Annotated in this window: 44 protein-coding genes (1 of these 44 only partly in view); 15 read left to right on the top strand and 29 right to left on the bottom strand. The window is 48.2% G+C overall.

What is annotated here, in order from left to right:
• Nucleotides 1-62 precede the first annotated feature (62 nt).
• From ACQ4MZ_RS16635 to ACQ4MZ_RS16610, 6 genes are all read left to right on the top strand, one after another.
• Entirely contained in the window at nt 63-1,331 is a 1,269-nt protein-coding gene (locus ACQ4MZ_RS16635; RefSeq protein WP_430846392.1) for a hypothetical protein, read from the top strand.
• A 221-nt stretch (nt 1,332-1,552) separates the two neighbouring features.
• Complete coding sequence (locus tag ACQ4MZ_RS16630) at nt 1,553-2,401, top strand: GNAT family N-acetyltransferase (protein ID WP_430846390.1); 849 nt, start codon at nt 1,553-1,555, stop codon at nt 2,399-2,401.
• A gap of 569 nt (nt 2,402-2,970) precedes the next feature.
• Nucleotides 2,971-6,267: a hypothetical protein gene (locus tag ACQ4MZ_RS16625; RefSeq protein WP_430846388.1), complete on the top strand. Its 3,297-nt coding sequence runs from the start codon at nt 2,971-2,973 to the stop codon at nt 6,265-6,267.
• Between the two features lie 89 nt (nt 6,268-6,356).
• Complete coding sequence (locus ACQ4MZ_RS16620) at nt 6,357-6,914, top strand: hypothetical protein (RefSeq protein ID WP_430846387.1); 558 nt, start codon at nt 6,357-6,359, stop codon at nt 6,912-6,914.
• A gap of 588 nt (nt 6,915-7,502) precedes the next feature.
• Entirely contained in the window at nt 7,503-8,030 is a 528-nt protein-coding gene (locus tag ACQ4MZ_RS16615) for a hypothetical protein (RefSeq protein WP_430846386.1), read from the top strand.
• Entirely contained in the window at nt 8,027-9,607 is a 1,581-nt protein-coding gene (locus ACQ4MZ_RS16610; RefSeq protein WP_430846385.1) for a hypothetical protein, read from the top strand. Before ACQ4MZ_RS16615 ends, ACQ4MZ_RS16610 begins: the two co-directional genes overlap by 4 nt.
• A gap of 372 nt (nt 9,608-9,979) precedes the next feature.
• On the opposite strand, the gene ACQ4MZ_RS16605 is transcribed toward ACQ4MZ_RS16610, so the two are convergent.
• From ACQ4MZ_RS16605 to ACQ4MZ_RS16560, 10 genes are all read right to left on the bottom strand, one after another.
• Complete coding sequence (locus ACQ4MZ_RS16605; protein ID WP_430846383.1) at nt 9,980-10,588, bottom strand: hypothetical protein; 609 nt, start codon at nt 10,586-10,588, stop codon at nt 9,980-9,982.
• A 13-nt stretch (nt 10,589-10,601) separates the two neighbouring features.
• Nucleotides 10,602-11,573 carry a hypothetical protein gene (locus ACQ4MZ_RS16600; RefSeq protein ID WP_430846381.1) on the bottom strand — a complete coding sequence of 324 codons (972 nt, stop codon included), beginning with the start codon at nt 11,571-11,573 and terminating at the stop codon, nt 10,602-10,604.
• On the bottom strand, nt 11,570-14,059 hold the full coding sequence (locus tag ACQ4MZ_RS16595) for a hypothetical protein (RefSeq protein ID WP_430846379.1): 2,490 nt from the start codon (nt 14,057-14,059) through the stop codon (nt 11,570-11,572). The genes ACQ4MZ_RS16600 and ACQ4MZ_RS16595 overlap by 4 nt, the downstream gene beginning before the upstream one ends.
• Nucleotides 14,060-14,061: 2 nt before the next feature.
• Entirely contained in the window at nt 14,062-16,296 is a 2,235-nt protein-coding gene (locus tag ACQ4MZ_RS16590) for a hypothetical protein (RefSeq protein ID WP_430846377.1), read from the bottom strand.
• Between the two features lie 13 nt (nt 16,297-16,309).
• Nucleotides 16,310-16,528: a hypothetical protein gene (locus tag ACQ4MZ_RS16585; RefSeq protein ID WP_430846375.1), complete on the bottom strand. Its 219-nt coding sequence runs from the start codon at nt 16,526-16,528 to the stop codon at nt 16,310-16,312.
• Nucleotides 16,529-16,531: 3 nt separating this feature from the next.
• A complete protein-coding gene (locus ACQ4MZ_RS16580; RefSeq protein WP_430846373.1) occupies nt 16,532-18,079 on the bottom strand; it encodes a hypothetical protein in 1,548 nt (515 codons plus the stop codon).
• Between the two features lie 94 nt (nt 18,080-18,173).
• Nucleotides 18,174-18,392 carry a hypothetical protein gene (locus tag ACQ4MZ_RS16575; RefSeq protein ID WP_430846371.1) on the bottom strand — a complete coding sequence of 73 codons (219 nt, stop codon included), beginning with the start codon at nt 18,390-18,392 and terminating at the stop codon, nt 18,174-18,176.
• Entirely contained in the window at nt 18,389-19,048 is a 660-nt protein-coding gene (locus ACQ4MZ_RS16570; RefSeq protein WP_430846369.1) for a hypothetical protein, read from the bottom strand. The genes ACQ4MZ_RS16575 and ACQ4MZ_RS16570 overlap by 4 nt, the downstream gene beginning before the upstream one ends.
• Before the next feature lie 63 nt (nt 19,049-19,111).
• Nucleotides 19,112-21,043: a hypothetical protein gene (locus tag ACQ4MZ_RS16565; protein WP_430846367.1), complete on the bottom strand. Its 1,932-nt coding sequence runs from the start codon at nt 21,041-21,043 to the stop codon at nt 19,112-19,114.
• Nucleotide 21,044: 1 nt separating this feature from the next.
• Nucleotides 21,045-21,344, bottom strand: a complete 300-nt coding sequence (locus tag ACQ4MZ_RS16560; protein WP_430846365.1) for a hypothetical protein — start codon at nt 21,342-21,344, stop codon at nt 21,045-21,047.
• 142 nt (nt 21,345-21,486) lie between these two features.
• Between ACQ4MZ_RS16560 and ACQ4MZ_RS16555 the strand changes: the two genes are divergently transcribed.
• Nucleotides 21,487-21,714 (top strand): hypothetical protein, encoded by a 228-nt coding sequence (locus ACQ4MZ_RS16555; RefSeq protein ID WP_430846363.1) that lies wholly within the window; start codon nt 21,487-21,489, stop codon nt 21,712-21,714.
• Between the two features lie 35 nt (nt 21,715-21,749).
• On the opposite strand, the gene ACQ4MZ_RS16550 is transcribed toward ACQ4MZ_RS16555, so the two are convergent.
• The 5 genes from ACQ4MZ_RS16550 to ACQ4MZ_RS16530 form a co-directional block, all read right to left on the bottom strand.
• Entirely contained in the window at nt 21,750-22,931 is a 1,182-nt protein-coding gene (locus ACQ4MZ_RS16550; RefSeq protein WP_430846361.1) for a hypothetical protein, read from the bottom strand.
• Nucleotides 22,932-22,951: 20 nt separating this feature from the next.
• Complete coding sequence (locus ACQ4MZ_RS16545; RefSeq protein WP_430846359.1) at nt 22,952-23,527, bottom strand: hypothetical protein; 576 nt, start codon at nt 23,525-23,527, stop codon at nt 22,952-22,954.
• 71 nt (nt 23,528-23,598) lie between these two features.
• The gene (locus ACQ4MZ_RS16540; RefSeq protein ID WP_430846357.1) at nt 23,599-24,648 is read right to left on the bottom strand and encodes a hypothetical protein; all 1,050 of its coding nucleotides are present in this window, start codon (nt 24,646-24,648) and stop codon (nt 23,599-23,601) included.
• A gap of 15 nt (nt 24,649-24,663) precedes the next feature.
• Nucleotides 24,664-26,256 (bottom strand): hypothetical protein, encoded by a 1,593-nt coding sequence (locus tag ACQ4MZ_RS16535; protein WP_430846355.1) that lies wholly within the window; start codon nt 26,254-26,256, stop codon nt 24,664-24,666.
• Nucleotides 26,257-26,263: 7 nt separating this feature from the next.
• The gene (locus tag ACQ4MZ_RS16530; RefSeq protein WP_430846353.1) at nt 26,264-27,211 is read right to left on the bottom strand and encodes a hypothetical protein; all 948 of its coding nucleotides are present in this window, start codon (nt 27,209-27,211) and stop codon (nt 26,264-26,266) included.
• Nucleotides 27,212-27,336: 125 nt separating this feature from the next.
• Between ACQ4MZ_RS16530 and ACQ4MZ_RS16525 the strand changes: the two genes are divergently transcribed.
• The 3 genes from ACQ4MZ_RS16525 to ACQ4MZ_RS16515 all read left to right on the top strand — a co-directional run bounded on the left by ACQ4MZ_RS16525 (nt 27,337) and on the right by ACQ4MZ_RS16515 (nt 30,323).
• A complete protein-coding gene (locus ACQ4MZ_RS16525) occupies nt 27,337-27,816 on the top strand; it encodes a hypothetical protein (protein WP_430846351.1) in 480 nt (159 codons plus the stop codon).
• 643 nt (nt 27,817-28,459) lie between these two features.
• Entirely contained in the window at nt 28,460-29,782 is a 1,323-nt protein-coding gene (locus ACQ4MZ_RS16520; RefSeq protein WP_430846349.1) for a hypothetical protein, read from the top strand.
• Nucleotides 29,751-30,323: a hypothetical protein gene (locus ACQ4MZ_RS16515; RefSeq protein WP_430846347.1), complete on the top strand. Its 573-nt coding sequence runs from the start codon at nt 29,751-29,753 to the stop codon at nt 30,321-30,323. Before ACQ4MZ_RS16520 ends, ACQ4MZ_RS16515 begins: the two co-directional genes overlap by 32 nt.
• A gap of 274 nt (nt 30,324-30,597) precedes the next feature.
• On the opposite strand, the gene ACQ4MZ_RS16510 is transcribed toward ACQ4MZ_RS16515, so the two are convergent.
• The gene (locus ACQ4MZ_RS16510) at nt 30,598-32,235 is read right to left on the bottom strand and encodes a competence protein CoiA family protein (protein WP_430846345.1); all 1,638 of its coding nucleotides are present in this window, start codon (nt 32,233-32,235) and stop codon (nt 30,598-30,600) included.
• A gap of 88 nt (nt 32,236-32,323) precedes the next feature.
• Between ACQ4MZ_RS16510 and ACQ4MZ_RS16505 the strand changes: the two genes are divergently transcribed.
• The 5 genes from ACQ4MZ_RS16505 (at nt 32,324) to ACQ4MZ_RS16485 (ending at nt 35,616) form a co-directional block, all read left to right on the top strand.
• Nucleotides 32,324-33,382, top strand: a complete 1,059-nt coding sequence (locus ACQ4MZ_RS16505) for a hypothetical protein (protein ID WP_430846343.1) — start codon at nt 32,324-32,326, stop codon at nt 33,380-33,382.
• Between the two features lie 15 nt (nt 33,383-33,397).
• Nucleotides 33,398-34,477, top strand: coding sequence for a DUF4238 domain-containing protein (locus tag ACQ4MZ_RS16500; protein WP_430846341.1), 1,080 nt, complete (start codon nt 33,398-33,400; stop codon nt 34,475-34,477).
• A gap of 262 nt (nt 34,478-34,739) precedes the next feature.
• Nucleotides 34,740-34,922 carry a hypothetical protein gene (locus ACQ4MZ_RS16495; RefSeq protein ID WP_430846339.1) on the top strand — a complete coding sequence of 61 codons (183 nt, stop codon included), beginning with the start codon at nt 34,740-34,742 and terminating at the stop codon, nt 34,920-34,922.
• A gap of 68 nt (nt 34,923-34,990) precedes the next feature.
• Nucleotides 34,991-35,308: a hypothetical protein gene (locus ACQ4MZ_RS16490; RefSeq protein ID WP_430846337.1), complete on the top strand. Its 318-nt coding sequence runs from the start codon at nt 34,991-34,993 to the stop codon at nt 35,306-35,308.
• Nucleotides 35,309-35,319: 11 nt separating this feature from the next.
• Nucleotides 35,320-35,616 (top strand): hypothetical protein, encoded by a 297-nt coding sequence (locus tag ACQ4MZ_RS16485; RefSeq protein ID WP_430846335.1) that lies wholly within the window; start codon nt 35,320-35,322, stop codon nt 35,614-35,616.
• A gap of 704 nt (nt 35,617-36,320) precedes the next feature.
• Here the strand turns inward: ACQ4MZ_RS16485 and ACQ4MZ_RS16480 are convergent.
• The 13 genes from ACQ4MZ_RS16480 to ACQ4MZ_RS16420 all read right to left on the bottom strand — a co-directional run.
• Nucleotides 36,321-38,249, bottom strand: a complete 1,929-nt coding sequence (locus tag ACQ4MZ_RS16480) for a hypothetical protein (protein ID WP_430846333.1) — start codon at nt 38,247-38,249, stop codon at nt 36,321-36,323.
• Between the two features lie 11 nt (nt 38,250-38,260).
• Entirely contained in the window at nt 38,261-38,986 is a 726-nt protein-coding gene (locus tag ACQ4MZ_RS16475) for a hypothetical protein (protein ID WP_430846331.1), read from the bottom strand.
• 131 nt (nt 38,987-39,117) lie between these two features.
• Nucleotides 39,118-46,212, bottom strand: coding sequence for a hypothetical protein (locus ACQ4MZ_RS16470; protein ID WP_430846329.1), 7,095 nt, complete (start codon nt 46,210-46,212; stop codon nt 39,118-39,120).
• A gap of 6 nt (nt 46,213-46,218) precedes the next feature.
• Entirely contained in the window at nt 46,219-47,733 is a 1,515-nt protein-coding gene (locus ACQ4MZ_RS16465; RefSeq protein WP_430846327.1) for a hypothetical protein, read from the bottom strand.
• A gap of 3 nt (nt 47,734-47,736) precedes the next feature.
• Nucleotides 47,737-49,464: a hypothetical protein gene (locus ACQ4MZ_RS16460; protein WP_430846325.1), complete on the bottom strand. Its 1,728-nt coding sequence runs from the start codon at nt 49,462-49,464 to the stop codon at nt 47,737-47,739.
• A gap of 27 nt (nt 49,465-49,491) precedes the next feature.
• Nucleotides 49,492-49,689: a hypothetical protein gene (locus ACQ4MZ_RS16455; protein WP_430846323.1), complete on the bottom strand. Its 198-nt coding sequence runs from the start codon at nt 49,687-49,689 to the stop codon at nt 49,492-49,494.
• Complete coding sequence (locus tag ACQ4MZ_RS16450; RefSeq protein WP_430846321.1) at nt 49,671-51,377, bottom strand: hypothetical protein; 1,707 nt, start codon at nt 51,375-51,377, stop codon at nt 49,671-49,673. Before ACQ4MZ_RS16450 ends, ACQ4MZ_RS16455 begins: the two co-directional genes overlap by 19 nt.
• A gap of 70 nt (nt 51,378-51,447) precedes the next feature.
• Nucleotides 51,448-55,467: a hypothetical protein gene (locus tag ACQ4MZ_RS16445; RefSeq protein ID WP_430846319.1), complete on the bottom strand. Its 4,020-nt coding sequence runs from the start codon at nt 55,465-55,467 to the stop codon at nt 51,448-51,450.
• Complete coding sequence (locus ACQ4MZ_RS16440) at nt 55,467-56,066, bottom strand: hypothetical protein (protein ID WP_430846317.1); 600 nt, start codon at nt 56,064-56,066, stop codon at nt 55,467-55,469. The genes ACQ4MZ_RS16445 and ACQ4MZ_RS16440 overlap by 1 nt, the downstream gene beginning before the upstream one ends.
• On the bottom strand, nt 56,063-56,782 hold the full coding sequence (locus ACQ4MZ_RS16435) for a hypothetical protein (RefSeq protein ID WP_430846315.1): 720 nt from the start codon (nt 56,780-56,782) through the stop codon (nt 56,063-56,065). The genes ACQ4MZ_RS16440 and ACQ4MZ_RS16435 overlap by 4 nt, the downstream gene beginning before the upstream one ends.
• 1 nt (nt 56,783) lies before the next feature.
• A complete protein-coding gene (locus tag ACQ4MZ_RS16430) occupies nt 56,784-57,362 on the bottom strand; it encodes a hypothetical protein (protein WP_430846314.1) in 579 nt (192 codons plus the stop codon).
• Nucleotides 57,359-57,526 (bottom strand): hypothetical protein, encoded by a 168-nt coding sequence (locus ACQ4MZ_RS16425; protein ID WP_430846312.1) that lies wholly within the window; start codon nt 57,524-57,526, stop codon nt 57,359-57,361. The genes ACQ4MZ_RS16430 and ACQ4MZ_RS16425 overlap by 4 nt, the downstream gene beginning before the upstream one ends.
• Before the next feature lie 3 nt (nt 57,527-57,529).
• Nucleotides 57,530-57,671, bottom strand: the 3' end of a protein-coding gene (locus ACQ4MZ_RS16420; protein WP_430846310.1) for a hypothetical protein. It continues 2,282 nt past the right edge of the window; 142 of the gene's 2,424 nt are visible here — the last part of the coding sequence; the start codon falls outside the window, past its right edge; its stop codon occupies nt 57,530-57,532.

Genomic DNA, 57,671 nt, shown 5'->3' with positions numbered 1-57,671 from the left:
CTTTTGCTTCTCTATCTTAATCTAATTTTAATCCTCAACTAATTTCTCCTCTATTTATCCGTATGAAAAAGCTCTTACTTTCTGCATTACTCTCGATGCAAGTTGCCATTGCCGTATCCCAGACTTCGGAATGTGACTGCCAACCAGCATTAGACAATGATTTGAAGACCGTTGTTCAATCCAGTGAATACAGCGAATTCAAGTCATGGCTTTCTGAATATCTTATGAAAGACTCAACAAGCCAACAAAGTATGAAAAATCAGTCTGGCACAAAGTTTTCCGGCGCCTTTCAAGCCGTAGTCAAGGCCGTGCCAGTCGGAGGTTCAGGGGATTACACCAAATCGAAATCGAAGGAGAACCAAAAATACTACCGATTAAGGCAATTGTTTAGCAAAAATCAATATTTGCTCGACTCGGATATAAATGAATTTTTTACCGAGTATATGAGTGACAATCAGTTAAAGGGATATTTAGCATGCCTAGATCTTTGCGCGGAGACTTCCGGCAATAATGTCTATCTAAATGTGATCGGAGACACAAGTGATGAATTTCTGATCCAAGTTAGGTACAAGAGTAGTGGCACTTTTGAAACAATCACATTGAAGGGCAATGCTAAATATGTCAATTTAGCTCCTATTGGAGCTTTGTCGCTAACAGATGGTGTCTCAATACCTCGCGGCACTTCTGTGTCCCAATACTTTAAACGAGTAGATCCAAAAAAAGCTGCATCTCTTACAATTGACGTCAAAGAAAATTTATCGCCCATTAAACCAGTTAACCTTCAACCGACCACCACTGTTAGTACAAGCGTCGTTCCGATCGGCACTATTGTTGCGTCCGTGTTAGACTACGATAAATTTATGCAGGCAAATGGATTTGATAAGATAAATAGAAATGACATGAAGGAGGTACCATGGGTCCCTTGTGATGGAAGAACACTCTCAGTCAGCAAGTACAGTAATTATTCCGGTGGTCCAATACCAGATTTAAGAGGTATGTTTCTGCGAGGTATCAACGACTACAATGTAACATTCCCGACGACAACACCTGTGGTAAATGAACGGAAAAACCCAGAGCCCAAAGTCGCAGGTGAATTTCAATCTGATTCGTACCAAACCCACCAACATGGTTACGGTGCCAATTTTCTTAATGGGGCCGGTAATCAACTGTGGGATGTGTATGGAACTAAGCCCGCCGGTGGTCAGTGGGCGGCGAAAATAAATGGCGGGCCAGCAAAAAACTCCAATTTATTATCATTGACCTCTCCCGAGGGCGGCACAGAAACGAGGCCTAAAAATGTTACAGTGTACTACTATATAAAGATAAACTGATACTTACCGTGACAGACTAGACTTTTCCGGTCTGTTACGGTAAATTTTGCGATACTTAAACTTGCTCTACACGCTAACGAAACTAAATTTCTTCCGATCTATTACAAGCAATATTGGTTCTGGTAGGATTTTATGGCAATTGCCAATAGCCTCTCAAAGGAAGACAAATTTTTGACAATGCGATCGAGGGGGTGAATGACAACAAGCAATCGTCTCTGAGCATGCAATTCGCCCAAGAACAAATGTTTAAGTTGAGGATCGCCATAAAAGGGTTTTCACAGGGAAGCCGCACGAAAAATCATTTACTAATAACACTCTTGCCGTTGGAAAAGCTATCAAACATGCAACTTCACAACCTTGATCTATTCAAGGAGCAACTGCCCTACTGCTTTGGAAAGTCAGATTTCGAATTTGCCCATGGCAGTAGGGAAATTGACTTTGCTGACTATCTGAAACGCATTGTAACCGACGTAAAATTACCAAAAAAGGACGTTGAAACGGTTATTAGGCAGCATTTGTTTGAGAACGATGTAATGTCAAATTTTCAAAATATTCTGACCTACAAGGCAATAGACTTCTTTTATAATCAGCAATACGATATCGACAGTCCATCCGGGTTTCAGGAGGGGGAACTACAAACTTTCCTTGATTTACTAGTTTTGCAAGGTAAAATCGTTCGTCCGACAATGGAGAAAGTTAAGCGATGTCGCTATCTCGCACTTTGCAAGGTTGGTACTGAAATTGTTTCGATTGGCGCGATAAAGCCTAAAACCGATTCAGTTTTTGGTGAGAAAAAAGCCAATTTACCTGAATATGCAAAAAATTTTGACTATGAGCTAGGATATTGCTACACATTAGAGGAATATCGACGGAAGGGTTATGGATCAGACATTGTTAGAAGGCTTTTAACCCATGTGAATGAAGAGAATCTCATGGCCACCACAGAACTGGACGACACCAACAGAATGATTAACATTCTGGAAAATCGCGGGTTTACTCGGAAAGGGCAAAGCTTCCAAAGCAGGAAGCACACAGGTAAGCTTGGCCTTTTTCTACGGTTTCATGAGTAAAGCGGAATTGGAACGATGGTTATCAGTTCGGTCGTCAAAATCAATCCTCCATCGGTCTGATTGAACTTGCAAACTTACTAGCATGTCCATAAATTTATCTACGATAGAAACTAGTAAGATCGACAATAATGAGATCAAAGATTGAACAAGCCCTCCTACGAATAAACGATGTAAAGTTTCACGAATTCTGCGACGAGCTCATAATCTGTAAGGAGAGCACACGAGAGTTTTCATCTCCGGGAAAAGTTAAGGGAAAGGATAAATCGCGAAAAGGGATACCCGACTCGTATTTTTACGATATAGACGACAAACTATGTCTATGTGAGTATACGACGCTGGATCGTGGAAGACAGTCAACGCCACTTCTTGAAAAGCTCAAGAAAAGTATTGAAGATTGCCTTAATGAGCGAAAAACTCAAGTTAAAGTGAATGAAGTTTCGAGGGTAATACTTTGTTTCAATTCTGATCTCGCTCCCTCGGAAAATTTGGCTCTAAAGTCATTCATAAATACTTATGGCACCAATTGTAGGCTAGAACTCTACGGTATAACGGAGCTCGCGACTCAATCAATGAATAGACCACGACTCTTAAGAATTTTGGGAATACCAATCGCTAGTGGACAACTCGTTTCCGCAGCCGAATTCGTCGAATATTATCAGCGTAGCTCGTTTTCAACTCCGTTAGACAATTCATTTTTAGGTAGGACAGAAGAGATCGATTTGGGAGTCAGCCTATTCACCAAAAGCGATTTGCTGTTAATATCAGGCAATCCAGGAGTCGGCAAAACTAAGCTAGCTTTGGAGCTGTGTCAAAGACTTGTAAAATCCTATGAGAATTGTGAACTTTTATGCGTAAGTGATGTAAATGCTCCAATCTGGGAAGATTTACATCAGTTGTTAAGCACTGACATAAACTATGTTATATTCGTCGATGACGCAAATTTGATTGAAACCAACTTTTCATATATTCGAAACTTTGCACAAAGAAGAAGCCGTGGGCAAATTAAGATCGTCGCAACAGTTAGAAAGGCCGCACTAGATTCACTTCAATCTAAGCTCGGTTCTGACTTTGAAATTTTTGAGATAAATCCCTTATCGCCAGAGGGGATAACTGCAATTCTTAAATCACCTGATTTTAATCTCAATAGTCACGCAATCGAGAGAATACTTAAGTTAAGCAATGGCAATCCTAGATTAGCAATTATGGCCGCAAGAGTCGGCCTGAAAACAAACAAGTTAAGTTCCTTAGATAACGCTGAATCAATTTATGATAATTATTTTGGTAGCGTTTTTCATAATACTGATCTGCTGAAAGACAAGGAAACTTTAAAGATAATTGCGGTAATTCATTTTTTTGGATATATAAAAATGGAATACTATAACGACATGGCCACATCATTCCCCGAAATGTTTCTCGATATTGAACGATTTGAAGAAAAAATCAAACTTCTTTATCGTCTTGAAATTCTAGATATATATGATGACAGTATTGTAAAAGTATCTGAACAAATTTTGGGAACCTATCTGTTTTACAAATCCGTGTTCGACATTAAAGCAATTGATTTGAGCCAGTTTATTGATCTATATAGCAACTATTCGCAAAGAATCAAGAATGTGCTGTTGCCCGTTATGGATATATATAGTTATTCAAACATTCTCAATAGATGCTCGGATACTGTTCAAAAAAAATGGAGGAAATTATCAAATAGGGATTTCAAAGATCAGCTTCAATATTTAGATACTTTTTGGTACCTGATCCCAGATGATACATTAAGTTTCCTTTACAAACACGTAAGTTCGATTACGAAAAATGATAAATCTATACATAGAAAAAATCACCAAAGTCGTGTCGAAAATAACGTATCTTCCGAATTTGAGAATGACAAAATTGTTAATATTCTTTCTAGGTATGCCAATCTCGACGATAGGCGCCTCCTAGATAGTCTTGAGATTTTGATAAGCTACGTAGTAAAAGTGCCCCAAAAGCATGACGTAGTCAAATATTGTTTCGAAAATGTATTCAAAATTAATTGGGATTCGGTTCGATATGGGTATCGAACGCCGGCACTGGCGCTCAATTTTCTTACGCAGGAGGGTACCGGAGAGAGCTATTCTCTCCGGCATCAACTAGCAATACAATTAATTCCTGCATACTTGGCGATTAGAGTCGAAGATACGAGCTTTGACGGCAAACAGGTTAACCGAGTCATTTTCACGCTTTTACTGGACGACAAAGTTACTGAAATCAGAAAACTATGTTGGACTTTTTTAAATTCCAACATAGCAAGAATGAAGCATGAAATACTATCCAGTTTTTTAAAATTAGATTTTCGCCTACACAAGAAGGCGAATAAAATTCATCTTTTCGACAATCCATATATAATTAATTTAGCAGAAAATCTTTTCGATTTGAATAGCTTAGAGGATTGCATAATATACAATAATTTATTAACTCAACATTCGCGGTTAAGGCAACTCCTGCCTCGACATAGGATATCCAACAATGCTTTCACGGTTTTCTTATTATTGGGTGGCATTCATCCCTATCGCTCTCGGCCCAAATGGGAAAAATCAGACCATCAGACATTTTTACGAAAGGTCAGAAAATTCACAAAGAACTACACGCGGGCGGATTATAGTGATGTTTTTAGAAATATTCTTTTATATGAAGAAATATGCAGTCGATATAACATACATTGGTATTATCGCCGGTATTTATCATTGTTTCTTAGCGCAGCGGGTATTGACGAGCAGTTATTTACCAATGTGTTGATAGATCTAGCAACAAACTTTCCGTCTATCCAGGTAGATTACAGCACAGTATTCTATTTCCATTTACAGAGAAAACCAGTTTTTTCAATGGATTTATTTGGGCTCACCAAGCTCCTTCAGACATCGGATAGAATCAATTTCCTAATAGTATCTCCTTTTGATGGTTTGGAGAAAGAGACTATTCTTAAGATATACAAAGAACTACTATTGATTATTGATGAGTCGACGAGTGGTATTGAAATAAGACAATGGGACTGGCTGGATAAGTTTTTTCCAGTGCGCCCTAAAATAAATGTATACACTGACATTACTCAACTTGCTGTTAATAGGGATACAATCATAAAGCCCAGAATATCCCTGGGAAAGTATTTCATTATGGAATGCATGGATTTACATGACATTTCAATTGAAGATATCGAAGCTTTGTACATTAACGAGCAAAAGATTGATAACGACTTCGATTTCAATCTGCAACTATTTGAAAAGATTTTCCTGCGCGATACAAGTTTCTTTTTACAACTAATGCTACTACGTGATGAAAATCAGCGCCTAATCAAAACTTGGGATTACAGAAGAAACTATGATGGCCTATGGAAGATTCCATTGTTTGACAGGGAAATGGAGAAAATGATGCGAATTCTTGTCGACGAGGATGACTATAATAGCCTAGACGAGGAAATTTACTGTCTCTTTCCACAAGGCAATTCTCAAAGTTCAATAGACCAAAATTTATTGACCAGGCTAGCAGGAGATAAGGAGGCCGATTTGAAGCTTGTGGCGATGGTTTTCCATATTTGCCTAGCCCGCTACCCCAAATTGAAGTTAGAGTTAGTAAAACAGTTCCTATCCTGGAATTTCAACATCGATGATTTTAAATATCTCCCACTAGTCAGGCGTGGGTATCAGTGGAACGGAAATGACCTTGTCAATATCGACGAAGACACCAAGTCGTGGCAAGACTTGTTAGACGTGGTCGAGCAACTTCCGAGTAGATTACAATACCTCGATCACTGCAACTACATTAATCTGATGCTCAAATCATTGGGCGAAAGGCGCAAAGAGACGCTGTCGACAATTTACCTCGAAAGCACCTGATTTTCTTTGGTAGATTCTTTTTGTTCCGGCAAAAGCTCAAGCGAGCCAGAACGGCATCATTTTTACCATGAGTTAATACGTTAAATCATATGCTATCATTCTTTGTCGTGCCAACATCAACAGGCTATTCGTTTTCATACACATCATTGTTAGGCCATCTGATCACAAAAGCGGAAACTTTGTATGGAGAGCGCGACAAGTCATACACCATTTTAGGTGTTGAAATTATGTCTGACGAATTCGGAGAAGCGCCGCAAGTTTGGTACCCTGGTAACTGCAAGCATATAGCCATCCGAATAACAAGCAGTTGCCTGGGGCATTTGGGCAAATCAGTCTACCAGCTTGCCCATGAGACAATACATTGTTTATTCCCTTCTGGCGGAGCACATGCTAATTACCTGGAGGAGGGATTAGCCGTTCATTTTGCATTGGAATGTGCAAAGGAATATAGTTACTTCCCTAAACCATCGCAGCGCTATCAAGAAGCCTTCGAGCTTGTCGATCCGATTCTAAAGCAGGACCGTTCTTTTATCAAAAAACTTCGTGAAAGAGAATTGTCACTGTATAGGATTTCGAGGGACTTGATAATCGAGCTCGCCCCGGACATCTCCCCGGAAACAGCCGAAAATTTAGTAACAAAATTTTAGCAAAAGAGGACTTATCATGTGGACCATCAGAGTTCGTTAGTGAAGATCCAAATTGGGGATAAGATTTCAATTTTCTCTACTATCGTCATGTCATTGCGCAGTCGCCCACGCGTCAAAGCGGCAGTAAGCTATTACAGCAAGTCTTTAAACCTCCCTCCCTTATTTCGAACGGGAGACGAAAGAAACTATTGCAAGCTTTTAATAGCCATGCGGATCTAAATGTTTGCATTCTAGCATCTTAACCGAATAGTAAATTTAGCACAATCCTAATAGGAGCCGTAAGTACAAATGTTGAGGATTTATTATCTTAACGATCTGAACCTTCAACTTTCTCATGAGAAAGCCTGTTCAAACCCTTTTAATAGTATCGCTACAGTTACCAAGATTATTGGTTTAGTCTTTTTTCAGAAAGGCATCATTGCTCTTGTAAAAGTATTAATTATACCTGTTGTAGGAATGAAATGTGTTCGGACGGTTGGAACCATCCTCCATTTGCGCAGCTGCTCTATATAATGACTTGTATAACAGCTTAACCTACCGTTTGTAAACTAGAATCATGAATTAGTTTTCACTCTCTAATCAGTAGATATGACAAAGACACAACAACTTACTGCAGCCGTCGAAAACTCCCCGTTGAGCAAAACAAGTATAAATTTTAGTTGGGCCAATGAACAGCGCAGTGTCATCACATTCGGCCTTCTGAACGACGAGTTAGGGAAGAATCTCACTGGATTGATTGTCAGTAAGGACAATCAGCTATTCGCAAGAATTAAGGATACAAACTATACACGAGGTTATGCACGAAAAAAGGTTCGCACCGAACTGGATCGCCTAGACGTGAAAGGATTTGTCAGCTTCGATGAAAATTTGTGGGATCAGATGCCAAAAGAAGACGATTACATTTGGGTCGCCTACGACGAAAGTTACACATCGAATCCTCCTGAGACATTACCGGAGGAAGATTGTTACTATTATGCAATCAACGGCGAAGTATTTTTCAACTGTAATGGGCAACCTCTTCCTTACACGGTCCAGGTAGATTTTTGCGAACACGATAGATTAGATTGTGTCAATGTGAATGATTTTAGCAAGTTCAAAATCAGAGCAATACCATGATTTCCCCTGCAAAACCTGGAAACTTAGTTTTCATGCTGCTCGGGTTTCTCTGCTTCATAGTAGCGTCTTGCGCTGCACCAAAGTTGACAAACAATGACAGGGGACGTTACAAATACGTCGTTCTTAAAAATTCGAAATCGATCCTTGACGTTACCGTTACGCCTACCCCGCTACCTGACCCCGTACAAAAGCAGCAAGAAAAGCCTAAGACGTTTTTTGACCTACGAGATTCCATACCTATAACCTTTCTAAGGTCGATTGCGTCTGTATCGAATGAACCTACTGACATTTTAAAGGCTATCAACACTCCACTTTCAAAAAGCAGCGAAAAAAAGCAGACGGACGAAGATGGAAAAATAAAGCTCGAACAAAGCACAACCAAGCTTCGTTTGCACATCTCTTCCATTCAAAGTTTCTTCAATGATCCCGCACTCCTTCATCCTAATACAAAGTTGGAGTTCTTGAACACCAAAGTCTGGTTGATGACAAACGATGTCATAATTCAAACCATAGACCGCCTGGAAAATGAATTCGAAGCTATTGATATGGGAACACTCGAAAGGACCAATGATATTAAATTTAGCTCTGCGCTATCGGGAGGCATCGGTAAAGATGTTGGCCGTGAAATCTCTTCTACGGAGAGCGACGACTCCTCATTCGGTGGAAGCGACGAACAGTCGGAGTCAACCGGTGACGGCGCCACAAACACGGCTACTAGCAAGTCGGGAACTACAAAAAATTCGGTGACCAAGAAAGGAAAGTCCATAAAAAGTAATGTCGCTGCCAAATCTGAAGCAAAGGCTGAATTACAATATGCAAATTCAGAATCAATTAAGGAGGCCATCGCATTGAAGTATAAAAGGGCGAAAACAAGCTTCTCCTTCTCGCCCAATCGCCTCACCGTAAGTCAACGCGCGGTCCCAATGGTTGGGATATCAGATAATATCTTCGTCACCTTGACATTGGCCGTAAAAAACACCGGTAGCAATACTCATACGTTTGAAGTCATCGAATTTAAGAAAATGTTTGATTCGAAAGGCAAAATTCAACCAATGGATAGTGTCACTCGTCGCACCGTCGCCGTAAAGTACATACCTTGTGATTCTGCGAAAGACATAAAATTAGCGGTTTCTTATTCGGGAGCCGTTAGGGCAACCCGAAATCTGACTCGTGGAAGAAATTCATTAGAGTATGACGACAAGGTCACATACTATAAATTTCAGGACTCAACCCTTAATGCGGGGATAACGATCGATAAGTTTGACTATTGCAAAAGGAGCTTTCATATTGTCACTACAATTGACAAAGAAAAGTACATTCTAAATACAGGAAGCCAGGTAGCTCCCATGGAAGTACTCCTGCACAGTGATCATGAGCCTGGGACGGTTCTAAGGTGGTTAAGCGAGATGATTACAAAAGGAGATCAACGGCTTCTCGAAAGTTCAAATGGAGATTTATTTTTTAGATCAACCAATGGAAAAGACGCCATATATCTATCCAAAAAACATATGTCTTCCGCAGACATGGAAAAGTTAAGGAAGCTTCAAAATTTATCTGGTGTGGAAAGACATAGGTAGCTCTCAATTAAATTGCCACTGTTCTATGACGTCATCCTAATTTCCCCCGCCAGCGTCCGGTAAAATTACCCAACAACGCCCGAGCCGCCAGCGCCACTGCATTATGATTATAAACCGGCATATTCGTAGTAATAAACCGCCCACCCGTAGCAATTTCTTCGGACTGTAAATTCCCTCGGTCACCTGAAAAAATCCAAAACCGATGCAAACTGATCGCCGTTAATATGCTTTTCCAAGTCAAGCACCATATCCCCGCCAGCATACAAACTTAGATTATTCGGCAAGCCATCGTCGCTAACCGGCTTAGCGTTTCCATCCACCATGCCACCATCCGCCTGCCCTCTCCTATCATTACCGCTTACGCCAATCCGGTTAATTCCCCGCATCACCCACCATAAAAAAATGCACCTTCACAGGCTCTTCATCAGCGAAGCCAAACGCCGAGATCCCGTTATGTGAAACGTACTCGTAGTCTACCTTCGTAAAACCCGCGTCGTCCACATTATCCGTAAGAATTTTGGAAATCACATACCGCGTCGGATCGGGCACGCTGGTCACCATCACATATCCCTTCACTGGGTTGGTAGAGTTGTCCCACTCATCGATGTATGCCTTGAAATCCACGCCATACATGCTAGTGTCACCAAGCAAATATTTGTAGTTCTTGTTCGGCCATATGTCCCCTGGAATCTGCGGATCGGGTTTGAACAAATACCCCTGCGGCGCGATATGCCCCTGCGACCAATTCGGGATAATTTCCTGTGTATCCGGGTCTACGGTAGGAATCGCCCACAGGTAATCCATGCCACTGCTGACAACGTCCGTTAGATTGATCACCGGGTTTTTCGGATCAGTATTGTCCACAGCCGAACCCGTTACCGATTCCACGCAGCAGAGCTTACCACTCTGCACAGCCTTTTCCAGTTTCTCAATGCGCTGAGCCAGGCAAGCGATCTGCGCTAAAATGTGTTTGGGAAGCATAATAAGTAATTGTTTAAGGAATAGCATTAATAAAAGAGAAGCAAGAGGGATTCACTTTGTCCCTAATCCACACCCGGTACTCAACACCGCTCGGAAGCCCGCCGAAGAACATACCAGCGCCCGGATCGGAGCTGTTATCCTGCATCCATATGGCTGTCGCAATATCTGCCAGTGCCTCAGCTTGGCAAGCAAATTCGTATTCGCCGCTCAGTCCGCCAGTCCACTTATTGATGTAAATCGCCCCGGCGCTGAGCGTGTCAAAATCCAATATTTGTATTGTGCAAACCGCCGCTGAACCATCATAAATCACCGGCGGCTGTGCAAAAGGCGCGCATAATGTTTTTAAGTTCCATACCGTGCCACCCGTGTTGGAGCAATCGCCGTCCAGCTGAAACGTGATCATGCTACCCACCGGTACATCGATCCTGCCATAGGTTGACTCCTCCTGGTAACAGCACTTGCCAGGAGGCACACACGTGTTCGGCTGAGGCCCCGCGCAGTGCGTGTCGTGCCACACTTCTCCGTCAATCATCACCTGCAACCGGTCTGGATAGGCCGACGTGTACCATTCCCAGTATACGTCCTGTTGCGCGGGTGTGTTGTTCGTCCAATAAAAAGTATGCGTACCGCCTATGCCGTCAGCAGAATTATTAGAAGAGCAGACGTCGATCAGTTCGCCCGTCGGCGGCTCGTCATTCACGATATCTATTACCATTTCATTCTTGCAGCAATCTGCACCCTGGTTGCCTAGGACCCGCACCGTGACATCGTTGTAGGTGTAGCTTGCTTCCACGATCGGCACCTCGATCACGAATGAAACCGAACTAGTCTGAACAACCGCGTCAAACACATCCGGCACATAAGGGCTGCTCAGCGCCAGGCCCTGCGAATCCAGAAACAACACAGTAAAAGCATACTGATCGGGTCCAACCGGCACCAGGTCGGAAAGCGAAGTCACTGTTATCATCACTTTCAACTTCTTCATGGCAGGGCGGCGTTGACGTACTGGACGTGAAGCAAGGTACCGACAAGCTCGAAATCCAGCACCTGCGCGCCAACCTGCACTGAATAGGTGACCACATCATCCGGCTCACAAAAGAAGTTCTTAACAATCAGCCCGTAGCCATCCATTCCTTGGGTCAAGATCACGATCGGCACCTGCAAATCCCCGATATCAACGATATTATCCTGTCCTACGTTAGCCAGCCCAAACCTACTGAGCTCGGCATTACCTAAAGCTCCTGCCTTCGGTGCATCAGATACGCCATACCCATTTTGTGGTGCGCCGCCGTTAACCTTATAGGTATATTTTGCATATGCAATGGACCCACTCACCCGGTCCGAAGCCGTGCTGATCTGGCTGTACACGTAAGCCCCGCACCATGCGCCTTGCTCACCCAGCTGGGGAGCGTTCGGAAATGCGGTGTCGGCATTCGGGTCAGGCTGCACCATAGCGGGGTTCCCTGCTTGCCATTCTTCAACCGGTCCGCCGTCAGTCTGCCAAAGCACTTTATTATTATGCAGCACCCAGTCAGGCACGAAGGCATAGGGGTTTTTACAGAAAAGCGCGCCAGCTTCCCACAATGCATGCCCACTGGCGAGCAGTAATTGAAAAAACGCTCCGAACTTCATGAATTCATGGCTATGCACATGCGGCGCCCGTTTGATGATGTCGCCCGGCGGAAACGTGAGCCGGTAGTTGATCCCGTGGGTAGTAATAAAGCTCCCGGTACCGTCCGTCGCCTGCCAGGCCAGGCCAATATCCTTCACATCATGCATCGCAATATGATCTACCTCGATGTCATAGATCAGCCCCAACATCCCCTTACCATCCCGCACCGATTCCCAGCCGTTGTGATATTTCACGCCCCCCATGCGGTTCCGGTACATATAAGCCTGGTTAGCATAGTAAGCCGATGTCCCCCGGGCAGCGGCCACCGATGCCATCCTAGCCTTTTTCTCCGCGGGCGTCAAATAGATATAAGAGCCCCCACCAGCGCCATAGCCCCAAACGGGTGCATAGTAATCCGAAACAATATTGGTTTGGGCGGGTGTTGTCACTGCCGGATGGATGGCTTGCACGCCCGCAAAGTCCAACATGAATGAATACTCAATCTCGCTGAAAGCATCGCCATTGATGGTAAGCATCCCATTTTCTGCAAACTCGGCAAATGCCATAAATCCGGGATCTTTCTCAAAATTATCGGCCGCCACCTGCGGCGTCCACACCACGCGCACATTCACACTGCCCAGCACCTTTTGCAGCGCGCTGGTATTGTTGGCTATTTTGAACCGCAACAGGCCACCACCCAGGTCTTCACTGGAATAATTGCAGCCATTCAGGCCTCCTTGGCCACCGACAAACTCTTCCAGAAATGTATGGCGGTGCCAGTTGCCGATCATAAATGCGGGGTTACTGGCCTGAGTCTGGATATCCAGCGTGTATAGAACCCCGTCGTCGAGCACCAGGTCAAAGTGCTGGTTAAAATGCTCTACTTCACATTTTGCTGTCCGCCATCTTCGCGAAGCCGGTATGTAATTGCGCACATCCGAATCGTACATGTCGACAATGTGCGTCACCTTGTTCATGGCTATATCGGTAATGCTCGCCTCCTTATCTACCAGCCCCGTCGAATCGTTGACGAACCTGGAAACCGCGAAGGATTTGCCTTCTGGCAGGCTGAGATTATTTCCTAAATAAAAGGCTGTAAAAAGCCACCCAGTCCGCGACTGCGAGTAAGGAAGCATATCGTTGATACCATTCACTGGTTCAACAGAAAACGAAACTTTCTCTGGCAAAGCGCTATGGGCGAAATGGGTCTGGGGGTTGCCCAGCAATTCCCAGATATTGGCTTCCACATAGTTCCAGTCCCCGTCCGGAGCATCAATGTAAAGCACGTATATCTCATGCTGCCCGTAAGGAAATCCCGCACCAGCGCCAAGCAGCTTGTTGCAAAAATCCGGGCTATAACCCCGGTAATTGGCATCCAGCAAAAAAGGTATACAGCTCGCACTACCATCAAACGAAGATTTCTCCGCAGCCGCGATCAGCTTGATTTTGCCGTCCTGGGCTACCTCAATGGTGGCGTTCTCTGAATCAATCCAGGTGTACCGTTTTCCAGATACCGTCGTAGTTTTAGTAGCGCCCCAGAAGTCCCCCTGCACCGGCGGCGGGCTGCCCGTATTGATCAGGTCAACCACGGTTTGCTGGGAACAGCAGTTGTTTTCGTCGCCAGCGTAAAGCGCCACAAGTACGTCCAGCGCGGCCCAGCTACCCGGTGTCACAGGCACCTTCACCACAAAGTTGGGCGTGATCGTTACCACCGTCGCGTTATACAAGTTCGGTATGCTCGGGTGGTCCAGAGGCACGCCGGGAGATTTAAAAAATTTGATGATAAACTCGTAAGTGTCTCCACCAACGGGCGTAAGCTTATCAAGCGGCACCTCAAATTTTATCTCAATAAATTCCATGATCAACTCAGGTGAATGTATTTCAATATCTTCTCGTCGGTGCAGAGCAGCTTTTTCAGGATTATTTTGATTTCCTTCAATTCCGCACAAACATCGCAGGCAGGAAGCACGTTGATCGTCACCAGCGCCTGGCCGACTTTTACGCCGTCGCAGAACGCTTCATAGACGAACTGGCCGATGCCGGTAAATTTCAACGCGGGCGTGAAGATGTATTCGCCCGTAATCCCGTCAAAGGATGTCACAATCCCATTAAGCTCCGAGCTGGCCATCACGGCAAGTGTCAGCATCCCTTCGCAATAAAAGGTGTCATTGGGCTTAACCTGCCCTGTCACGGGCACATCGGCGATTGTCTGACTGGTGTCTGGCTTCAAATCAGCACCGTATACTTTGATGCTAACTTTGGCACTGCCGATCAACAGGCCGTCACAATAAGCTTCGTAGCCAAAACCGGCATCGGCACCCACATAGCTCGGGGAAGGAGAAAAGATGTAGTCCCCGGTGGCCGTATCCAGAAATGTCACAAGCCCGTTTTGCCCTGATCCGGGTTGCAAGCCATACATTAGCAATCCCTGGCAATCTACCACATCGTTGGAAGCCACGTTTCCGGCTACCGGCGTATTTGCGTAGGTCTGATTGGTGTCGTCATTTAACGCGCCGCCGGCAAAATAAAGGGTGACGGTCGCTGTATCAATTACCACCGCGTCCGCCATCGAAATGCCGCAAAGCACGTTATACTGATAGGATGCCTGTCCGGTAAAACCGGGACTTTCTGCGGCAAATTCGCCATAACCCGTCAGCTGGTTAAAGTTATTGACAGTCCCATGCTGGGCGCTACCAGCCACAAGCTGAAAAAAGGTCGTTCCTTCTGAGCACGGCTGGTCGTTGGCTGCCACATTGTGAGCGATCACCCCGCCCGCAACCCCATTGAAGCTATCGTCAATAGCATCAGCATGGATGTCCTGCAAGTTAACCGTTATCGTGGCCGCTGGTGACTGCTGGCATCCCGGGATACTCGACACAGCCGCAAAATCAAATTCCAGCACTGCCTCAGGGCAATTAGCCGGTATATCCATCGTCAGCTGCGCTGGATTGCCAGATACTTGCTGATCAACGGCCACCGGATTACCATTGAAGTACAAAATACCGCAGGCAGGCAACGAAAGGATTTTAAACCCGGTTACCAGGCAATTACTGGGTGCAGTACCGTTTAGGCCAGGCAATGCATTTTGGACGGAGCCCTTCGAGAAACTCACCGTACCATCAAATGCATTCAGCGGACATCCGCTCACCACGGCTGTTCCTTGCGCTGTTACCTTATCACCGAGCTTAACCTGGATCGGATAGTTCCCCGGATCAGTCGGCAAAGTCCAGGTAGAATCGATCCCCACCACCGACGGGTTAGGACTGATCGACCCTCCCCCAGCAGGTACTATGTACTCCACCGTTTTTTGCACGCTGTAAAAAGGTATCTGCTGCTTGGTAATCGTGTATGAGGAGATATCCGAGCGGAGCGTTATTGTATCCAGCGCCTGGTAGCCTCCGCCCACACTGTCTACCACCAGCCCGGTCACATAATCGATCAGATTGATCTGCCCGCCGCTGAAAACGATTTCCACATAACCGAGCCGGACTGTAAAGTAAGCCGCTGCGTCCAGCACCAAAACATCCACCTGGGTAGTCGGCGCGAAGAGGCCGTTCGAAAACAATACCGAGTGGTTATTCGGGTCGGCGTAGAAATCGCCCCCTATGCTGGTAACATTGTCTGGATAACCCAACTGTGGGAAAAACGAGGTCTTGTCCAGAGGAGCCGCGTTCAACGAAAGGTTGAAAATGAGGCTAGCATTATCGTAGCCAGCCAAAAAAAGCCTGACGCGGTCCTCGTAGGTAGTGCTGATATGCGTCGTGTTCGCGCAGGTAGTGGCATCGCTGGCCGTAAGCACCAAATTAATTGGCAGCGCCGCAACCGGTAAGCTATCGTCCGCGCTGCAATTGGATACGATTTGGATTGTATCGCCGGACAAAAGCACTACTCCCGGCGGCAGACTAATTCCCAAAAATCCTAACGCGAAGAACTCCGGTACGTCTATCGAATATCCAATCCCGTTGATCAAAAGCGATAGCGATCCAGGGATATAATTTCCCAGCCCATCAGTCCAGCAGTTGCCCGCTGCGCCTACATTTTCCGCCGTCAAAAGCACGTCGCCCTCAATTGGCTGCCGTAATATGAAAGTTGCCATATCCCGATTTATTTCAAACGATCATTTGCCCACCTCTTTGGTCTTCCAGCAGTCTTGCCATGATTATCAGGTTTCCTACCAACGCCTGCCTGGTTTTGCCACGGACGGCATATCCATCGCCTTTCAGCTCGTATAGCGAAAGCGAGGGGTTGAACACTGAATTATTTAGGTAATTCCTCGCCTTGCCATGATCCAGGGCTATATCAGTCAATATGCCTTCAATTGTTTCCATACATTAATCTGTTAGCTCGATGCTTGTAATGATCATATCGCAGCAATTGGGTGTCTGGCAATCCCCGCCAATCACCGTAATGGCCACATCCAGGAAGCAGTCACCCGCTAGATTGAACAGCCTTATCATATATGAGGTATCATTGCCCGAACCATCCAGGTTTGAAATTGTCAGCTCACTAGCGATCAATGGTTCCGCAGCATTGAAATCAGGACCCGAATACGCCACTCCCACGGAATATCCGTATTTGGTAGCGTTGGCAATACCTGTGATCTTGATCCAGGCGTCATTGTTTAACATGCCTCCGCTTGTACAGGTAGCGCTGCTGGCCGTTTTGTCCTGATATGCCGGAAGCAAGCACGGCTCAGGTCCGCAAGGATTATAAAACCTTAGCGTCTTGGTTTCAAAGCAAAACTCAGTCGCGTAAACCCGCACCGCAAAATCTTTGTAAGGCTGGTCAGCAAAAAATCCGATCTGGTCATAGACTGTCACCGGTCCTGGCCCTGCAATCACGGGCGCGTTTGCGAAATCAGCCGCGCAGGTGAACGTTGTGTCCTGGCACGGCTGGTACTTTACCCCGCCGGTGACATTTTGAAGCAGGAGCTTGCCGTCATTGTTGGACGGTCCGCCATTGCAGGTTGGGTCTTCTTTGTCCAGATCGAAAGTAGGCGTCACGCATTGCGGTGGGCAGTTTAGGGCCGGGATAACGGCCTCGCGATCTGTAAAGCACCCATCACCGCCATTGAAAAAACGGAAGACAAACGTATTGTCCTGGCCCGAGCCTGCAAGTCCTGTAATGTCCAAATTGCCACCAACAGGCATGGCTTGCGCTTGCGCATAAGCCGCACCACTATAAATTGCTCCCTGAGAATAGCCGTACCTATCCGCGGCCGAAACACCCGCGAAATGGATGCCCGCGTCGCCCGCCGGCGAGCCGTTCAGGCAGCTGGCCTGGCTGATCGTAGCCTGCGGCACTTGGGGAGCCACGCAGACGTTACAATCAGCTTTTGTGAGCCGCCAGCCAAAACTCCCGCAGCCATCCTGGATCTTCACCTGGATTTTACCGCCTACACACTGCGTTTCTTGGGGGGCTACGTCCACCCATACCGGCACGCAAGGCGGCGGGCAGTTGTCATTAGTCAGTTTATAATCAAAGTTCCCGCACCCATCCGTCTGGTAACTGTGGACTTTCCCATTGATGCACTGCGTCAACGGGGGCTCTTCCGTGTTCTTCCATTCCGGTATACAGTCGCATGCGATAAAAGCATATCCGGCAGCAATACAGGCCGAATTTGATTTTTCTCTAACGAAGTACTTGTGGTTGCCGCATGGCTGGTTAAGAAATGTCGGGCTGTCCTGGAACAGAACGCCATCAATACTGTATTCCAGCGAGCCATTGCCATGCTGTGCTACGATCGTGACCGTCTTCTGCGATACGATCGCTTGCCCGAAAGCCAGCTTACAAGCCGGTTTCCCAGCGCAAAGCAGCTCTTTGATCAAATCGATCCACGGACTGCAGACATCAGGCTTGCAGCTTTTTCGGACGATCATATAGTCCGGCTGAGCGCATCCCGGCTGTCCGCAATCCTGGCACGGCTCAGGGCAGCCGGGCTGCGGACAGTGGCAGGGGTTATGATGGCATTTATCACACACCGTATTTCCGGTTTAAATAGCACGCTTTCTGCCACAGTTGAGCGGCATTCCAGTAAGGCACAAATTCAAGGATAAACATGAGTTCAAACAGGCCCTGATCCACTTGCCAGTCGGGCTTGCCAACACGGGCCATCCGCGAGTTCTGACAATCCAGCTCGACTGCCACTTTCATGATCCGTTCACCCAGTTCACGCGCGCTAATTACCTTCATAGCTTTACAGAATCCAGGTAGGCACCGATCTGCTTGATCCGTATGGCCACACACTCGCAATCACAGCCGGTTTGTGTCCCAGCCATTAGTTTGAGCTTCGTCCAGGCTAGTATAAACTCCTGCATAATCTTTGCTTTCTTTTCACTACTCATCTGAAAATCGTAATGACAGTCATCCCCCAAAGTGAGCTTGTCTGCCAGCGCAACGAATTTTTGGTCTTGCTGGCATGTACTCACGATCTGCTTCACACGCGTGCCCTCCGCCTTGATACAATTACAGGCCTGCTCAAAGCTGAAAACCTCGTAGCGCAGCGTTATGCATCCTTCCGGAAAAGCGCTCATAAAGCCGTGGCAATCGGTCTGCGCCTGCTCAAAGCCTTGGCATTCTTCGCAGCCTGAGGCGGCAGCCGGTTGCTCCAATGGGATATCCCCGGCATTGATCACCCAATCTCCCAAAGTCTGGTTATATACTTTTTCCAGCTCATAATAGCCATTGCCGCCCATATCCAGTCCAATCTTCGCCCACACGATCTGGTTAGCATCGATATTGACCGCGCCATATCCACCGGGGTAATCCACTGAGTAAGACGGCGTTACATCCCGCAGCACCAGTTGGTTGCATTCCGGTTGGGAAACGGTGAAATCTGGGAGCAGCATGGGCTTTCAATTTTTTGAAGTTATAAAAACAGGCCCGTGGCTCGCCGGGTGCAGACGGTTTTTTCAGGCGTAAACCGGCCCCAGCCGGATGATAGGATACCCCGCCACCAGGCCATCTGCCGACGACCGGTTGGGCCCCAGCTGTATAATGGAGGATTCATTCTGATAAGATTGATCCAGCTTGGTCACATTGCTTTGTTGGGTCAGTTCCAGCAGTTTCAACACCAAATGAAAAGCCGAGGCAATATCTGTATTCTCGTAGGTGCCCCATTTCATAAGCTCTTCCAGGATCAGGGGCAGGGTGATGTTCTTATGGCGGCCTTCCGTGAAGAACTGGGTGCCCAGGTAGGTGAGCTCCGCCTTCACATGCGCATTTTTGATCTTGATCCCAGGCTGGTCACCCACATAGAACAGCCGGTCGAGCGCTTTCTTCTCACGCATGAAAAGGATAAAGCCTTCACTGTTGTATTCGTACAGGGTTTTGGAAACATTGTAAAAAAGCATCCCTTTGTAAAACTCTTCATAGGCAACCACCATATCCGGAGCGTTGCCGTAATACACCGCTACCGGCATGTCGCTTTTGATATCATACGCAGTCGGCTTGCGGTAAATCACCATTGCATTCTTCGAATCACCAGCCGACACTTTATGTCCTTCACCGCGGGACTTATACCGGTCATCTATGCCGGCAATGTGAAGGTTCTCGTAAATTTTCGAAGGTTTACCTTCCAGGTTAATGCACCAGTCGCCGCCCGGGCTTTCCTCAAAAACGATATTGTCTGTCGGCCGGTTATACCGGTCCATTAGGTATTCCAGCCGTCCGCGTACCCAGTTGTCTTGTGCATGGTTGAGCTTAATGAACGTGATCTGCTCGTTAATCGCGGCAGTGTTGTAAGCACTGGTTTTGTTGTTGGGAAGAAAGGCTTCCTCCCAAGTAAGTGGGTTTTCGATCACCTCCTGTTGATACGCGGCGGGATCAGCCACTTTGGATTGCCGGTGGGCGAGAATTTTTATCAACGCACCTTCCTGGTCGGATTTTCCCGTTGTGTAATCAATACACCCCCTGAGCACTTTTGTTTTCGGGGTAAAATGCCGCGTCGCATTGTATGCAAGGTGGCCCACGAACATATCCCGGTAGGCAGTCGATTTGTTAATGATGGCATTGGAAGTCCCTCCCACCAAGAACATACCCCATTGGTCATCCCCCAATTTTGCGCTGGGTTCGTTTTCCGTCAGGTAGTTCTTCAACGAATCCCCCACCCAGAGCCCTGCCTCGACGGCGATCATCAGGTTCATCCGCTTGCCCTTATACACACCTGCCTTCGTTTCCTGGCCAATGATGTCAAAGCGGCATTTATTCACAATACGCTTGATTTTCCCCTGGCTGTAACCAACTGAAAACGCACTCCGGTTGTTCTCCAAAACCACCAGGTCTTTCCCGTTCCACCGCTTAAACATCGGGTGCAGGCTTTGCCAGGCCGTCCGGAACCATTCCCGCTCGGTATCGATCGCTTCCTCGTTGGGATAAGCGCAGCCAATTTGCAGGTCGTTACGGAAAATAAAAGTCCACAATGCCACCCCAAGCAGGGTAAATGTAGTCCACGCGATCCCACGTGGCTTTGCCTCGATATGGTTTCTGGCATTATAGGATTTGCCATTTGGAAGCCGGCGGTAGGTATTCGCCCATATGATGTCCAGGATTTCCTCATCATTGTCCCGGTACATCGGCGGCTCCCAATCAAACCGCTCTTCACCCTCCTTGCGAAGAGGGATGATGCAGAAATTCAGATAGAAATAAAGATAGCCATTCAGGTAGTGGCCGTTCGGTGCTATCCAGCCGTACAGGCAGCGGTGAAGCTGCCGCTTCCACCATTGGTAGTCAGTGTCGTCTGCATTTAATTTGGGGATTTCCGGCACGCGCTCGTACAGCACAGGCCGGTAAAGCTGCTGTACCGATTCCGCAGGCAAATCCAGGACCTCAGCCTCGGCAAACATCTCAGCGGGTGATGATCCCTTTCAGAAAAAGGACTTCACTTGTCTTGTCTTTATAGTACACCGTAAATGACTTTTGCACCGGCATCGTCTGTCCCCCGTTTTCGAGGATTTGCCTGGCTATCTCCCCAGCGAAGAAAGTTGTCGTGATCCGGTCAGACGTATCTTTCGGTATCGCGCAACCACATGAGCCGACAATAGTTTGTATGGCTTTACATTCCGGCGTTTTCACAAATGCAACCGAAACATTGGCCCGCTCTTTGACAGTCCCGAAATCGACCGTATTTGAAATGAAATTAGACATATCCCAACTAAGCTTAATGCATGAATTCCAACAAACTCTAATCTTTATACGTAGATAGTTTTGACCTCCACTTTTTAAATTTCTTCCAGCTACGGCGTGGGTGCATCGCAGGGTAACAGATCAGATATCCCGCCGTCATGCAATGTCCAAGCAATGCCACGCTACATCCTTTATTAGCAAAGAAGAGGGCGGGCGTATCGCAGCCACAACACTTGCAACTACCGAGCAGGTAGCACTCGCGTGCCGAAACATCCCTTCGGTATTCAAACTGCTCAACAATGTGCTGTCTGATCATCCATCTCAGCCACCGTCGCCGGTAGGCAAAGAGCCTTACACTGCCCTGCACGTAGTAAAAGCCATCCATGGGTGAGCAGCGCAAATGGGCGATAATCTCTTTAAGCCGCATCATATTTCCGGTTCACATGCGTCAGCTTCACTGCACGGTTTGTCATCGGCCCCGCAAAAACCAGGGTTCACGACATCATTGCCGACTTGGGCCGGCGGATTCCCCGATTTACTTGTCACCGAATAAAACGAGCGCCCGTTTTCATAAAAGCTCCTTGTCAGCGAAATCAGGTTCACTGCACCCAGATAGTCGGTCTGGGCCGTTTGAAGGGCGGCCTCATCCCCGGCGTCATCCCGCAGCAGACAGTACGGATAAGTCGGATAATCACCCATGGCCGTATCGATAATCTTAACGTGCAAAACATCCTGGGATTCTAGCAGCTCTAAAAGCGCATAGTACGCGTCCATACTATTCTCATTGTATGGTTGGAACACTACGGTCGTGGTTTCCAGCACAATTTTGTAATTGCTTGGATCCGTAACCGGATTGGACGTACCGGCATGCTCCCGCCAGGGCCTCTTGCTGTAATGGAAAATTTCCACCACATACATGCACATATCCGGCTCGCATGGGCCCACAATCTCCTGTCCAAACCAGTCCTTGATCGTATAGGCCGTATAGCCCACCCGGAAATTGGGCACAATCACATCTGGCTCCGTAAGCCCTTCCCACGACAACACCGTGAAATCAACCCCTTCAACCTTAGATTCCAGCTCAATGAATTCCCAGCCGATCACCGTCGCCGTTACGGGCGAATCAGGGTCGCTGTTAAATTCATCGGCCAGTTTGTGCAGCCGCTGGCAGCAGGTCTCCACGCACCCGCACTGGAAAAACACCTCCTTCGGGCTCACCCAGTTGTTCCACATCGGATATTCGCAGCTGGCAATCGCCCGCACTTCAATTGCCGTTCGTTCGCCGATCTCGGTGCAATTCGGCGCGCAGCATTTCAGGCGGACTTTCTTTTTCAGGTTCTGCCCGCAGCCGCGGATTTTCACGCCGCTGCCTCCGGTAAGAATATCATGGAAAGGCACCTTGTGCCAGTTATCGTCAGTAGCATACCCGTCATAGCCGATCCCTTTGGCCTTGGCTGCCCACACCGACACCCCGCCCTTGAAAACCAGGTTGCCCAGCTCAATCACAGGCACCTGGCTGGAAGTGCCGGGATAGAAAATAGCGAGCTCGGGGGCCTGGCCACAATCGCCAGGCTTACGCTTATGAACATAAAACGATCTGTCCCTCATCGTCTTTAAAGATTAATCCGTCAGCTCCCGCTGTTATGTATTTCAAGCCGTGAGCCTTGGTACTGGTTAAGATTCTCAATACTAAGCTGGTATTTGGCCACAGCCAGGTCAACGATCTGATGCTGTTGCGCTTCATCTTCCTGTGTATAGCCGCCAGGATTACCAAGCAGGTCATAGTCAATGGGCTTCATGATAAAGTGGACACTTACCCCCTGAGGCACGCTCGTGCTGAGAATATCCAAATACGGCTTGCCATCGTTGCGCTGCACATATGCCGGGAATTCGTCATCAGGCTGATTAAACGGGTCGCGCATCGCCTCTGCTGCTTCATCTATCGTCAGCGGTTTGATGGCCGATGTGTAAAGCGTCGATTTCCCATTGCATTCAAAAACAAAATCAGCCCATACCCCCAGCACAAGCTCTATCCGCAGGCTTTCTTCCAGGTACACCTTTCTTGTATCGCCAAAGTCAACATCACGGACGAAAGGCAACAGGTCTGAGCGTTGCAACGCGGTCATTTCAAAGTCCTTTGCTTTCAGGCGAAGCCATTCCAGCCTTGCCTGGCTGTAAAACCACATAAAGGCCTGCTTTGGCATGTGGGCATTGTTATACTTATCATACTTAACCTGCGCCCACTGATAAAGCTCTTGGTTGGTCAGGCGTCCCATTAGCTCACAGATGCCATTTGCCGTAGGTGCTCATACTGCGCAGGATTGTTGGCCAAATGGCTAATCATCTCCTTGCGCGTAAACTGCTGCTCAGAAATTTGCGGTATCACGTACCGCGTACTAAACTTTTCGCCCGTTTTGATCAGCAAACCCTGCTGTGCAAATCGTGCTAAGTCTTGCTCAATCTCTTCCGCTGAAACAGCATTGGATACTCCGCTGTTGGCAGTGCTGATCCCGAACTCATCATTTACGGGGATTTTTTCAGCCGCTTTAACGCCCACTTTACTGGCGAGTTTGACATAATCCGAGTCCTCAATGATAGGCTCATAGCCACTAGGTGTTGTTTTCAGCTTTCCCTCTACTGCGCGTTGAAGGTACACCCGGTACTCGCTATCCGTCCGCAGCTGGAACGCGGCGGATATAATATCCTTGGCATATATCGTGTCGCGGTCTTTCTTGATTTTTCCATCCGTGTCTGCCAGCACAACACCTTTCTCGATACCCACATCCAGCAGGGCAAGCATCTCAAAATCTTCATTTTCCACCAGCATTTTGTCCCCTTGCAAAAAAGCCTCCGGGTTAGTCCTGGAAAGAGATACCAATGCATTAAAGATCGTCTTGGGCGCAAGCCCCGCAGCAAGTCCGATCAACCTTCGGTACATTTTTGCCAACAGCGCCAAATCGTCCTCATTCTGGCGGATATAGGACTCAACCTGGAAAGCCTTGTTTGAAAATGCCAGGGCCCGGTCTGTTTCTTCCTGCGGATCGATCAACTGAATGTTAGCTGCCGCATCCTTATGGATCATGCAATAGGCTTTCAGCGTATTCCAGTTATGGCTGTCCACAGGCTCGTCCAGGTCAAAGACCCGCTGGCCGTCAATGACAAGGTCTGTCCGGTCTGTCAAATCATTGGTGAAGAAAAACTCCATCACTTCACCTTTCACCTTACCGGTGAACCCCGAGCCGATAATCTCCTGCCGGGGCACGGAAACATTTTCTTTGCGGATGCTGACGGGGTGCCGCACAACTACTGAAACAAGATGTGACATAGCTGTTGAAAAAGATTAGTCGATTAACCTGAGTTTGATGATCCCTGTTGGATCGATGTATGGCACCCCCTCGAACATGATATGGTATTCGTTTCCGTCCACTGTCGAGGCCACATCGTACCTGGAAGCATTGGTCACCATATCTTCAATAGCCGTTTCCTGCATAGCCATCAGCTGGGCACCTGTAAACCCATTACCTTCGCCCGTGAACCCACGTACACGGCCAAAAACAAAGCCGCGGTCAACCTGCTGATGCGCCCCGTTTTTGCCTGATTTTGTGAAATACCGGAAGCTCTTTTTTTTGGCGCCATTGAGCCCTCTACGGATCGGGATGAAGAAAATGTCTCGGCTCCGGTCAGGACCCTTTACGCCATTGTAGGTGAACGTCTTGAATTCGCCCGTCGTGCGGTAACCCTTCCCGATGTCGTACATGAACAGGTTGCCGTAATCGGTAACCAATTTTTCGATCCCAAAGCCCACATCCACTTTGCCGTCGGCACCCACTTCCCTGGTGAGCCGCACCGGATACTTGGCTTGGCCGCCTTCACGGATAGCATCCCGGACGAATTTCATCCCGCCATGCTGGGCTACTACCAGCACATCCGCATCCGGCCACACTTGGTGGATCTGCTGCATAATGCTCTCGATCCGGTTGAAATTGTTCAGGTATGTCAGCTTCCAGGGATGCTTATACTGGATATGCGCCTGGTCGAGCTGTTGCCATACGCCGGGGTAAAGCGGGCGGTCGGGATAAGGCGTCAATCCCTTGAAAGAATTGATTTCCAGCGTCGCCGGGTCAAAGTTGCTCACAGAGTCCATGATCATCCCTTCCAGGCTCAGAAGGGCCTGCCTGAAAGCGCGCACCGAAAGGCTTGTCACAAACTGCATCGGTTCAGAGCCATCCATTGCCGGCTGCATCGCAAACCGGAATACTTCGTCCGACATCCAGCTCCCGGTTTCATGCCACATATAGCGGGTAATCACCGTCGGCGCTGTGAACAAATTCTTCTTCGTCGTATTTAGTTGCAACCTGTTGGATGTATGTGAGCCTTCGCCCATGGTGTTACCATATCCCCAGTTCACCGGTTTTCCAATCCCCAGCAAACTTCCCGAGGCTGTTTCACCCTGCTGACCGTTAAGGATAAACGTCACATCCACATAGCCATTATTGGTATTTCTCCGGCTCACCACCGACAGCATCGAATGGTCGTCCCAGAGCTTCACCTGCTCGCCTTCATCCAGGCCGGTACCATAGTCAAGGCCCACTTCAAAAGGCACCCCGGCAATAAGCTTGTCGGGCACGCGGCTATTATCCACCACGTAGAACGGCTTCCGCTCTTCACATTCTTCCTGGATGCGGATAAACTCGCTTCCGATTGTCGAAGTTTGCACGTCAAACAACCCCTCCCTGTCTTCGCCGTACATATCCTGGTTCGAACCGAAAAGGTTCATAAATACCAAGTACGGCGAGTAGGGGTTCACGTGATTAACCATCATCGTGATATACTCCTGCTGGTTGCGCGAAAGAAGGTCATTTCTAAGCGGGATATCGCCAACAAGATTCCTTCTCTGTCCTGTCCCTATCGCTACCCTTAACTTGTCTGGCATAGCTATCTCAGTTTAGAAGCGTCCTTGCTTTCTTGTTGTAGCCGTAGTCGATCCCGCGTTTGTCGACCAGCCGCATCACTTCCAGAAATGCCTTTTCAGAGCTGACCAAGGCATTCAGGATTTCACGGCGCGCGAAATCTTTCATCGAGGTTGCCGCCGTTTGGGCTTCCTTGGCCTTCCCACTGGTCACATATTCCTGGATATGCCGCTTGATATCATCGGAGAGCTCGATCCCATAAAGCGAAAAATTTTTCAACTCATCGGCGAACGTAGTGCGGTACTCTTTGTATTTGGCCAGCTCACTGGCCGCATAGCTTCTTGCTTGTTGTTCCAGCCCGGCCTGAATGCTCTTGTACTCTTTTTTTATTTCGGCCACAAGGCGCTTCCCTTCATCGTTGATCTTGCCCTCCTCGAAGTACTCTTCGAGCTTTTCCTGGTAGTTCGCCTTGGTGAAGTTGAACGGGTTTTTCCGCATTTGGGAAGCGATCACATCGCGCAGGAAATCGCCTTCGTCGAACTGGCCATCGGCAACGGCCAATGCTTCCTGGTACTGCGGGTTTTCCTGCAAAAAGTTTTCGGAAGCAAGCGTATAAAAGGAATGATCGTAAACAGCATCCCTGGAATTCAGGTGGGCGAAGTTGGGTCCAAATTCCTTTACCGCCAGGGAGCTATAATCGGTGGAGTCCGGCTCAGCAAATTCAAATTTCTTGCTGAGTACGTCTTCAAATGGCTTGAAGTAATCCGGCAACGCTTCGGCTTGGGAAGGTGGAGCGCCACCGGGCGGCTTTGTATCCACACCCTTAGGCGCCGTCGAGGCCAATACGCTTTTGATGTGGTCGGTCACCTTCGGGTCGATGGCGGCCTCCGTCTTAAAAAGATCGCTTTCATCAGGACTCGAAAATCCGGCCTCCTTATTGAATTTTTCGAAAATGTCCGCTGACAAACTTAGGTCCATAACACACGGAATTTGCTGTGATTATGGCATCAAACTTAAAGTCATTGGTAGATAAAATTCGTGGTGAGGTCAATTTTTGTAGATATATTATCTATAAATTTACCATAATCAAAATTTATTTTGGTATGGAAGAGCGAATTGCTGAATTGGAGAAGCGTGTGAATATGCTGGAAAATACAGTCGAAGAATTATTCTTTTCTTTGGCCAGTCAGCGGACATCCCGCCGGTCAATCGAGCTCATCGTCGAGCTCGCTGTCTTAGAGCATTTTCAAGCCGACAGGCGAAAATTCCACACGATGGACTTTGGCAAGTTTGGTGATGCATCCACCATCCCCGAAGAAGACAAGCGCGTACTGGAAGCCAGAAAGTGGTTCATGTCCATCATGCGGAACATGCTTCATCATAACAGCTGGTCAATGAAGAAGAATTATCCATGGTACCATCATAAGAAGGAAGTGGCGCACAGGGCGGCATTTATAGGGGCGATTAACCCGACGAATCCGGACGACGAGTCCAATCGTCTTATCTTTAAAAGTATATGTATTAGCGTTCAAAAAATGTGTCTCCAGGAAGGCATTGCGGCAGGTGACTTGTTCATTCAATAAAAATTCACATTGGGAACGGGCAATAGCTGTAATCGTTTTGGAGTAAAAAAAATAGTTGTATGAGATGTGGGAAAAATTGATGACCTTGATGCCTAATTAAAGTATTGAGGGTAGGACCGAATGTTCACGAACCGAGGTGGGTTGTTACGAATAGGTCTTACCCTTTTCACATAATGCCTATAAATTCTCTATCCGATAACACCTTTCTATCCAATGTGAGGCAGATTTGCTTTTGGATCAACAGTCCATCAAAGTTCTGGGCATTCATTCGCCTTTGCTGATAAGCATAGAGCTGCTTAACAATATTCCGAATTCAGCAAAAATCACTGCACCAAGCTATTTGTTATCTCCCTATACATAAATTAACTAGAAGATGGTAAACACAAAAAGTATTGTCGTTCATCCGATAGAAACACCTACGTTCTTAGAAGCCTGTCAGGAGTGAAGCAAGTTTTAGCTCATAAAATATTAAGTAATACTAAACTCAACAAACTATTAACAATTATGTAATGTAAAAATATTTGATTTCAATAATTAGGCAGATACCTTCGAGCAAGATCGATCTTACTTTACCCTTCCTCGAACAACGTTAACAATAAAAGCACCCAATTTTTTAATTTTTCCATACTTAAACGAAAAAATTATGAAATTGTCCCATTTCCATCTTGTTCAACGAGGTGTCCTTTTTGTTTTGACTTTCCTTACCGTTCTATCGTGTAATCGCGATGCCAATTCGATATTAGACCCATCCAATCCTTCTTCAAAAACATATCGATACGTATCTCCCCAAGAGGCAGAATCGTTTGTGATAAACAATCGAGTCATTTCAGCAGAAGACACTACCTTTTTTAGTAAAATAAAAATTCTTTGGAATAAGACTTATCGATTCGAAAATAAAGACGGTGATTTCTTGGTAGTACCTACCGAGCATAACACTATTATTCAAGAGTATCTTTCAGCACGTGGCGATATTCAAGAGCGAGAATTCCCTCCAATAAATTTAGTTGTCTATCGGGATTCAACTGGCAAAATGAATGCCAATTTTCTTCTTGTTGCATCTCAGTCGGAAACCAAAACTAGTGAAAAAAATTGGATAAAATCGTTCACTGGGGCACTAATCTATTACAATCTGGATGGAACAGTCGCTAGAATGCAGTCATTTGACTTAGGAAAAAGGCACTACTCCAAAAAAGACCGGCCCGCAACGTCTAATCCAACTGCAAGATGCCGCTGGATGAACGAATGCTTCTACATAGGGCAAGATCATAATGCGACATACCCAGGAGCGAACGTCTTCGGTCATTACGGGCTTAGCGAATTGTCATGTGTCCAATTCATGGCCATCAATGGTATAACCTTTACACTAAACAGTACCGACGTTACTAGTAGCTGTGTAGAAGAAGATGTAGACCCAGTATCTCCTCCTGCACCAACCACTCCAATCAGTGGCGGAGGAGGGGGAGGTACTCCCAGCGACAACCCTACTGTTAGCACTTCATATAATAATTCTCCTGGTGAGCCGGCAGCAGACATTTCAGTAAACCGGGGTATTGACTGCGCATCATTTGACTTTACGAGAACAGCAAATAACTGGATGGAGGCAGGGGTTAAGAACTTTCGCTTACAATTCGTCAATATAAGCACTGGGGAAGTCAAAACTTTAACCATTAATCGTGCGTTAGTGATAGGGTATCCTATGGCACGTCAAGATGGAACGCTTTACTCCTACGCAGATGCTTCAACAATGGCTGCTGCCGCGTTCCAAACCGCGTCAAAAAAAACAATTGGACATTGGGCAAACAACCTATTAATGAATGAATACCAAGTTGAAACTTTATTTATTAACTGGCTGAAAGCAGCTGTAATTGCAAATGGTGGAACGGTCGGTGCAAAAGGTAGCACAACGAGTGTTATCATAAACGCGAATCCCCAATATGCTACAGTTGGAAATGGGGAATGTAACTAAAATAGTATCAATATTTTTATGGGCATCTTTGTTGGGCTACAATTGTGTAGCCCAACAAAGGGCGATTAATTTGGATAGTATGACTGTAAAAGATGTGATGACTGAGTTTATTAATCCATTTTCAAAAATAGGCTGGAAACCTGATGTGAGTTTCATCGAGACATCTCGAAATCCAATTTTTGATTATAAGTACAATTATAAATTTATCAAAACAGGCTCTTTGCATTTATTCGAATATCCAATCCATGATTTATATGCCTACGAAAAGGATGACCAGTTAGTTTCTTTCTATTTGGCGGTGGAGTTTGATACAAGTCTGATTGACAAGATTTCAAAAGACCTTGGCTCGCAACCATCAATTTTAAGTATGGGCCTGGCGCAAGAAACCCTTTCACCATTTGAATGGTCGTGGAAATATCTTGATTATCATATTCACCTGCGAAAACTACCCAGTAACCCGAGGAAGGACTCTATTTTCTTTCGCCCATTTGATGTAATAATTATCAGCAAATACGAACTTGATCGTTACAGTTCATATTAAATTTATCTCTACCCTATTGTCAAATTTTCATTTGAATCGGCCGTAACAAAAGTATGTCCGATTCAAATGAAAATTACAATTACTTTATTGGAATATATGTGGTTCCGCCTTGCACTACTTTATACAAAGAAGGCAATGAGTTCTCAACAGGCGAGATTCTATGCAGTTTTACGAAAAAATTGAAATAGAATCCATTATACTTGGCAGTTAAGATTTACAGATATTAATAGATTATCTTTTTTCTCTTTCCATTTTAATGAGAAAGTCATTAAGCTCATATCCATTCCTTGTAAGATCCATTATCAACCGCTTTTCTAATTTCTCGCAATTTTCTTTCGCGATCCTGTCTGAATGTGATAGATTCCAAAAGTCCTCCTGCTTTAACAAGCTCTTCAATCTTTCCTCTGACTCTGGATGTTCGCTGATGATCTCGTCTCTCAATTGCTCCAATAGAGACTTCTCGAAGTCCGTCAAACTCTGCTCTAAGGTTGTCCTCAGCGCTTCTAAGTTCTGCCGCGATTCGTTCCTCATTTTCACTATTTCGAGCTCTGAGGTCAGTTTCATGTCTTGCAGCTTCTTCTGGTAATCCAGCCTCTTCGTCTTCAATTCGACTGATCTCTGCTTCAGCTGCTCCGATTTTTTGGACAATATCTGCTGTTGCGCCGTCAATATAGCTCTCTTCGGATTCAATAGATCGTTGATATCGGACTTCCTCTTCTCGGAGATCGTTAATTCGATCTGATATTGTTTTTCCGTCTCCTCCCAATTCGATAAGTCGGCTTTCAAGCTCAGATATGTCTTCTCGTCTTCCAGATCGGTACTCTCTTTTTTCGCGGCCAATTCTGCCCGTTTCCGCAAAATACGCTTTCTTAACCTCCTCTTTGTGTTCTCGAAAGACTCGTTCCTGGATTCCAAGTTCTGATTCGAGTTGATCAAGGCTTGCTTCCTCTTCTGCAAATTCTGCTGATACTTCTTTCTCAATTCTTCTCTGTAACTGCTCCCATCGCTCGTAAGCAATTTTTGTATTTCTCTTAGCTTGTCGAATATCGCTATCGAGTTTTCCCTTTGCGCTTCTAAATTGTTCTGAATCCAGATATCTTGTAAAATAGCGTATCGCTTCATTAACTTCGAATACTTTGCACTCGTAAGTTTGCTCAAACTGGATGAGTCCTTTTTCGAACTCATCGCTTGGTAGTATCTCTTGGCCAGGGCGAGCGGGAACGAATTGATATTGGGTAGTTTCGCGTTCATAGTTGTAAACCCACTTGGTGCGGGCAGTTTTCGAGAAGATGTCTTGAATTTCAGAAGGAGGGCCTTTCGGTAGACTCACTTGCACCGTGTCCAACCCCAGGTTCCGGATTCGCAAATACTTTTCATCTGTAATTTTGTGGGTGGCGACCAGCTCTATCAGCAGTATCGGCTCATCAGCAGCATTGAAGAATGTGACGTCTGGCTGAATCAGAAGATTTCTGGACCGGTCTTGAACCCATTCTGGATATTTACCCCATTGGATTTGGCCATCGCTATTTTCATAGAAGGGCATTTCGATAGCTACCCGGGCTGCCTCAACAACCCATGCATCACGGATTGTGAACGGTGCCCCGTCCTGCCCAATGTCCGGATACTTCTTTAAGCCCGGAACTTTGATCCGTTTTTCCCGTTGAAGTATCTCTTTGCCAAGTTTATGGCGATAGGTTTCATCCGAATAAGTGCATTGTCCTCGATGCGTGGTGTCGCCGGGGTCATGAGCGAAGTGCTGGATATTCACTTCGCCCTTTTTTGCAATCATCCCCTGTCGGCACCCTGGGCAAAAATATCCTTTCCGTCCCCGCTCGACCTGCGAAATATGCCACACTGTTTCTTCTAGATCCAACGCATAGGAGTGCTCAATATCACCTTTCTTTTCTTTCATCTAGAGGGATTTAAGTGCAATTAATTTGCGCAATTTTACTATTTTCCTGATTAGTTTTAAGATTAACCCTCGATAACATTCTACTTCTATGGATCAAAGTGATGATTACTACGATAAATATGTAGAGAGCTGGGAACAAGTGCGTGGCACTCTGCGCTCCGGATACCGCGCCTATGATTACAACTACTCACCCTACTTTTCGGACTACAATAATCTTTACACGTTCATTTACGATAACATAAACACAGCCTGGGACAATCTTAAAATTAAACCGGTCTACTTTTTCTTTAATGACAGCGATGAGCTGGAAGCCGTTGCAATTTCTCGAAGTAAAGCGATTACAATTAACAAAGGACTTTTGGAGCGGTTGATGGAATTTTTCAATAGGTACGAAGCCTACTTGGCTAGGCCTGCATCCACGCAACCGGTAGTTTATCGACACCTGGATATGCCTGTGCACTCGCTGATGTTTCAAAGCGCCGCTCTGTTTTTATATTATCATGAACTTGGGCATATCATTCAGCACCTACCAGGAACAGACCGTTCGTTCAGTGAAAGCCGGATAGGAACTTCCGATCCCACGTTCATCTTAGAAGACAATGTTATGGAATTGGATGCAGACGATTTTGCTGCATATAACATCGCCAGTCATGTCGTGGATCATTGGAGCCGGTTGCCGGAAGTAGCGAGAGACCAGCAAACACTTGAAATCCTTATAGGGCTGAATATAGCTTCGGCTTTTATCATGTTCTATGTGCTCTCCGGAGAACGATTGAAACCAATTTACTTCGAAGCCTACGATCATCCTCATGACACTATACGCGTTGTCAATATCATCGGAAAAATGGTTGAGGATGCAAAAGGCTACCGAAAGACCAAAAATTTTACTCTAAGCTCGCAAAGTATTTTAGGCGTTGCCCTACGAATAGTGAAAGACACATTCGACGAAACCATCTATAATGATTTCAGGGCAACGCTCAATCGAGACCAGCCTCAAATTGTCGCCCATTTTAACATGCTAAAAAATGAATATAAAACCCGGTCTTGGTTGGCAGGAAACAGGATGATCGCAAGCCAGAAAAGCAGGTCTCCTTTTGCCAAAATTAAGCAGTTGTGGATGAATTTTATCACTCCTTTATTCTCTTAGCAATCCAGCTACGCAATGCCTGTTAACAAAAACCAACATTACGTACCTCAGTTTTACCTTCGGTATTTTTCCTACCAAGGAAACAGTAAGCAGATCGGAGTCTTTGTCCCCGATGCTTGTTTCAGCCATCCTACAACAAAGATCGCCGATGAATGTACACTACCATATTTCTACGGTAAAGACGGGGAGCTAGATAAGGAAATTAAGACGATCGAAGACAAAGCTGCAAAGCTGCTACCTCAAATTTGCGCGACAAACACCGTGCCTCGACGGGACTCAGAGCATCATTCCTTTTTGGTATTTTACGCAATGTTAAGCATGCAGAGGACCGCACTGGCTGCAGAGACCGTGTTGGAATCAAATAAGTTCATAGAGGAGCAACTTCAACCTGACCCCAATGAAGCGTTTTTTAAATCGTTTTTTGACTTTTCTCGGGAAGATGCGATAAAGCTGAAATTGAGAGTCGCCTTCGAATTGTACACAGTTCTGATGGACTTAGAAATTAAACTACTGGTCAACAAAACCGCGATCCCATTTGTAACTTCGGATAGCCCCGTCACCATGTATAACCAACTGGCCGAGGCAAAAAAGGCGTTGGTGCCGTCCTACGGATATGCTTGCCTTGGCATTCAGTTATTTTTCCCAATAAATCCGCAGTATTGCTTAATTTTCTACGACTCTACTACTTACAAAGTTGGGAATCGAAAAGATCGGGTGATAACCGTCATGGACGAAAAAGACATCTTTGATATCAATCGTTTACAGATGTTGCAATGTGCCAAGAAGGTCTTTTTTAATCACGACCTTGGCAAGCGGGAACTCGCCAAACTAACGTCCAGCTTAACAAAGCATCCGCGCAAAAATCTCTCTGAAAATAATGTTGCCGACTTTCTTGACAATGGAGGGCAAGTCCATAAAGAATCACTCTATGTTTCATCTAAACCAGAAACTCGGGTAAAAATGGCCCTTTCGTTCATAAAATCGATTACTCCACACCAATCCTGGCACCATGATCGGGCGAATACCAGAAAGGCCGTAAGCAGACTTTTAGATGAACTATATGCTTCACTAGAAGTTACGCACTTCATGCTGTAAGGTACACTTCCCATTTCACAAAGTGATTCCCCCGACATCTTAATGGAGGTTACATGTTACGAATCGCATCTCCCTGCCGATAACTAACCCAAATCCACCGGTCCTTAAAAGGCCGATTAGAATTACTTACAACCCTGATTATTAATACATCGAGGATGTCAGGAGGCATACTTGTGAAGTGTAAATCTAAAAGGGCAGGAGCACATGCGCCTGCACCTTTTTTGCCGAACATTTTATTTCTCACCGTTAAATCAACACTAAAATGAAGTTAGCTGTGTTAGAAGCTGATCTGGATGGGGTTGTCGACTTTGGCTACCTCACCATCAAAAGTAGGCTTTTGTTCCGTTTCCTGACTGCGAAAGCAGAGTTGGGTCACCTTTGGCAGGCAATGCTGGCTAAAAGTGATCCTTTTTTAACACTGATACCGGTCGGGATTACTTGCTAACCACCAGGCAGAGTCTGTATGACCCAGGCCTTTCAGACGTCGACCACATTGAACGCGTTGTCGTACCGATGGAAAAAATCGCGGGGATTGATCATCCGACACATAGCCGCCTGCGTCGGCACGAAATTCCGGATGCGGACGAGAACCTCCCAATTGCTTATCGGCTATTGCAGCGTTTTGTCGATGCGAGGACGGTGCTTGGCAACGATTGGCATTCAGCACTCATAGCTAGTGACCCATTCTTCACCACAGAGAAGGGTAAATGCTATCTGACATCCATCGGGAGGTCACTTTCCGATTTAAAAACAGGCCCAGTCGATCACATGGAGCGGGTAATCGTGGCAATGGAAAAGTTAGCGGGTATACCAGTAAAATCAGTGGTATGACACTGTCATTTATGAAAAGTTATTCCGAATACCAAGTCGAACCCGAAGGCATCGTTGAATTTGGCTACTTGACCATAAAGGATAGATTACTGAGAAGATTCGTACCAGCAAAGGCAGTCCTGGGAATATCTTGGAGAAGGAAGATTATGGTAGTAGACCCGTTCTTTTTAACAGAGAAGGGGATAAAATTCATGATGAGCACAGCTCAGGCCGTCTCTGACCAATCCAGGGGAAACGTCGATCGGATTGAACGCGTCGTGATTGCGATGGAAAAAGCCGCAGGAATTGAGATCGAGACGGTTGTTTAACTTAAACATTAATATGAAATGAAAAAAGGCGCAGACCTGCGGCCCGGAGCGATCGATTCTCCCTACTTCGATGGTTTAACCATCAAAGGGCGGCTCATTGGCGGTTTTTCGCGGCGAAAAGTAAGTTCGGAAGGCAATGGAAGAAAATACTTGCGGAAAAAGACCCATTTTTCAATACAACAGCGGGAAAAGACTACATTTTTAAAATTGCCGGTTGCATATCAAATGGCACAACAAAACATATCGACAAAATTGAGCGCGTAGTGGTCGCTTTGGAAAAAATCGCGGATATCACGCATTCATCACATCAATACGTAGCAGGTCAGCACGGAATTCCAGACGAGTTGTATATCTCGATAGCTTATCGTCTGCTAGCTGGCTTCGAGATCGCTAAAAAGGCATTAAGTCTCAACTAATAATCAATCAGTTACGTGATAAAATGTAAAATCAATAACATTGTTTCAAGATTCGATGCGTTTCCTTCGCGCTCATTTTAGATAATTCTTTATTAATAATCGTTTCCTCTAAAATACCACGGTGTCGGTTGACTTAGGAATATTGCAAATCTCGTGGTTGTCGTTGCGAACCCTTAGCAGCTTAGATGGATCGATTATGCCATATGTCAGTTCTTCGAATGAGTTTACGAAAAGGTGAAAAATTAATAGCCATATGCTAGTTAATCAAGATGGCGCTAATATCACAAGTTAAGTTGCCCTTTTCACTAAAAGATGAAGCTCTAACTGAATATCAAAAAAATCATCCTCGTAAAAAAGTGGAAATTCCTCATTTCCACCACTATTTCCCACTTCAATTGTCGCCGGCCAGTCTTTTCTTTTATAACGTCTTCTACCTTTTTTCTCCCAATAGAAATTTCTTGATATCGGCTCAAGTTTGATGGTCCAATTGCCGACAGGGCTCATATTAAAGAAGACCTCCGAACCAACTATTTCACCAGACCTTGGGTGGCTCGTGCTAAAAACTCTACCCATGCTGACCGATTTCGTGTGCTGAAATTCCTTGATATCAAGTGCCACATAGCCCGTGTGATGTAGATAAAGCAGTTCGCTAGATTGCATCGTAATGTTTGAAGAAATATTGCCTTCAAGATCATGAGGGTTTTTAAGGTGTTTACCAAGCCCAACGACTGATACAGACACACCTCGCAATCTCGCATGATACTTATCGACTAGATATTCATTAGTAACATTAATATCCCATTTCCCATTATAGAAACCTCGTTTGAATTTCTCTCCATCGGACACATAATCACGAATTGATATTATCTTTCGTATATACACCTCATTTTGTGAGAATTTATTAACAAAATTGATGGCATCCCGATTCCACACTATGCAATCATCGAAAAATTTCGAATCTGCAACATTTTGCGCGGATAAAGGAGGAAGCTTCTTTTCATACCCATATATGCGATTTAGTCCGAGTTCAGCGGATTTCAATCTTGCATAAGCTTCGGCGAAATCATTTGTAAATCGTTCTTTCAATGGCAAAAGTCGCTTCTTATAATTTAAGATTCCGTCGTCAGATATTAGCGAAGAAAGTTTATAAATGGATGTAGATCTAAGAATCTGATCTCTCTGTAATTTTGCCTTGATATTTTCTTTCAACCATTTCAACTTCTTTTCAAGGAATTTTTTTCTATTCTTCGATACATCGTCACTGCTCTCCAGAGCAATCAACTGAGTTTCACTAATAATCTTCTGAATCTTCATATTAAAAGAATTCAAAGCAAGTTGTGCTGTTTCTCCTAACTGGTATGGATACTGAACAACACCACCAAAGTTTAATTGATTATGTGTTGGGCCAGCGGCATCCCTGCTTGTTGAGGCATAATCAGCAAAGAACAGGCTTGCGAAATTTAGCATCTTAATACTCTCATTTACATTCGAGATACTTGCATCTCCATACTTTTCATCGATCAATTTTTTCGTGTTCGCAATCGAGTCTCGCAATTTTGATTCGAGAATATTTTCCCCAGCAAGGAGGTTAACAACCTCGTCGATTTCAATTTGATACAACCCCTTCTCTATTTGTTCTAAGAGGTTGTCATCCAAAAGCATAAACTCATTAAGTTCAAGAACTAGCTTAAACAACTCAATTGATTTTAGATCCCACTCATTTCTATCCGACAATGCTCGTTCAAATAAATCCGCCGATTGATTTAACAAAACTTCAACCTTGCATGGAGAAAACGATTTAAACGAAACTGCAAGCTTTTCGAGATCAATCTCAATTTGCGATTCGAGGTTAGAAATTGATGAATCCCTTGGAACTGCATTGCGGTCTTCAAAAAACTCTTTAAGAAATTCCGATAGCTTATTTTTAAGTTCTATGATATGCTCATTACTATTAAAGACCGAAGTTTCCACTACGTTACCCGTATCTGGCAAGTGCGGTCGGCTTTTATTTAATGGAACATCGGCCAATTTATCAAATTTTTCAACCCCCTTCGGGCTGACATGGGGAGAGGGCGATGGCGCTTTCGGTCGTGGTTTAGGCTTATCGGGTATTGTATCTTGGGCGGAAGCATTCTGAGTAGCTGCTGAGGTTATGGCTAGCGAAGCTAAAAGTGTATTTACTAACGTCCGTCGGTCGAATTTTACATCTTCGTTCATCTTAGAGGAATTTATTTTTGAATTGATTGTATCATACATCGATCCATCCGACGAGCATTGGCTTTGTTAATTCCTTCACGGAAACCTGCTGCGATATCCATTATCCCAACTGCATATCCGATAGTTTTACCTGCCTTGGAAGTTCCGTTAAATGTTAATTCGGCCGCTGGTCGGGCTATGGGTTTTCCTATTCCTCGTAGAACCATATAGCCCACAATACCCATAGCGACCCAATTTAATATTTCCTTGATTGTCTCATAGGTACTTGGCGATGGGAAAAACGTCCCCCCAAGAACATCAGCAGCCGTCAATCCTGCTGAGCCATCGAGGCAAATAATAAGTTTCTGACCCTTTAACATTTGCTCAAAGTCGATGATACCTGTCCCCTCAATTGCCTCACGAACCGCTTGTTTTGATTCGTTGATTTCTCCTCGAAACTTTTCATTATACCCAAAATAGTTCCTTGTCGCTTTTTCTCTTCCCATGAATTCATTGTACTCCTTACTCATTTCAAAATGAAAGGGACTTTCACGTTCCCGCGTCAGTGAAAAACTACTGACTTCTCCACGTTCACTAAATGATGATCGTTCTCCACGTTCTCCTGACCAACCTCCCGAATCGCTCCCCCAGCCTCCTCGCTCACCCGAATCGCCACTGTTATCTCCATCATCGCCATCATGTCCATCAAAATCGTCTTGATTTCCCTCATTGCCACCGTCATTTCCTTCGTCTTCCATAATATTCCTAGTTAAATTACAAGTTGTTGTTCAGGAACTAATCGGTCCATGGCCCTACGTTTAACGCAACCGATTTCTACTTTAAAGTTTCTATTTGAGATACAGAAAATCAATACCGAATAATCAGAATTTCAGTTCGTTGTACCCGTATTCCACTCACTCCCGGTTTTCTCCACAATTTTCGGCACCCCAGCCCCAATAGCCAGCACCTCGGTCATATTAGCCATCAGCGAATCCTGGTATTTCTGCTGCTTCTCATAATCCTCCTCCCCCAGGTAAGCCATCAAGTCTTCGAGCCCGTCATAAGCCATGTCGACGGTTTCCAGCCCAGGAACTTCAAAAAAATCCTGCTGCCACTTTTCATTATCAATGTGGGAAATCACATACGATGTTACCTGCTCTGCAATGCCCGGCACCACCCCGCCCAGGTACCGCGCATAGTCCCATCCAAATTTCCGAAAGTAAAACTCCTCATCTTCCGGCTCATCACCTGCCAGCAGCTTCAACAGTACCGAGTAGGCCCCGGTAACAGCTGCCAGCCACATTGGGTTAATGATCAGGTTTGAGACCAATGACCCGCGCAGCTTATTCCACATCGCCTTGCGGTCCGACGCTGAGGCTTGCGCGCCGAATTTGATATATTCGACGCCTGCCTGTAACAGCTGGTTAAAAAGCTTTTGGGTTTGGCCAGAATACAGCCCGATCACCTTTGTGATAAAATTCGAGTCCCGCTGCATCCCGGTCAGGTCGGCAATGTCCGACATTTGGTTGGTAGCGTACACGGTTTCCGTCACAATGCGCGCCATTTCCGCATCTTGGTCGGCCCGTTTGAGCGTGCCGGCCTTTACCTGCGCGTCAGTTTGCAGCCTGGCAGCCTCGATATAGCCCAGGATCACCGCCCGGTCACCCCGACGGATCGGCGACATCCCGTAATCCTCGCTGATCGCGTCAAACTTCGAGTAAAGCTGTTTTACCATGCCCCAGCCCTTTTTGTTGAATTGGATGTCGGTCACATCAATCCCCTCCACGTACTGGTTTTGCCCGTAGAGCAGCCGGTTAATCACCACTGACCACCTGCTGCGATGCGCCTCCCTTTCACCAGCATCCGCAATATCTTCGCCCAGCAGTTTTCTGATATAAGGAGCTTCCACCGTGTCCAGACCAAAAGCATCCTTCAAGCCGATATCAGTGCCCTCCACGATATTGCTCACCGCACCGGTATCCGTAATGGCCCCACGGGAAATTTTAAGCATTGCAGGAGTGGCGGCGTTCAGGTAGCGGTCCTGGATATAACCCTGGCCGATCGCCGACGCCCACGTACCCAGCTGCTTGGCTGCAATCCCGAAATTGCCACGAAAGATGTAGGCTGTGTAGCGGTTAATAACCGCATTGGCTTTTCTGACGAAGGTGCTTTTATTAAGCTTGGCTGCCTGGGTTTGTTTGAAGTTTTGCAAATGCTCCGTGTCCCGTTCGAACACTTTCAGAATTTTGGCATATAACGGGTCATTGTCGCCAAACCCGTTGCGCATCATATTCTGGATATTTTTCAGGTTGTGTACAAGCCTGCCACTGCCCAGGATGTGACCCACCGCATCAGTATAGTACAGGTAGTCGTCCATAATATCTTTGATATAGATCGCATCAGGCCGTTCTTTCCTCTCATTGAGTTGCCGGGCATCTTCCAGGTTTGGGCTGAACGCGTTCACGCGCTGGTCTGCGGACATACCGCGTACCACCTGCAATGGCGAGTAGTCCGGTACAACGGCAAACTCCTCATCCGGGTTGAGGAATAGCTCGCTCTCCCTTTTCAACATCTCACGCACCTGAACATTGTTGTATGCTTCTTTGATGGCTTTATAGGCAATTTCTTCATCCGGCGAGCTTGCTCCAATGCCTGTCATGAACCGGTCCTCCAGTTTCTGCATCTCTTCCGGGGATAGCAACACATACACTTTGGCCTCGTCAATCAACCGCATCTCCGAGATGCCCGAGCCTGACTCAAAAACGGCGCTTCCAAAAATGTGGCCACCCTTGCGGATATCACCGCTGAAAAAAGCCGATGAGTCGCTGGGATCGTCGTAAAACTTTTCGTCAATGATCAGGCTCGTGTGTGTCTGGCCGAATTTCGTGTTGTAAGCATCACCCATGCTGAGCTGTGATTGGTGCTTGGCCAGGATATTCATCGCTACTGCCACGGGCACCACAATGTCTCGCGGCTCGCCCCGGCCTTTCTCTTCATTCCAATCCAAAATCTGTATCTGTACTTTTTCCACCGTATCGGGGTTGCTCGCGTTTTTATGGGTAGAGAATTTGCCCATTTGCCGCCTGATCTTCTCATAATTGGCCCGAAGAATGTTGTCGGCATAAGTACGCCTGGCCGCTCCGTCCCGCTTTACATCCCTGATAAGCGCTTTCAGCGTGCCACTTTCGTCATCTAGCAGTGAGACCACCGACTCCATATTGGCCAGTGACCCGAATGAGGCTTCAAGCCCGTATTGAAGGACTTTGCCAAATGTGCCCTGGCCATTGAGCTTTGCATGCAGCGCTGTCCCGTTCTTAATGGTCTTCACGATCCGGTTTTTTTCGGGAGAGGATGGGTCTGCAAATGGTAGAAAAGCGACCTGGTCGCCCGTAAAAAACGAATTGTTTATTGCCGATACGTCGTTAGACCAGTTTTCGCTGGTCAAAGCAGAAATACCTGTCAACGGGTCCCGGACTTTTTTCGCGCCCAGGTATTCAAACCCGGTAACCTTTTGCACTTGGGCGATGATCGCCTTCTCGGCACTCGTGAATTTACTTTTACCATAAATACCGCGGGCTTGCAGCAAGTGCCTGGCATTGTCACGGTGGTCGTTCCAGCTACCAACAATCTCGCCAGATCCCTTCGCCCCAAAAGAAAACAGGATATTCTCCCCGTCATTTTCCGTAAAGCGGAAAGGAACGTGGATCTTGTCCGGGTCACGCCATTTGGGGTCTCCCAAAAGTCCCATGTCCCATTCAACAGGATAACCCAGCTCTTCCAGCGGCTCCGTCTCCACAAAATCCGGATCGTATTCCGGCTGGCTATTTTCACCACCATTGCGGTTGATATATTCGGTCATCGCTTTCACACCCGGAAACGAGCCCAGCACTTCCTCGATGGCATTGCGGTAATCCTGATCGGTATACTTATCCGGCCAAAAAGAATTCTCCCACAGCTTATGGGCGATTTCTGTGATGGTAGGCGCATCTCCGCTTTTGATCAGGATCATGTGCTGGGCCTCCTTATTGTACTTCTTCTCGCCAAACAAATCCCGCAACGAATCCTCGTTGACTAGGCCGTTGCCAATAAAATACTGGTACACCTCGTCACGTAGATTGTAAGGCTCGCGGCTCAATGCCTGCAGACGCGCAGGGTTTTTGATCGGCCGTTGGTCCTTTCGTACCCCCTTTTTCTTAATGATAACCGGGTTCAGTATCGCGTCCACCGCTGCGCTACTGATGCCGGAAATTTCAGTTCCGGCCAATAATTGTTCGGCCACCGAAGCCGCGAAATCTTCCACAGCCAGGTCGGCCAGTTGAAGTGGCGTGAGCCCGTCAATCACCTTCACGGTCTTGAAGTAGTTTTTGATTGCTTTGAAAACTTCTACGAGCCAGTTTCGAAAATCCAGCTTTCGATTATCGGTGATAAACGAAGCCCCTTTATCACCAATAGCGCGGGCCAGGGCCTCTTCCTGCTGCGCGGCAAGCGTCAGGTTTTTGTAAAATGGATCGTTTCTGATCCGCTTTAAATAACCGCTCTGGCTAATCAGGTCGATGCCTTTTTCATAAAGCTGCTGATTGTTGGACCGCGCCCAGACCAACCAGATGTGGCCATATTCGTGAAGCGGCGTGTTCAGGTCATCTGCTACTGAGGCGGGGTTCAGGTATACTTTCCCTTGCTTGATCATTCCCCTGGGCGCAGGGCCACCATAATCCAAAGGCAGGCCAGAAAAGGAGAGAAAATCAATTTCGGTTTCCGGTATTTCAAGGTCAACACCAGGAAAAGCTTTCGTAAGCTGGACCAGCAACCGCCCGATTACCCCGGGCGCCGCCTCTCCAATAGCTATTCTTGCAGAACTTGCCTGCTGTGCATCAGCTGCGCTGCCTGGGCTGCTGTTTGCGGGTTCGACGCCAGCCTCCGTCCCCAGTCCTGCAAGTGAGCCGCCATAATCGTCGTTTGCTTCTTCAAGCTGTCGAGCGACTGTTGCAACGGCTCCTGCTGTGCCGGCTCGGAGCCCCGCTGCTTCATCCGAGAGAGCAGCGTCTGCACTTTCGATTGCAGCTGTAAGGCCAGCTCGTAGTTTTCTTTCTTCATCCTTAGCAGCTCTAAGGAATTCTCGGAGTTCTGCTGCACGAGCGTATTCAGATTCGACTGGACGTGGCTGGCCGGCAACGCCGCCAATTCCCTTGTTGTCAGGATTTTCATTTGATTCCGCCGTATTTGGCTGTGGATTTTGATCAGGAATGAAAAGCGTTTCGCCCGAGGCCGCATCCTGGGCAATCCCTTTAATAAAAGACCTTACTCTCTGGCCATACGTACGCACTTGCTGCTGATCAAAGCCTTTGTGGCCCATCACAAATTTAACAAAATCCGCATCTCGTTTACTCGGTCGGCTTTGCGCTGCAACATAGGCTGCCTTATCGATGTCATTTTCGAAATCAAGCGTGAAGGTCTTGGTGCCGTAGCCATACCGGGGGTTAGCCTTCGCAAGGGAAGCTGGTAGCCGTGGCGTCACCTGTTCGGTGGAATCTTCTTCGGCAGGCTCCTGGGTCTCTGCTCCGCCTTGCTCCCAGTCAGCCAGGTCTTGCGCGGTTGGCTCAAAGCCGATGGCATCAAAAAATTCCATATCACTTAGTTTGGGCAGTGATGGCATAGGGCTGCGGGTACCATCCTGCTCATACATCTGGTTATACAGGTCATAGCCGTCCAACACCTGGTCGCGCACACCATCGTAGGCATCCGGGTTCACTTCCAACACTTTTACCGCCTGGGCAAGCTGCCCAATGAGCTCCTGCGCATCGGCAGCAATGTCAATCGTGGGGTTGGTTTTCGCGTTCACTTTAAGTCCCGTTTGCGTGAGCGATCCGAGCGCAGCCTGGTAGGTGGCGATATCCCGCACAGGTTCAAAAACATATTGCTGCCGCTGGATAGGCCTGTACGTGCGGCCAGCCTGATCCAGGATATTTTCATTAACCTGAACGGGTTGGCTGCGTACGCTACGGATCATTCCCTGGCTATCCATAGCGAACTGGCCAGCGTCCGGCACCTCTGTTTGTATATCGGCCTGAAACTGCTGCTCACCAGAGAGCGCCTGCATGTTGTCCTTCAAATACCTGCGACCCAGCTGCTTGGTTTGCGGGTTAGAAATTGCCTGAATCGCCTGGCCGGAAATCTTCTCAAATACTTGGGAACCGGTTTGTAATTCAGCTTCTTTCTGATAGGTGGCCGTTGCCTGGTCGAAAGCCCCAAGGCTGGCAGCAAGCTGCCCCCTTTTAAATTTTAGCAGTTCCGGGCTGGGAAAATTTCCGTTCTCGTCAGTGGCGATCTGGGTCGGGTCTGCCAGCTGCGCATCAATAGCCGCAATTTGCTGCCTGACCTGGCCAGTCTCTGCAATGGCCTGATCTATGCTTTCCCTTGTCGAGGCCACCTGCGCCATGTAGGTTTTATCTGCACTATCCAGCCACGCCACATCCTTGAATCCATAGATGGTGTCATACAGCGTGGCCGCACGCCGGTTAATGTCCTCATAGGTCTGCGCATTAAAACTGCCGTCAGTGTCCTGAAATTGCCCGTTTTGTCTTGCCGTTTCAAGCACTTGCGATAGGCGCATGTTTTGCTTCACATCTGCAAGCCCTACGTGTGGATTGGCCCTGAGCTGCTCCCGGATATCGGTATCGATAAATGCGCCAAGCGTCTGGTCGAGTACATGAGGGTTCTGGTGGAACATTCCCAGCCCGGTCCCCATCAAGCCGCCGATCAACGACCCAAGCAACGCATTGGTGACAGCTTCGCCTTTGTTATTGACAAACTTTCCATCCAGCGCCTTCGCATTTTGATCGGCAACCCAGTTGTTATACATCTCTTTGGCAAAGTACTCGGCAGTCCCTTGCAGCAGCTCTTCGGCACTTTCGGCAAAGCCCTGGTCAAGGTAAGCTTGCCCACCTTTTTTAGCCACCGCCCGAAAACCCGCCATCACACCGCGGTCGGAGAGCTCCTGCAAGATACCCCGGCCCACGGCCTGCACCGCATCCGTTTCCAGCTCCTTGGAAAATTCCTTTCCCGCCAGCGCCGATACCGCGCGGCTATAATTTGCCCCACTGATTTCCCGTACCATGGTTTTGGCTTGCCCGGCTGAAATCCCCATCCCGCGCATGAGCGCTTCACCGCCAATCAGCTCAATCGCTCCCGAGACCATGGCCACCGGCAACGCGAACTTGCTGGCCTGTCCATAGCTCAGCCCGGAATCCAACGCCTGCTTTTGATACTGCGGAAACAATTGAAGGGTCGAAAGAGCAAAGGTACTTGCGCGCAAGGCACCGGTTACGCCCGCCGTACCGGACAAGCCGCGTGCGGCCACGCCCACATAGGGCACCAGCGTTGGCGCAATATAGCCAGCTACACTGCCAATGGTTGCCATCCAACTATTCAGGCTCGAAAGCCTGGACAGGTCAAGTTCACCCTTCTGGCTGTCCCAGCTGACGGGCGAAGCTTGGGAGGCCTGGTCTACGAAAACCCGCATGCCGTCGGCCCACTGGCCAATATCGGCCACACGCCCGGTAGATTTTTGTTGGTCATAAGTGCCCAGCCCTTTCTCTATCGCCGAAAGTATCAGCTCGCCACCTTTGGCTATGCCTTCCAAAAGGCCAGGAACGGCAGCGTTGTAAAAGGAACCTACGAAAGCCTGGCCGGCGCCCACCTGGGGATTGGAAAGCGCCACTTCTTTCGGGGTGGTGCCCCTTCTGGCCATTTCCAGCACGGCGCTGTATTTATTGGTGCCACCGATCTGGTCTAGCAGGGGAAACCAGGTCTCGATCGCCTTCTGCTTCTGGGCACCACCTTTCGTGATTGCCGCATCGATCGACTGCTGCATTTGGGCCGGGTCAAAACCCTTCTGGACAAGCACACTTTGAGCGTCCTGCGGTATCAACACCCGCGTGATGTCGGGGTACAGGTCAAAATCCGGCTGCAAAGTTTGCTTTCCCATCCTAGGCTATTGGTCGTCGTCAATTTTAAAAGCCGGGGCAGTGCTGAAAACGGTTTCGTTGGCCATCTTCTGTCCGTCGAGCCGCTTGGTAGCCAAGTTGTCCAGCTCACGGTTCTGCCCGTAGCGTGGCAGCGGCACATATAAATCCATGATCACGCTGTTACCCTTCCCACGGCGAAGGCCTGTTGAAGCTTTGCTGGTTGTCTCTGTCCAGTCCCAGCCGAAAAAGTTATTGATCAGCCCCGCGCTTTTGGCCGCTTGCTCAGGGATCTCCACAGTGACCTTCTGGAAATATTGGCCGGGCCTTCCTTGCAGGTTTTTTTGAAAGTCCTTTTCCGGTACGTACACAGATGGCTCCGTCCGAATGACCTGGTGCGGCACACCTTCCAGGTGGATGCTGTGCCCACCATTTTCCGGCAATACCCCGCCTTTGATCTGTGCCTCCTTGCCCCATGTCCCGTAGAGCCGCGAGGTATACTCGTGGCCGGTCAAATTACTGAGCTGGTTAAAGATTAACCGCTTTTGTCCGGTCACTGGGTCTTTGCTGGCCAGGTCAGTTAACTTCACACCAAACTCAGGGACAACCGCTGTCTCGTTGTCAATCGAGAAAGCCCTGGTTTGGCCGATGGGGTTTCCAAACTGGTCATCCATATACGGTTTGTTTCCTCCGTGGCCTTTTGCCGCCTTGTTTTTACTTTCGTTAATTTTCGCAATCTTCTGCTGGGCAGAAAGGGACTGGTTCCAAGCGCTCAGTTGGGCAAGTTGCGCGTCTTCCAACGGGTCGGCCTTGTAGTAAATGTTGCGTCCGCGAAGGCTGCGAAAGTAATGATCGCGTCCGGCGTGCTCTCCAAGGGCCGAAACGGCAAATTGCAATTTCTCCAGTTCGCCCACCGGCGTCCGCTGGTACCTGCTGCCCGCTGGCGCATATTGTCTGGAAAAAAACGCGAAAGCATCTGCCTGGGACGGCTCGTAGGCGCCACGGAACGTAAAACGTTCGGTCATCCCATTTTGGAAATTGTAGATAGCTTGTTCAGCCGGCTCATAGTGCCCGCTGGCGTCCAATCCGCCAATCAAGGCTTTTCCGGCCGACATTGCTTTGCGCGCCAAGTCCATTTCATATTTATTGCGTGTCACCTGGGCGTACAAGGGCGAGGCCATAAAGTCATCCTTCATCTTGCTAAGTGTAATCCGGCCTTCCGCTTCCAGGAACCGCCGAGGGTCACCACCATAATTTTCATCGATGCTTCGAAGCACTTTACCCAGCATGCCGTTTACATAAGCGCCAATCCGGGCCTGGTCAGGCGCCTCTACGGGCATTGCTTTGATCTGCCCGATCAGCTGGATCTGGGACGCGATCTGGCCTTCCAACGCCGCTGTTTGCTCCCTGGCTTGCGCGCCAAGCAGGCTGGCGTACTGTAGTTCGGCCTGTTTTTGGCGGGCCCGCTCCGTCCAGCTGTCACGCGGGCGAAGGGCGAGCAGCAAATCAGCGCCGGATGTATCGTAGGAACCGCCCGTTGCCATCGTTTACCTTTTTTGGTTTGCACTCTCGTTGAGCCACTGCATATACACATCCGGCAGCCGCCCGGCGGCTTGGCGCTGGTTTTCAAGATACCGGATCTGCTCGGTCTGTAACTGATCGTACAAAGTTCCCGGGCCAAACTGTGAATCATATTGCTGCCTGGCAGCCATGTTATTTAGGGCCGAATCAAGCAGGCTTAAACCCGCCTGTCGCTGTGCGATAGCCGCTTGCTTGTCTTGTTCAAAAAGCTGGCGATCAATATTCAGGCCGGTGAGCACCGCATTCTGATGGTTGGCGTAGTTGGCCCTTTTCAGCTGCACATCCTGGATCGCCGTGTCCAAGTAAGCACTATCTAGCCCTGCCGATGCCCGGCCCAAAGCGGCCAATACCGCCCCTTGAGCTACACCACCACCGGCTATGTTTCTAATGGCCGACACGTTCGCCGCATAGTTGTTTTGCAAACCCTGGTTAATAGCCGCCCGCTGTTCTGGGGAAAAGCCCTGGTTCCGGGCAGCGTAAAGCTCATTTTGCATACGTGAATAGCTGTCAGGCAACCGGTAAGTCGGCACCGGGTTCTTATAAGCAACCAGCGCACCTACGCCTGCTTTGGCCAAATCAGTCAGGTTAGCGAATAAATTCTGCCGTTCCCAGGGTGATATACCTGCTTTGGGTGATTGCACATTAGCTGCCTGTTGTAACGCGGTGCGATTTTCCAGTGCCTGCCGTGTCTTGTCCAGTCCGTCCTGTAACCTGTTGCTGGTGTCGAATTCCGGACGGTTCTCAATCTTCGTAATTTCGTCCGGCCTTCTAATGCCCACCAAGTTTTCAGTAGTTTTTCCCGTGTTCGGGTCGATCACTGATCCGGTCACCGGTGATACCTGCTCCCAGGCAGGCTTGTTCAAATTCCAGTTGTCCATTGCTCTTTTGGTGACCGGCCCATACATGCCATCTTCCTGGATCGTCACAAGCCCGTTCGCTTTCGCCCAGCCGTTATATTCTTTTTGAAATGCGGTTACCAATGGTTTGCTCGCTTCCGGGGTTGCAATGCCAAACGGCTCATGGGTGGTTGGTTGGTCGGTGCTTGCAGTGGCCACAGGCAAGTCACTTCCGGTTGTAGCTGGCTTCGGGCGCGAGGAAAGATACTCGGCCCGGCCTTCGGCGACCGCGCGCTCTTCCCGCTGCTGGCGGGTAAGCGGCTGGTCTGTGCCTAACACAGGTGGGTTCATTTCCAGCCCACTGGTGGCCGCCTGTTTGTAAGCCGCATAGCGCTGGGCATAATACACCGGATTTTCAGCAATCATTTCGGCCTGTCCGGCAATCACCTGCCCCTTACCGTTGACAAACCCCTTGCCACTATACATCACATCCCCGGACTTTATCCCGTCAAGTAACAACTGAACTTGGTCGTGCTCGGTTTGCAGTTCCGTCAAATCCTGCTGCTCGATTACCGGATTCTCGCCAAAAACACGGTTTACTGCGCCGCCAAACCCCTCAGCGGCACGGCTTTGCCTTTTCAAACGGGCCACCTTGTTTTGCTGCACCCGCAATTCTTTTCTCAAGGTTGCCAGCCGGGCCGCTAAAAACGCACGAAGTGTGGCCACCTGGCCACCATCTGCGAAATTCTTAGTGTGGACATTGCTTTCACCCCCAAAATCGCTGTGAGTCAACAGCTCCGAGAAGATATGTTCGCCCAGAAGCCGTTTCTTTTCCTGATTACTCCGATGTGAACGCATGATTGCTTTTTGCAACAGGTTGCTTTTCTAATCGAATATCCTTTCTCCGAAGCGCGCTTGGCCAAAAGACAGCCTTTCGACAATCGGGCCCAGGCCCATTTTGTCCACCGGCTCCTTAGCCAGCATGTAATAGTCTTCCGTATCATCGTCGTCCTCATAAATCCTGACGGGCTCCCTTTCAGGCCGCACCGCAATGCTGGTACCGCCTATCTCAAAGCGGACCACGCCGGCTTTTTTGCCCAGCCACCTCCCGGGCTTTGTGTTTTCGGAAGGTTAGAGCTCCCACCATGCTGGAAATACACGAACGGAACGATCGGCAGGGCCGTCGGACGCCTGGTCACCGTTTTTCCCAACGGCCCCCCGTCCTGCAACCGTTTCCCTTTATGATACCGGTTCAGTCCAAAATCTCCCCGGTCGAAACTGGCGGCGGTCAGCACATAAGCGCGGCCTTGGCCGCGTACCTTGTAATTGCCCTGATCAGAGAGCTGGACCGGAGAAAACTGGTTGATAAACCCTGCCAGGTAGCCCCCGCCTGGAAGCCCGGAAAATTTCGAGGCCGCCACCGGCAACTCTCCGCGTAGCCCAGCTAGCACGATCATTTCCGTGTTCGCGTTGGAGACCGTTTCCCCCTGCTCTAAATCGTAGTGGGACCGGATGGCGATGATATCAGCCGGCGAAATAGCATTGGTGGGTACTTGGTCGGAAGCAGGCACCTCACTGCCCGCTTGGAAGAACAAGTACGGGGTGCTGATCCCGCCCTTGGCATAAATGCCAAAACTTCTTTTCTGAATATAGTCCATGATACTGGGATTATGTTTGGTGGCTTTTCGTAGTAGTGCCGGGTTTTTCAAGGCTCTGATCGCATACGGGGAACCCTGGAAGTGGGTAAGCAGCCGGAGACTATCCTGGTCCCAGCCCGTTCCGGTTCTGCGCCTGATGTTTTTTATTTCTGCATCATACTGGCCAAGGAGCTTGTCCATGGCAGCTTCCTGCGCTTGTGGGCTGGTAAGAAACTGCTCAATGCTCAGCCCCGGTGCAAACCGCGCAATAAGCCGGGGTTCAAGTTGGTATTTGCCATAGTGACCCGGGCCGATATGGTTCTTTTCTGCATAGGGGTTAGCCTTGTGGAAAGAGCCTTCAGCCAGTGCGATCCGGTCTTTGATGTTCAGCGCGGGGCGGGTTACCGGCATGCTTACCGGCCCCTCAATCGGCTTCGCTTCGGGGGGTGAAGTACTGCGGCTTTTGGCAATGTCGTTGGTGTAAACCCTGGTCGGCCCATCTGTGTAATAAGGACCAAACCGGTCTACACCTCCCCCGAAGGCATAGTACACATACGGCGTGCTGATCCCACCTTTTTTGGCAAACTGTGAGTACATATTGTAAGGCAATGAAGATGCGAAGGTGGGTTTCTTATCATCCAGCCATTTGATGTCACTATTGCTATTGGGCTGCGGGAGAACCGTGGAATCGATATAATTATCCTTTCCCAACAGCTTGTCCAGATTGTTGGGTTCTTGTTTTGGGCTTCCCATGTTCCCTGCAATAGAGCCCACCAAATTGCCTAGCAGCGAAAAGAGGGCGTCATCCCTTTCTTCTTTTGCGCTCACCTGGCGGTAACTGGTCTGGCTGTCCGTTCCGGTCAAGATTTTATCTCCCCATAGATTAAGCCCTTTGTTGGCCAAGTTACCCGCAGCCACGCCCAGCCCGGGGGCGGTGCCGCCAGTAAAATAATCCCAAACAATCTCCAACCCGATGGGCAAACCAACATTGGCGATCTTTCCCCATGCGTTGCTGCTACCGTCACGGTTCGAACCTGACAGTGCCAGTTGGGTATTACTCCACCAGTTCCCATTAAAATTCCGGGGCCGGTAAGCTTGCGGAGAATACGGCAAATAATCGTTGAAAAGCGGCATAACATTTGCGAACTATTATTAGTATACGTCTAGGCTGAAACGGGTGATTACCACGTCTTTCAGTCCATTTTTAATATTGCACCGGATGCGAAATCCGAAATTTGGTGTCAAAGCTTGTCACCGCCACCTTCAAATCCTTTCCATCCAACAATTGAGCGCCATTGTCAATGGTAACCGTCACCACCAGGTAATGGCCGCGCAGCCGCTGACTGATCATCAACTCGTCCTGCTCGTGCATCGGGTAACGCAGCAAATCTTCCTGAAAAATGGCCCGCTCATCAGTGACCGGTACAATGGTGTGGACACCGCTAGCCGCCCGGTGGGCAATCTGGCTGATCCGCCCATGGCTTCCTCCGTCGAGGTTGATAAACCCGTTATCAAACGTCTTGGCCACATTCGGCTGCGGGTTCACGATAAATTCCAGGATAGTCGGGTAAAACGCTCCAAACCACTGTCCATGCCGCCCATGGCCGAATAAGAACACCTGGTCAGCTGCTTGGGGATTTGCGGCCAACAGCATCCTTCTGCTGTTGAAGTAATACCTGGGCGTATAGTGCTCATATCCATGAAACACACCTGATTTTTCATCAAAAGTCAGCGTGAAAGAAGTCACCTCGTTCTGCCGGTCATTGGGGTTGCCCGGTTGCTCTAGCGGGACCTCATGCAGGAATGTCGTCAACACCTGGTTGTTTTCCAGGTCTAGCCCGCTTACGATGTCTACAAACGAGGCCGAAGTGTGCACTACCGTCCGGTCGAAGTACAAAGTCATTTCACTAACCGCATCGTCGATATGGTCTTGCTCACTTGTTTTATTAAGCCCCGCCTGGCCGAAGACCAGTATTTTCCCCATCCGCGCATCGACGAACCCGATCTGATTGTCGTACTGCCAAACGGAGTTGGGATGCTGTGTCCCGTTGACCTTCGAAATATACCGAACACCCGAGGCCGCATCTGCACTTTTCACCACCATCTCACCTGTGTCGGTGGGCACAAACCTTTCCAGCCGCGTAAGCACTGCACCAAATGCTTTTTCCTGGATGATGTACAGATAATCAAACCCTTGTGCAAACCGCTGTATCCGTCCCAGCTCGCCGCTCACAAACGAATAGTCGCCAGTTAGCTTCTGCCGGTAAGAATCTTCTGCTTCGCCTAATAACTTCTTGGGCGACCACCGGTACATATTCGGGGCGCTGGCCACAATTTTAAGGCCAGCCGGCTTGGCAAAATAAAACTGGCAGGATTCTTCAAGCAGCAGTACCTCGTTGTATGACCAGTCTTCGGGCTGCTTAGGCATGATCCCGTTGGACAGGTGAACATGCTCACCCGTGCATGATGTCCGCTGGGGCATCACGCAATTAGCAGCATACTTCCTGCCAAAAAGCAGGGCGAGATTATACTTGGATTCGACCGGGCTGATTACAGATACCGAGTAATCCGGAAAAGCATTGTCGGACTTTTCGCAGTTGGAGTATTCGGGGTACATCCTGGTGAAATCCCATAAGTTCACATAGCAGTCCCCGCCCCACACTTCCACGTCATTGAACTCATAGGCCGTAACCGCGCCATTCCCACCATAGTGCTTTGTTGCCGAATCGAGCACCTGCTGGGTGATCGGCTGGAAATGTCCCGTTGAAAAGTAGCGCCTTTTTTCCAGGGAGCTTTCATCGGCCGGTGTGTAATAGCCACTTGGCGTCACTTTCCAATTCACAAGCGGATAGGTTGCCCGCGAACCGTTGTGCTCAATACTGTCGATCAATTTCCAATCCAGTAGTTTTAGTATCACTGAATAGGGCTGCTGGGTAGCCTTCCAAGCATATTGCTGGCCGGGAAAAAACGCCTGCACATGCACCCGGTAATCAAACTGATCGGAAACCTCCGGATCAAACTTCTCATAAACGTGGATCGCAGCCTGGTCGTGGACCATCGCCAGCTTGACTCGGCTTTTGCTACCCAACCGGCCGCGCTCATTTTGGATTTTCGCCGTCTCATCTGCAAAATCCAACGGAAGCGTTTTGTAAACCTTGCTATAAAAGTGGGAAGAGAAAACATCCACCGCCTCCGAATATGCCTTATGTACAAACCCGACTTTTTCCAACTGTCCAGCCAGCAGCGGCGCGGCCAATACCTGCTCAATCAAAATGTCAGGGCTATGAAAATTGAAAAAACCTCCCGCACTGAAACTAAAAAATGGCATCTGGGGATCGACATCCCTCTCATAATAAGAACCTGTAATTCCCTGATAAGCGTGCGCGCTGGGCCGAAGGCCGGCTGCCTGCAAAGCCCAGCGGTTATCCCAGAATTCAGCCGGGTGGATATAGCCATCGTTCAAATTCTGCGTTTTCCCATTCGGGCTAAAATTGCAATTGAACAGTAGTCCCTGGTTGGCGATGCGGGCAACGCGGGCTGTCCTTACAATCATAAAACCTGAAACGTTCAACTTCCCAAAACGGTCATAAAGTAAATCCACCGGAAGCCTGATCCCCGAGAAGCTCGCGCCCATGATCCGAAGGTCATACTTACCATCCATGCCAGCGCGGGTGAGCGTCCAGTCGGCCGGGTTGCCATCCGGGTCAATCCGTTCATACTGGTTGGGGAAAGTATAGTCCTGGATGTGCTGGACAAAAAGTGGGTTGCCTTTCCGGTCAATCCACACAAAGCCAAACGGCTGGGTCTCACCCCTGAAATATCCACGGAACAAATGCTCGAACTGCTGTCCTTTGTAGTTGGCATAATCATCCACGATCTCGTATAGCTCCGTCTGCCCCGTAAAGCTCTGGATTTCGATAGTCGAGCTCACCGGAAAGGTATTGGTGATTGGGTCGCCGTCGTCCCGGGCTGTAACGGGATTGAAAACCGGCGTAAAAAGCGGTTCGAGCGTATCGTCCGCACGGAAGTACCGCAACTTGGGCCGGATGCTCACACCTCTCAAGTCTATCGCCAAGTCCGGCAATAATTGCAAATTTCCATCCCAGGTACGGTTTTCCTGTTGCGCAGTCGTCCCTACCGAAAGCACGGTTTCGAAGCGCTGGTCGAGCTCATCTTTGAGGATAGCGTTGCCTGTGTGTTTGTCAAGCTGTACAGTAATCACGGGCTGCGAACCCGTGGCCAGTTTCGCAAATTCGTTCGCCTCCTGAAACGCTACACTACTGGCGTGGTAAATGTAGCCCACATGGATATAGTCCCAGCGCGTGTCCACGCCTTTCAGTTCCCACTCCAATCCCTCGCTGGTCATGATATTGGAAGCACCCATCGTCCGGTTATGGTGGTTCATCTTGTAAGCGTCGGGATAAATATCAGCGCCTACCGTGATCTCCCCATCCATTTTCTGATCGGTAACAAACACCCTTCTCGTAGCCGGCGACCATACGGAGCTGTGCCCATTCTCAGAGCTGTATTTAACCACCAGCTGGTAAGTGCCCGATTTGAGCTGCCCGGCGATGCGCCTTTTGAATTTCAACCGGGGAAAAACTAAATCCATCCGCTCGTCGAAAGCGTGGACGGAAAGGTACTTGGGATATACGGACTGGCCGCCGCACGGATCGATTGCGCTATGGTGCGGCGTACCGTCGGGTTTATAAAACAAAGGCAGATTGATCACCCGCTTTTGGTTATAACCATCCACCCAGTACACCCTTTCGGCAAACTCGTTTTCCAGCACGGTAAACCCGTGTGCATAGTGTTCCAGGCTGAAATGAAGCAAATCCCCGTTCGGGTCATTGCGGTCATTGAAAAGCGTGGTGTACACCGCAAAGCCTTCCTTGTAAATGTTGTCGTTGACCGTCAGGTAACCGATTTCGCTGTGTGTACCATTTGTGCTCAATAGCACCGTTCCGTGAGCGGTCTCCACACTTCCTACTATCTGATACCCCGGGCAAAGGGAGAAAGCGGCACTATTGCCCTTGCTGTTGGCAAAGGCGCGGCTGGCGCCTGCTTTGATATTTTCTGCCAAAGACCTACCGGCATCACCGCTGCGGTTATAGCTGATCCGCCCGCCGATCGCATACCGGTAAGTCGAGTTGGGTTGCTCATGAGGATCTATGTCCTGCATCATCCCTCCGACGAACGTATTAGTAAAAATCTGGGCTGCCATTATTGTAGAATTCTGGTCGTCCGGTGAACTGGCTGCGTAGTTTTGTTGAGCTCTCCCCGCGCTTCGAATATCGCGTTTTGGGCGTGGGCAAGCATCTGTGCCCTTTCCTGCCATTTCGGGTTGCGCGGGTTGCCAACCAAATCCAGCAGCTTGTAACAACAGTAGAGGTAACAGGCCGTGTAAGCAACCTCCGGGATCAGGATATTGCCCTGTTGGTCTGTATACAGGTGGTGGTAAGCCATAAAGGCAGTTCCATGTTTCACATTAGGGAACAACAACTCCAACGGGCTTTCCCTGTATTCAAGCCGCTTGCCGGTAACGATGCCCGATGTCACCCGGTAGCCAAAATGGTCTTTCGAGAAATAACCTTCCGTATCATAGATATCCTCGATAAGCATCACCCGGTCAGGGATGCGGTACTTGCCGTGCATGATAAGGATCTGTTCATCCTGCGTATAGCCACAAACGAGCTCGATCCCTATCCGGCGCATCACATAACGCACGCCCGAAACGGTACCCAGCCGGAGGCTTTCAGGATTCGCGAGTTGCACGGTCTGGTTGACCTCGCTGATCAGGTAGTCAAGGCTAAATGCTTTCATGGGGTTGTAGTGGTTACGAATTGGTTGCCGTGATTGGCATTGTTACGGATGTCACGCTGTGGAACGGTCGCCAGCAAATTGTTACCCAGGCTTTGGAGCACGCGGTCTTTAGTGATGGCCTTGATATGGGCAGGTACCGGCCAGTCCTCACTCCAAACGTCAAAGCAACTTCCCGAGGTAGCCGTGGGGTCTTCGGGAATACCGATGACCGTTACCTGGCAAATCAGCACATACTTACTGGGAAGCAGCACGTACAAGGCGCTGCCCGTGGAAAAATACAGCGGCTTTTCTACCTCGCCTGCCAGGGCATTGAGCTCAAAAATGCTTTGGACCGGAATAAACGAAAGCTCCATGCTCGTTGCGCCCACATAGGATAGAAATGACTGGCCGCGCCATTGGTACATTTTCGGCAGCACCGCCTTGCGTAACCTTGCGCCGCTGTGGGTGCACTTGCAGTCGAAATCCGTGCTATCTGTCAGTGGGATACACGCAAAAACCTGACTGCGGGCTGGGCTGGGCATGATGCCCAGCAACTCGTTAGCGTAATCTTCTTCCTTCTGCACCCGCACAGCCATGTGTCGCAGCGAGGTTTCAATTTGTCGCAATGAGAACCGGTTGTCGTCAACCGCAATCCCGCCCGACAGCTCGTTGCGCACGGCGTAAGCCATCGCCCTGAGCGATTCCGGATTGGCCTTGGGGAATTTGAAACTTGCCATATCAAACGGTCACTTTTAAAATGAAATCATCCAGTGAGGCTTTCGGGTCATGCTTCAAAAGCATCGTCCGCTCGGTTTCCATCGCTTCCTTTAATGCCGCGCTCACCGCTTTGCTATTGGCCAGCAGGTTCTTCTGTACTTCGGTCGCTTCTTTGGCTTTCTTAAAGTCCAGCGGGTTGAACTCGACCGACAGCGCCACTTTGATCCGGTCGAGCATGCCTAGGTACAGCAGTTTTTCTTCCAGCACCGGCACCCTGGCCAGCTCTGAGATCCTACGGAAAGCAGCCACCATATCCTCTTGCTCATATTGCCGCGGCGAGCGGAGCCGCTCACGCCGGACGTCGTCCTGCTTAATCGGATCGTAGTAAACACTGCGGTACACCTGCCTGCAAACAGCCTCGTGCCGTTCGGCCTGGTCGGTAAGCGAGGCAAATGGGCTACCCGCCCAGCAGAAGAGCACCGCGTAGTAAATCCCATGGATACCGTAGCGGTGGTAAACCGCCCGGAGCTCATCCACCATCATCATCTGGTCGAGAATGAAAACAGGACTGCCCGTATCGGGATCGATGTGGATGCTCATAGCCGTGCCAGCTTTTCAAGTTCTGTTTCACTCGCTTCCAAAACATGGCACGAGCCTGCGAGCCTGAACCTGTTACGGGCTACCCGCGAAAAGCGCTGCTTGCCGCTACCAGTTATCCTCTGCGTCCAGGCGGCCAATACCGCCAAAAATGCTGCCCTGTCCATACCTCACGCTGGTATCAGTTCCTCAATCGGTGTATTCAACGCCCTTTGGTGTGTAGCCAGGTCCATTTCCAGGTCATGATCTACCAGGCGCTTATCGCGGTCATTATTCTCTTTGATATCGGTGAGCGTGCCTTTGAAATCCTCA

It is taken from the genome of Dyadobacter sp. BHUBP1 (assembly GCF_050587785.1).
Classification (GTDB): domain Bacteria; phylum Bacteroidota; class Bacteroidia; order Cytophagales; family Spirosomataceae; genus Dyadobacter.
The sequence above is the reverse complement of the archived record's forward strand: the minus strand, read 5'-3'. Positions and strand labels throughout refer to the sequence as shown.

Coding starts and splice junctions, on each gene's coding strand:
- ACQ4MZ_RS16440 (WP_430846317.1), bottom strand. CDS start 56,066: ATGAAAGCATTTAGCCTTGACTACCTGATCAGCGAGGTCAACCAGACC.
- ACQ4MZ_RS16530 (WP_430846353.1), bottom strand. CDS start 27,211: ATGGACCTAAGTTTGTCAGCGGACATTTTCGAAAAATTCAATAAGGAG.
- ACQ4MZ_RS16525 (WP_430846351.1), top strand. CDS start 27,337: ATGGAAGAGCGAATTGCTGAATTGGAGAAGCGTGTGAATATGCTGGAA.
- ACQ4MZ_RS16495 (WP_430846339.1), top strand. CDS start 34,740: ATGAAGTTAGCTGTGTTAGAAGCTGATCTGGATGGGGTTGTCGACTTT.
- ACQ4MZ_RS16615 (WP_430846386.1), top strand. CDS start 7,503: ATGACAAAGACACAACAACTTACTGCAGCCGTCGAAAACTCCCCGTTG.
- ACQ4MZ_RS16445 (WP_430846319.1), bottom strand. CDS start 55,467: ATGGCAGCCCAGATTTTTACTAATACGTTCGTCGGAGGGATGATGCAG.
- ACQ4MZ_RS16590 (WP_430846377.1), bottom strand. CDS start 16,296: ATGGCAACTTTCATATTACGGCAGCCAATTGAGGGCGACGTGCTTTTG.
- ACQ4MZ_RS16435 (WP_430846315.1), bottom strand. CDS start 56,782: ATGGCAAGTTTCAAATTCCCCAAGGCCAATCCGGAATCGCTCAGGGCG.
- ACQ4MZ_RS16635 (WP_430846392.1), top strand. CDS start 63: ATGAAAAAGCTCTTACTTTCTGCATTACTCTCGATGCAAGTTGCCATT.
- ACQ4MZ_RS16570 (WP_430846369.1), bottom strand. CDS start 19,048: ATGCTGCTCCCAGATTTCACCGTTTCCCAACCGGAATGCAACCAACTG.
- ACQ4MZ_RS16515 (WP_430846347.1), top strand. CDS start 29,751: ATGCTACAGTTGGAAATGGGGAATGTAACTAAAATAGTATCAATATTT.
- ACQ4MZ_RS16555 (WP_430846363.1), top strand. CDS start 21,487: ATGTCCAAGCAATGCCACGCTACATCCTTTATTAGCAAAGAAGAGGGC.
- ACQ4MZ_RS16595 (WP_430846379.1), bottom strand. CDS start 14,059: ATGGAATTTATTGAGATAAAATTTGAGGTGCCGCTTGATAAGCTTACG.
- ACQ4MZ_RS16450 (WP_430846321.1), bottom strand. CDS start 51,377: ATGCCGCTTTTCAACGATTATTTGCCGTATTCTCCGCAAGCTTACCGG.
- ACQ4MZ_RS16510 (WP_430846345.1), bottom strand. CDS start 32,235: ATGAAAGAAAAGAAAGGTGATATTGAGCACTCCTATGCGTTGGATCTA.
- ACQ4MZ_RS16565 (WP_430846367.1), bottom strand. CDS start 21,043: ATGTTTGCCGAGGCTGAGGTCCTGGATTTGCCTGCGGAATCGGTACAG.
- ACQ4MZ_RS16585 (WP_430846375.1), bottom strand. CDS start 16,528: ATGGAAACAATTGAAGGCATATTGACTGATATAGCCCTGGATCATGGC.
- ACQ4MZ_RS16490 (WP_430846337.1), top strand. CDS start 34,991: ATGGAAAAAATCGCGGGGATTGATCATCCGACACATAGCCGCCTGCGT.
- ACQ4MZ_RS16505 (WP_430846343.1), top strand. CDS start 32,324: ATGGATCAAAGTGATGATTACTACGATAAATATGTAGAGAGCTGGGAA.
- ACQ4MZ_RS16540 (WP_430846357.1), bottom strand. CDS start 24,648: ATGTCACATCTTGTTTCAGTAGTTGTGCGGCACCCCGTCAGCATCCGC.
- ACQ4MZ_RS16625 (WP_430846388.1), top strand. CDS start 2,971: ATGAATAGACCACGACTCTTAAGAATTTTGGGAATACCAATCGCTAGT.
- ACQ4MZ_RS16470 (WP_430846329.1), bottom strand. CDS start 46,212: ATGGGAAAGCAAACTTTGCAGCCGGATTTTGACCTGTACCCCGACATC.
- ACQ4MZ_RS16520 (WP_430846349.1), top strand. CDS start 28,460: ATGAAATTGTCCCATTTCCATCTTGTTCAACGAGGTGTCCTTTTTGTT.
- ACQ4MZ_RS16460 (WP_430846325.1), bottom strand. CDS start 49,464: ATGCGTTCACATCGGAGTAATCAGGAAAAGAAACGGCTTCTGGGCGAA.
- ACQ4MZ_RS16430 (WP_430846314.1), bottom strand. CDS start 57,362: ATGAGCATCCACATCGATCCCGATACGGGCAGTCCTGTTTTCATTCTC.
- ACQ4MZ_RS16560 (WP_430846365.1), bottom strand. CDS start 21,344: ATGTCTAATTTCATTTCAAATACGGTCGATTTCGGGACTGTCAAAGAG.
- ACQ4MZ_RS16425 (WP_430846312.1), bottom strand. CDS start 57,526: ATGGACAGGGCAGCATTTTTGGCGGTATTGGCCGCCTGGACGCAGAGG.
- ACQ4MZ_RS16550 (WP_430846361.1), bottom strand. CDS start 22,931: ATGAGGGACAGATCGTTTTATGTTCATAAGCGTAAGCCTGGCGATTGT.
- ACQ4MZ_RS16610 (WP_430846385.1), top strand. CDS start 8,027: ATGATTTCCCCTGCAAAACCTGGAAACTTAGTTTTCATGCTGCTCGGG.
- ACQ4MZ_RS16475 (WP_430846331.1), bottom strand. CDS start 38,986: ATGGAAGACGAAGGAAATGACGGTGGCAATGAGGGAAATCAAGACGAT.
- ACQ4MZ_RS16575 (WP_430846371.1), bottom strand. CDS start 18,392: ATGAAGGTAATTAGCGCGCGTGAACTGGGTGAACGGATCATGAAAGTG.
- ACQ4MZ_RS16535 (WP_430846355.1), bottom strand. CDS start 26,256: ATGCCAGACAAGTTAAGGGTAGCGATAGGGACAGGACAGAGAAGGAAT.
- ACQ4MZ_RS16500 (WP_430846341.1), top strand. CDS start 33,398: ATGCCTGTTAACAAAAACCAACATTACGTACCTCAGTTTTACCTTCGG.
- ACQ4MZ_RS16485 (WP_430846335.1), top strand. CDS start 35,320: ATGAAAAGTTATTCCGAATACCAAGTCGAACCCGAAGGCATCGTTGAA.
- ACQ4MZ_RS16630 (WP_430846390.1), top strand. CDS start 1,553: ATGCAATTCGCCCAAGAACAAATGTTTAAGTTGAGGATCGCCATAAAA.
- ACQ4MZ_RS16465 (WP_430846327.1), bottom strand. CDS start 47,733: ATGGCAACGGGCGGTTCCTACGATACATCCGGCGCTGATTTGCTGCTC.
- ACQ4MZ_RS16620 (WP_430846387.1), top strand. CDS start 6,357: ATGCTATCATTCTTTGTCGTGCCAACATCAACAGGCTATTCGTTTTCA.
- ACQ4MZ_RS16545 (WP_430846359.1), bottom strand. CDS start 23,527: ATGCCAAAGCAGGCCTTTATGTGGTTTTACAGCCAGGCAAGGCTGGAA.
- ACQ4MZ_RS16600 (WP_430846381.1), bottom strand. CDS start 11,573: ATGAAGAAGTTGAAAGTGATGATAACAGTGACTTCGCTTTCCGACCTG.
- ACQ4MZ_RS16480 (WP_430846333.1), bottom strand. CDS start 38,249: ATGAACGAAGATGTAAAATTCGACCGACGGACGTTAGTAAATACACTT.
- ACQ4MZ_RS16580 (WP_430846373.1), bottom strand. CDS start 18,079: ATGATCGTCCGAAAAAGCTGCAAGCCTGATGTCTGCAGTCCGTGGATC.
- ACQ4MZ_RS16605 (WP_430846383.1), bottom strand. CDS start 10,588: ATGCTTCCCAAACACATTTTAGCGCAGATCGCTTGCCTGGCTCAGCGC.